Source organism: Micromonospora sp. NPDC049282 (assembly GCF_043197045.1).
Taxonomy (GTDB): Bacteria; Actinomycetota; Actinomycetes; order Mycobacteriales; family Micromonosporaceae; genus Micromonospora.
The window spans coordinates 473,728-531,398 of sequence record NZ_JBICSL010000002.1; the positions used below are offsets into that span (position 1 = coordinate 473,728).

At 72.4% G+C, this 57,671-nt stretch carries 46 protein-coding genes and 1 pseudogene (2 of these 47 only partly in view); 17 read left to right on the top strand and 30 right to left on the bottom strand.

The annotated features are described in order from the left end of the window. From ACGFI2_RS06000 to ACGFI2_RS06020, 5 genes are all read left to right on the top strand, one after another. Positions 1-218 carry the 3' end of an amino acid adenylation domain-containing protein gene (locus ACGFI2_RS06000; protein ID WP_393511333.1) on the top strand. The gene continues 1,282 nt to the left of window position 1, outside the view, so only the last 218 of its 1,500 coding nucleotides appear in the window; the start codon falls outside the window, past its left edge; its stop codon occupies positions 216-218. Then, positions 218-751: a flavin reductase family protein gene (locus ACGFI2_RS06005; RefSeq protein WP_393511336.1), complete on the top strand. Its 534-nt coding sequence runs from the start codon at positions 218-220 to the stop codon at positions 749-751. Before ACGFI2_RS06000 ends, ACGFI2_RS06005 begins: the two co-directional genes overlap by 1 nt. Continuing rightward, positions 748-1,587, top strand: a complete 840-nt coding sequence (locus tag ACGFI2_RS06010) for an inositol monophosphatase family protein (protein ID WP_393511339.1) — start codon at positions 748-750, stop codon at positions 1,585-1,587. Before ACGFI2_RS06005 ends, ACGFI2_RS06010 begins: the two co-directional genes overlap by 4 nt. Further along, positions 1,571-2,527, top strand: a complete 957-nt coding sequence (locus ACGFI2_RS06015) for a Gfo/Idh/MocA family protein (RefSeq protein ID WP_393511342.1) — start codon at positions 1,571-1,573, stop codon at positions 2,525-2,527. The genes ACGFI2_RS06010 and ACGFI2_RS06015 overlap by 17 nt, the downstream gene beginning before the upstream one ends. 100 nt (positions 2,528-2,627) lie before the next feature. Continuing rightward, complete coding sequence (locus ACGFI2_RS06020; protein ID WP_393511345.1) at positions 2,628-4,445, top strand: BTAD domain-containing putative transcriptional regulator; 1,818 nt, start codon at positions 2,628-2,630, stop codon at positions 4,443-4,445. A 55-nt stretch (positions 4,446-4,500) separates the two neighbouring features. Here ACGFI2_RS06020 and ACGFI2_RS06025 read toward each other — a convergent pair whose 3' ends face one another. Next, the gene (locus ACGFI2_RS06025; protein WP_393511348.1) at positions 4,501-5,553 is read right to left on the bottom strand and encodes a hypothetical protein; all 1,053 of its coding nucleotides are present in this window, start codon (positions 5,551-5,553) and stop codon (positions 4,501-4,503) included. Positions 5,554-5,801: 248 nt separating this feature from the next. Then, positions 5,802-6,098, bottom strand: coding sequence for a hypothetical protein (locus tag ACGFI2_RS06030; RefSeq protein ID WP_393511351.1), 297 nt, complete (start codon positions 6,096-6,098; stop codon positions 5,802-5,804). A 304-nt stretch (positions 6,099-6,402) separates the two neighbouring features. Here ACGFI2_RS06030 and ACGFI2_RS06035 point away from each other — a divergent pair, with 304 nt between their 5' ends. After that, positions 6,403-7,293, top strand: coding sequence for an SGNH/GDSL hydrolase family protein (locus ACGFI2_RS06035; protein ID WP_393511354.1), 891 nt, complete (start codon positions 6,403-6,405; stop codon positions 7,291-7,293). 43 nt (positions 7,294-7,336) lie between these two features. Here ACGFI2_RS06035 and ACGFI2_RS06040 read toward each other — a convergent pair whose 3' ends face one another. The 5 genes and pseudogenes from ACGFI2_RS06040 to ACGFI2_RS06060 all read right to left on the bottom strand — a co-directional run. After that, entirely contained in the window at positions 7,337-7,531 is a 195-nt protein-coding gene (locus ACGFI2_RS06040; RefSeq protein ID WP_393511357.1) for a hypothetical protein, read from the bottom strand. A gap of 97 nt (positions 7,532-7,628) precedes the next feature. Further along, positions 7,629-8,858 (bottom strand): epoxide hydrolase family protein, encoded by a 1,230-nt coding sequence (locus tag ACGFI2_RS06045; protein WP_393511360.1) that lies wholly within the window; start codon positions 8,856-8,858, stop codon positions 7,629-7,631. A gap of 400 nt (positions 8,859-9,258) precedes the next feature. Then, positions 9,259-13,089 (bottom strand): collagen-binding domain-containing protein, encoded by a 3,831-nt coding sequence (locus ACGFI2_RS06050; protein ID WP_393511363.1) that lies wholly within the window; start codon positions 13,087-13,089, stop codon positions 9,259-9,261. 81 nt (positions 13,090-13,170) lie between these two features. Next, positions 13,171-13,731 (bottom strand): GNAT family N-acetyltransferase, encoded by a 561-nt coding sequence (locus ACGFI2_RS06055; RefSeq protein ID WP_393511645.1) that lies wholly within the window; start codon positions 13,729-13,731, stop codon positions 13,171-13,173. Between the two features lie 30 nt (positions 13,732-13,761). Continuing rightward, positions 13,762-15,858 (bottom strand): annotated as a pseudogene (locus ACGFI2_RS06060) (penicillin acylase family protein); the annotation flags it as partial. A gap of 98 nt (positions 15,859-15,956) precedes the next feature. Between ACGFI2_RS06060 and ACGFI2_RS06065 the strand changes: the two are divergent. The 4 genes from ACGFI2_RS06065 to ACGFI2_RS06080 are packed head-to-tail and all read left to right on the top strand — an operon-like array spanning position 15,957 to position 21,090. Continuing rightward, positions 15,957-17,465, top strand: a complete 1,509-nt coding sequence (locus tag ACGFI2_RS06065) for a pyridoxal phosphate-dependent decarboxylase family protein (protein ID WP_393511366.1) — start codon at positions 15,957-15,959, stop codon at positions 17,463-17,465. 9 nt (positions 17,466-17,474) lie between these two features. Further along, the gene (locus ACGFI2_RS06070; RefSeq protein WP_393511369.1) at positions 17,475-18,743 is read left to right on the top strand and encodes a lysine N(6)-hydroxylase/L-ornithine N(5)-oxygenase family protein; all 1,269 of its coding nucleotides are present in this window, start codon (positions 17,475-17,477) and stop codon (positions 18,741-18,743) included. After that, complete coding sequence (locus tag ACGFI2_RS06075; RefSeq protein WP_393511372.1) at positions 18,740-19,309, top strand: GNAT family N-acetyltransferase; 570 nt, start codon at positions 18,740-18,742, stop codon at positions 19,307-19,309. The genes ACGFI2_RS06070 and ACGFI2_RS06075 overlap by 4 nt, the downstream gene beginning before the upstream one ends. Then, positions 19,306-21,090, top strand: coding sequence for an IucA/IucC family protein (locus ACGFI2_RS06080; RefSeq protein WP_393511375.1), 1,785 nt, complete (start codon positions 19,306-19,308; stop codon positions 21,088-21,090). The genes ACGFI2_RS06075 and ACGFI2_RS06080 overlap by 4 nt, the downstream gene beginning before the upstream one ends. Here the strand turns inward: ACGFI2_RS06080 and ACGFI2_RS06085 are convergent. Continuing rightward, entirely contained in the window at positions 21,074-21,265 is a 192-nt protein-coding gene (locus ACGFI2_RS06085; RefSeq protein ID WP_393511378.1) for a hypothetical protein, read from the bottom strand. The genes ACGFI2_RS06080 and ACGFI2_RS06085 overlap by 17 nt on opposite strands. Positions 21,266-21,320: 55 nt before the next feature. Next, positions 21,321-21,602 carry a PqqD family protein gene (locus ACGFI2_RS06090; protein WP_393511381.1) on the bottom strand — a complete coding sequence of 94 codons (282 nt, stop codon included), beginning with the start codon at positions 21,600-21,602 and terminating at the stop codon, positions 21,321-21,323. A 707-nt stretch (positions 21,603-22,309) separates the two neighbouring features. On the opposite strand from ACGFI2_RS06090, the gene ACGFI2_RS06095 reads away from it, so the two are divergent. From ACGFI2_RS06095 to ACGFI2_RS06105, 3 genes are all read left to right on the top strand, one after another. Continuing rightward, positions 22,310-22,837 (top strand): helix-turn-helix transcriptional regulator, encoded by a 528-nt coding sequence (locus tag ACGFI2_RS06095; protein ID WP_393511384.1) that lies wholly within the window; start codon positions 22,310-22,312, stop codon positions 22,835-22,837. Continuing rightward, on the top strand, positions 22,834-23,802 hold the full coding sequence (locus ACGFI2_RS06100; protein WP_393511387.1) for an AraC family transcriptional regulator: 969 nt from the start codon (positions 22,834-22,836) through the stop codon (positions 23,800-23,802). The genes ACGFI2_RS06095 and ACGFI2_RS06100 overlap by 4 nt, the downstream gene beginning before the upstream one ends. Before the next feature lie 83 nt (positions 23,803-23,885). Continuing rightward, entirely contained in the window at positions 23,886-24,854 is a 969-nt protein-coding gene (locus tag ACGFI2_RS06105) for an AraC family transcriptional regulator (protein WP_393511390.1), read from the top strand. Between the two features lie 4 nt (positions 24,855-24,858). Here ACGFI2_RS06105 and ACGFI2_RS06110 read toward each other — a convergent pair whose 3' ends face one another. The 6 genes from ACGFI2_RS06110 to ACGFI2_RS06135 are packed head-to-tail and all read right to left on the bottom strand — an operon-like array spanning position 24,859 to position 30,241. Further along, on the bottom strand, positions 24,859-25,761 hold the full coding sequence (locus ACGFI2_RS06110) for a siderophore-interacting protein (RefSeq protein ID WP_393511393.1): 903 nt from the start codon (positions 25,759-25,761) through the stop codon (positions 24,859-24,861). A gap of 21 nt (positions 25,762-25,782) precedes the next feature. Next, positions 25,783-27,879 (bottom strand): iron ABC transporter permease, encoded by a 2,097-nt coding sequence (locus ACGFI2_RS06115; RefSeq protein ID WP_393511396.1) that lies wholly within the window; start codon positions 27,877-27,879, stop codon positions 25,783-25,785. Positions 27,880-27,885: 6 nt separating this feature from the next. Then, the gene (locus tag ACGFI2_RS06120; protein ID WP_393511399.1) at positions 27,886-28,872 is read right to left on the bottom strand and encodes an ABC transporter substrate-binding protein; all 987 of its coding nucleotides are present in this window, start codon (positions 28,870-28,872) and stop codon (positions 27,886-27,888) included. 17 nt (positions 28,873-28,889) lie between these two features. Next, positions 28,890-29,690 (bottom strand): ABC transporter ATP-binding protein, encoded by an 801-nt coding sequence (locus tag ACGFI2_RS06125; RefSeq protein WP_393511648.1) that lies wholly within the window; start codon positions 29,688-29,690, stop codon positions 28,890-28,892. Between the two features lie 41 nt (positions 29,691-29,731). After that, the gene (locus ACGFI2_RS06130) at positions 29,732-29,998 is read right to left on the bottom strand and encodes a hypothetical protein (protein WP_393511402.1); all 267 of its coding nucleotides are present in this window, start codon (positions 29,996-29,998) and stop codon (positions 29,732-29,734) included. A 12-nt stretch (positions 29,999-30,010) separates the two neighbouring features. Then, on the bottom strand, positions 30,011-30,241 hold the full coding sequence (locus tag ACGFI2_RS06135; RefSeq protein ID WP_393511405.1) for a GntR family transcriptional regulator: 231 nt from the start codon (positions 30,239-30,241) through the stop codon (positions 30,011-30,013). Between the two features lie 185 nt (positions 30,242-30,426). On the opposite strand from ACGFI2_RS06135, the gene ACGFI2_RS06140 reads away from it, so the two are divergent. Continuing rightward, positions 30,427-30,693: a hypothetical protein gene (locus ACGFI2_RS06140; RefSeq protein WP_393511408.1), complete on the top strand. Its 267-nt coding sequence runs from the start codon at positions 30,427-30,429 to the stop codon at positions 30,691-30,693. Between the two features lie 70 nt (positions 30,694-30,763). On the opposite strand, the gene ACGFI2_RS06145 is transcribed toward ACGFI2_RS06140, so the two are convergent. Further along, positions 30,764-32,374 carry a cellulose-binding domain-containing protein gene (locus ACGFI2_RS06145; RefSeq protein ID WP_393511411.1) on the bottom strand — a complete coding sequence of 537 codons (1,611 nt, stop codon included), beginning with the start codon at positions 32,372-32,374 and terminating at the stop codon, positions 30,764-30,766. A 186-nt stretch (positions 32,375-32,560) separates the two neighbouring features. Next, the gene (locus ACGFI2_RS06150; protein WP_393511414.1) at positions 32,561-33,031 is read right to left on the bottom strand and encodes a hemerythrin domain-containing protein; all 471 of its coding nucleotides are present in this window, start codon (positions 33,029-33,031) and stop codon (positions 32,561-32,563) included. A 346-nt stretch (positions 33,032-33,377) separates the two neighbouring features. On the opposite strand from ACGFI2_RS06150, the gene ACGFI2_RS06155 reads away from it, so the two are divergent. Next, on the top strand, positions 33,378-34,856 hold the full coding sequence (locus tag ACGFI2_RS06155) for an arabinofuranosidase catalytic domain-containing protein (RefSeq protein ID WP_393511417.1): 1,479 nt from the start codon (positions 33,378-33,380) through the stop codon (positions 34,854-34,856). A 94-nt stretch (positions 34,857-34,950) separates the two neighbouring features. After that, positions 34,951-37,707 (top strand): beta-L-arabinofuranosidase domain-containing protein, encoded by a 2,757-nt coding sequence (locus ACGFI2_RS06160; RefSeq protein ID WP_393511420.1) that lies wholly within the window; start codon positions 34,951-34,953, stop codon positions 37,705-37,707. 153 nt (positions 37,708-37,860) lie between these two features. On the opposite strand, the gene ACGFI2_RS06165 is transcribed toward ACGFI2_RS06160, so the two are convergent. From ACGFI2_RS06165 to araB, 9 genes are all read right to left on the bottom strand, one after another. Further along, positions 37,861-38,850, bottom strand: coding sequence for a LacI family DNA-binding transcriptional regulator (locus tag ACGFI2_RS06165; protein WP_393511423.1), 990 nt, complete (start codon positions 38,848-38,850; stop codon positions 37,861-37,863). Between the two features lie 307 nt (positions 38,851-39,157). Next, complete coding sequence (locus tag ACGFI2_RS06170; RefSeq protein ID WP_393511426.1) at positions 39,158-41,254, bottom strand: RICIN domain-containing protein; 2,097 nt, start codon at positions 41,252-41,254, stop codon at positions 39,158-39,160. A 233-nt stretch (positions 41,255-41,487) separates the two neighbouring features. Next, positions 41,488-42,990: an L-arabinose isomerase gene (gene araA / locus ACGFI2_RS06175; RefSeq protein ID WP_393511429.1), complete on the bottom strand. Its 1,503-nt coding sequence runs from the start codon at positions 42,988-42,990 to the stop codon at positions 41,488-41,490. A gap of 26 nt (positions 42,991-43,016) precedes the next feature. Continuing rightward, positions 43,017-44,009 (bottom strand): galactofuranose ABC transporter, permease protein YjfF, encoded by a 993-nt coding sequence (gene yjfF, locus ACGFI2_RS06180; protein WP_393511432.1) that lies wholly within the window; start codon positions 44,007-44,009, stop codon positions 43,017-43,019. After that, complete coding sequence (locus ACGFI2_RS06185) at positions 44,006-45,076, bottom strand: ABC transporter permease (protein WP_393511435.1); 1,071 nt, start codon at positions 45,074-45,076, stop codon at positions 44,006-44,008. The genes yjfF and ACGFI2_RS06185 overlap by 4 nt, the downstream gene beginning before the upstream one ends. Further along, complete coding sequence (locus ACGFI2_RS06190) at positions 45,073-46,614, bottom strand: sugar ABC transporter ATP-binding protein (RefSeq protein ID WP_393511438.1); 1,542 nt, start codon at positions 46,612-46,614, stop codon at positions 45,073-45,075. The genes ACGFI2_RS06185 and ACGFI2_RS06190 overlap by 4 nt, the downstream gene beginning before the upstream one ends. 72 nt (positions 46,615-46,686) lie before the next feature. Continuing rightward, complete coding sequence (locus ACGFI2_RS06195; protein WP_393511441.1) at positions 46,687-47,685, bottom strand: ABC transporter substrate-binding protein; 999 nt, start codon at positions 47,683-47,685, stop codon at positions 46,687-46,689. A 91-nt stretch (positions 47,686-47,776) separates the two neighbouring features. Next, entirely contained in the window at positions 47,777-48,460 is a 684-nt protein-coding gene (locus ACGFI2_RS06200; protein WP_393511444.1) for an L-ribulose-5-phosphate 4-epimerase, read from the bottom strand. Next, positions 48,457-50,139 (bottom strand): ribulokinase, encoded by a 1,683-nt coding sequence (gene araB / locus ACGFI2_RS06205; protein ID WP_393511447.1) that lies wholly within the window; start codon positions 50,137-50,139, stop codon positions 48,457-48,459. Before araB ends, ACGFI2_RS06200 begins: the two co-directional genes overlap by 4 nt. Before the next feature lie 648 nt (positions 50,140-50,787). Between araB and ACGFI2_RS06210 the strand changes: the two genes are divergently transcribed. Further along, on the top strand, positions 50,788-52,443 hold the full coding sequence (locus tag ACGFI2_RS06210; RefSeq protein WP_393511450.1) for a glycoside hydrolase family 27 protein: 1,656 nt from the start codon (positions 50,788-50,790) through the stop codon (positions 52,441-52,443). A 46-nt stretch (positions 52,444-52,489) separates the two neighbouring features. Here the strand turns inward: ACGFI2_RS06210 and mmsB are convergent, their stop codons facing one another. From mmsB to ACGFI2_RS06230, 4 genes are all read right to left on the bottom strand, one after another. Further along, positions 52,490-53,740 (bottom strand): multiple monosaccharide ABC transporter permease, encoded by a 1,251-nt coding sequence (gene mmsB, locus ACGFI2_RS06215; protein WP_393511453.1) that lies wholly within the window; start codon positions 53,738-53,740, stop codon positions 52,490-52,492. Continuing rightward, positions 53,737-55,275 carry a multiple monosaccharide ABC transporter ATP-binding protein gene (gene mmsA / locus ACGFI2_RS06220; RefSeq protein WP_393511456.1) on the bottom strand — a complete coding sequence of 513 codons (1,539 nt, stop codon included), beginning with the start codon at positions 55,273-55,275 and terminating at the stop codon, positions 53,737-53,739. Before mmsA ends, mmsB begins: the two co-directional genes overlap by 4 nt. A gap of 80 nt (positions 55,276-55,355) precedes the next feature. After that, entirely contained in the window at positions 55,356-56,495 is a 1,140-nt protein-coding gene (gene chvE, locus ACGFI2_RS06225; protein ID WP_393511459.1) for a multiple monosaccharide ABC transporter substrate-binding protein, read from the bottom strand. Positions 56,496-56,695: 200 nt separating this feature from the next. Further along, positions 56,696-57,671, bottom strand: partial view of a PHB depolymerase family esterase gene (locus ACGFI2_RS06230; protein WP_393511462.1) — the 3' portion only. The gene runs 410 nt beyond the window's last position; only the last 976 of its 1,386 coding nucleotides appear in the window; its start codon lies off the right edge, out of view; its stop codon occupies positions 56,696-56,698.

A 57,671-nucleotide genomic window follows, 5' to 3' on the forward strand; every position in this document is an offset into this window, starting at 1 on the left:
CCGGCGACGACGTGACGCTGCAGGCGGTCTACACCGGCGCCGCCGGGATCGCCGCCGAGCTGTCCGGCCGCTGCGCGGACCGGCTGCCCGGCTACATGGTGCCGGCCCGGATCCACCACGTGGCCGCGCTGCCCACCAACGGCAACGGCAAGACCGACCGACGCCGGACCGCCGCCCTGGTGGGCGACGGGACCGGCGGGACGAGAGGAGAACGGTGATGACCGGGATCAGCAACGCGTACGAGCAGGAGCGGGCGTTCCGTTCCGTGGCGGGGCGGTTCGCCACCGGGGTGGCGGTGGCGACGGCGCTCGGACCGGACGGGCCGCTCGGCATGACGGTCAACTCGTTCACCACCGTGTCGTTGTCCCCCCGGATGCTGCTGGTCTGCCTGCGGCGGGACTGCCGGCTGTTGGACGCGGTCCGGCGCAGCGGCCGGTTCGCGGTCACCGTGCTCGCCGACGACCAGCGCGAGGACGCGGCCTGGTTCGCCAGCCGGGGCCGGCCCACCGGCGCGGAGGGTTTCGCCGGCGTGGCGTACGACGCGGAGCGGGAGACCGGCTGCCCGCGGCTGACCGACGGGGTGGCGTACTTCGGGTGCGAGGCGGTGTCGGCCGAGCCGGCCGGTGACCACGCCGTGCTGATGGGGACCGTCCGCGCCGCCGGCCTGCTGCGGTCCACGCCGCCGCTGCTCTTCGTGGACGGGCACTACGCGCAGGTCGCCGACGTGCGGGAAGCGGAGGTGGCGCGATGAGCATCGGCGGCGCCCCCGGCGACCTGCGCCACCTCAGCCTGCGCGCCGCGCGGGCTGGGGCGGACGCCATCCGCCAGGTACGCCACCAGGGCTTCCGGACCGTCCACAAGGGAGGCGCGGCGCAGGATCCGGTGACCACCGCGGACCACGCCAGCGAACGGGCGATCCTCGACCTGCTCGCCCGCGACCGCCCGCAGGACGCCGTGCTGGCCGAGGAGTCCGGGCTGAGCGCCGGCTGCTCCGGCCTGCGCTGGATCGTCGACCCGCTCGACGGCACGCTGAACTTCAGCCACGGGGCGAGCCGCTACGCGGTCAGCATCGCCGTGGCGGCGGGCTGCGACGCGGGCGACGGCGACGGCCGGGTGGTCGCGGCCACCATCCTGCAACCGGCCTCCGGCGCCTGCCTGGTGCTCGACGCCGACGGCGCGCACGACGGCGACTCCCGGGTCGCGGTCAACCGCGACGCCGCGCCGGCGCACGCGTTGGTGGCGTTCGCGGTGCCGAACGCGCCCGGCCCGCGGCGGCGGGCGTACCAGGCGCTGGTCGGCCTCGCGCCGCGCGTCGCGGACCTGCGCAACTCCGGCTCCACCGTCTGCGACCTGGCGGCGGTGGCCACCGGGGAGCTGGACGCGTTCGTCAGCTTCGACCCGGCGGAGTGGGACGTCGCCGCCGGCACCGCGCTGGTGGAGGCCGGCGGCGGGGTGACCCGCCGGTGGCGGCGGGACGGGCAGACCGTCTTCGCCACCGGCGCCCCGGCCGTGGTGGCGGCGCTGGAGAACTGGCTGGGCACGGACCGTGCCGACGAGGAGGGGAACGACGATGACGAGCAGCGATGAGTTCCGGCTGGCGCTGGTGGGTGCGGGGCGGATGGGCCGCCACCACCTGCGGGCGCTGGCGGGCAACCGGACGGTCCGGATCAGCCACGTGGTCGACCCGGTGCCGGACGCGCGGGCGGCGGTCACTGCCGCCGGGCTGGCGGCGTACCCGAGCGTGGAGGACCTGCTCGCGGAGGCCGCGCCGGACGGTCTGCTGGTGACCGCGCCGACCGGCCGGCACGGCGCGCTGGTCGCGGCCGCCGCGAAGGCGGGGCTGCCGGTGCTGTGCGAGAAGCCGGCCGGGTTGGACGCGGCCGAGGCGGCGGAGGCCGGCCGGGTGGCCGCGGCCGCCGGCATCGGCTTCCAGGTCGCCTACTGGCGCCGGTACGTGCCGGAACTGCGGCGGCTGCGCGAGCGGATCGCCGGCGGCGACCTCGGCGAGGTGCTGTTCGTGGCCGCGTCGCAGTGGGACGGGGAGCCGCCGGCGGCGGCGTTCCGCACCGGCAGCGGCGGGATCTTCGTGGACATGGGGGTGCACGAGTTCGACCAGATCCGGTGGCTGACCGGGCAGGACGTCGCCCGGGTCGCCGCGCAGCCGGCCGGGCCCGTCACCGACCCGGCGGTACGCGGGCGGGACGTGGACAGCGCGCAGGCGTTGCTCGGACTCTCCGGCGGCGGCACCGCGCTCGTCTCGCTCGGCCGGCACTATCCGGGCGGGGACATGGCGGCGGTGGAGGTCTTCGGCACCCGGGACCACGTGCGGCTGATGTTCCTCGACCCGGCGGACGGCGACGCCACCATGTACGCGGCCCTGGCCCGCCAGGCGGAGGACTTCGCCGGGCTGGTCCGCACCGGCCGTTCCGAGGGCGCTCAGGTGGCGGACGCGGTCGCCGTGCTGGACGCGGCGCACCAGGCGACGGAGCAGATCACCCAGAGTCACGAACCACAGCCCGATCGGTGAGTCCTTTCACCATCTGGGGGCGCGTTATTCCCTAGCCGCAGGTGGGAAATTCAGCCGTCACCACACTGTGGACGGTACTGCGGAGCGGGGGACTACATCCATGCAGTTCAGTGTTCTCGGTCCGCTGACCCTGTCTGCGGACGACCACGCGGTCACGCTGGCCGGCACCAAACCGCGCCTCCTGCTCGCCGTGCTGCTGCTCAGCGCGGGCCGGACCGTCTCCACGGCCCGGCTGGTCGACGGCCTCTGGCCCGATGCGCCGCCCGCGTCGGCGGTGCGCAACCTGCGGACGTACGTGCACCGGCTGCGGCAGGTGCTGGACCGCGGCGGCGACTCGGCCGACCGGCTGGTCCACGACGGCACCGGCTACCACCTGCGCGTCGACGAGCACGAGCTGGACCTGCTCCGGTTCCGGCGCCTCGCCGGGGACGCGCGTCGGGCCGCGCGGGAGGACCGGCCGGACGCCGCCGCCGACCTGTTCGACCGGGCGGACGAGCTGTGGCAGGGCCACCCGCTGGAGGACCTGCCGGATCTCGGCACCGAGCTGGGCCCGGCGGTCACGGCGCTGCGGGAGCAGCACCGGGAGATGACCACCGAGCTGACCGACCTGCGCCTGCGCCTGGGCCAGCCGGCCCGGGTCATCCCCTCGCTGCGCCGGCTGGTGGCCGAGGAGCCGCTGGACGAGCGCCGGCAGGCGCAGCTGGTGACCGCGCTGACGCAGGAGGGTCGCGTCGCCGAGGCGCTGACCGTCTACCAGCAGGCCCGCCGCGGCATCGTGGACGAGCTGGGCGTCGATCCCGGCCCCACCCTCCAGGGCGCCCTGCAGACCGCGCTGGACGCGGACTCGGCCGAGGCCCGTCCACCGTCCGGCCCGTCGGCCGCGCCGGCCGGCGCCGGTTCCGGGGCGCCGCCGGCCGGCCGGCAGGCGCTGCCGATGAAACCGCCGTCCCTGATCGGCCGGGACACCACCGCCGGCCAGCTCCGGGCCATCGCCGAGGGGATCGCCGACTCGACCGGCGCGGACGAGCACGCCGCCGTCGTGCTGGTCTCCGGCGCGCCCGGCGTCGGCAAGTCCTCCTTCTCGGTGACCAGCGGCTACGACCTGGCGGACCTCTTCCCCGACGGTCAGCTCTTCGTCAGCTTCGACAGCGGTGACGAGCCGGCGCGCGGCAGCGGGGAGCTGATCCGGGAACTGCTGGTCGAGCTGGGGGTGCCGCTGACCGACGTGTCCGAGGACATCCGGGAGCGGGCCGCCGTGCTGCGGTGCGCGCTCGCCGGCCGGCGGCTGCTGCTCATCATCGACGACGTCGAGTGCGCGCAGCAGGTACGCCCGTTGCTGCCGGGCGCCGGCCGCAGCCTGGTGCTGGTCAACAGCCGGCAGCGCCTGCTGGACCTGGACGTCGGCTGGCGGCTGACGCTGGGCGCGCTGGACCGGGACGAGGCGGTGGAGCTGCTGGCGACGATCGCCGGCGAGGCCCGGGTCCGCGAGCAGCCGGAGGTGTTCGGCCGGATCGCCGACGCGTGCGACCAGTTGCCGCTGGCCCTGCGGATCGTCGGCAGTCGGCTGGTCACCCAGTCGGACGGCGCGCTGCCCGGCTTCGCCGAGCACCTGGAGATCGAGGAGAACCGGCTCGCCGAGCTGGCCGTCGGGGACATCTCGGTCCGGCACACGTTCTCGGTCAGCTACCGAGGGCTGGACGTCGACGCCCGCCAGGCGCTGCGCGAGCTGGCCGCCGCCGACTCACTGATCACCGCGACCAGCGCGGTGGAGATCCTGCGCCTGCCCCGGCCGCAGGCCAACCGGCTGGTCGAGCACCTGGTCCAGCACAACATGCTGCTGCCGGTCGACTCCGACGGCCTCGGCCAACGCTTCCACCTGCCGGAGCTGCTGCGGATCTTCGCGAACGAGTGCCCGTAAGGAGGGGGCCCCGCTTGACGCATTCCGCATGAGCGGGGCCCCCTCCTGACGCTCGCTACTTCAGGAACCGGTCCAGCGCCGCCTCGATGGTGCCGCTGTCCGGGGCCGCGTACGACTTCATCGTCACCTTGTTGTAGGAGATGAAGCTCGGGCAGCGGGCGGCCGGCGCGGTCACGGTGCCGCCGTCGCCGATCTTCTCGCCGGTCTTCGCCGCGTGGAACGTCAGCGTGTAGCGCGAGGAGATGTAGTCGACCGTGACGGCCTTGCCGTCACTCGCCTTGTACTGGCACTTCTTCGGCGCGCCCTCGCTGCCGTCGACCACCTTGAGGCAGCCGACCACCGACGCGGTGGCGAAGTCCGCCGACTTGGCGTAGTAGCGCTTCTCCGAGCTGAACGACTTCTGCGACCAGAACGTCGGCCGGTCCGGTGCGTTCGAGAAGACGTACGCCTTCGCGCTCGACGGCCCGGTGTACGGGGCCGCGTTGAGGATCGAGCCACCCTCGCAGACCGCGGACAGCTCGCTGGCGTAGCGGGCGGTCGTCGCGTCGTTGTTTGTCGGCTCGTCCGGCCCGGTCGTCTCCGGCCCGGCCTGCGAGGGAGTCGCGGTCGGACCGGGAGTCGCGCTGCCGGACGCCACCGGCGTCGGGTCGTCCTTGTCGTCCCCGCCGAACGCGACGTAGGCGAGCCCGCCGCCGCAGCAGAGCAGCGTCAACGTCACCGCACCGGCGGCGAGGCCCACGATCAGCCCCTTCTTCGACCGGCCGCCGGGCGGCGGGGCCGCCGCGAACGGCGCCGGCTGCCCGGGGTAGCCGGGCTGACCCGGGTACGGCGCCCCGGGCTGCGCGCCGTACGGCGCCTCGGGCCCGGGCTGCGCGCCGTACGGGGCACCGGACTGCGGGCCGTACGGGGCGCCGGAGGCCGGTGGGGTGCCGTAGGGCGCGCCGGACGCGGGCTGCTGACCGTACGGCGCGCCCGAACCGGGCTGGGCGCCGTAGGGCGCGCCGGAGGCCGGCTGCTGGCCGTACGGGGCGTTGGGGTCGGGCTGGTTGCCCCACGCTCCGGCGTTCGGGTCCGGATAGCCTCCGTAGGGAGGGTGATTGTCACTCATCTGAGGTTCTTCCACCTGTCGTCCGTGGTTCCGGCGATCAACCACCCCGCAGCGTAATGACGGCTGCAAACCCACGATCGCCGACATCTGGTCGGTCTTCACCATCCGTGCCCACGCCGTTCCGGTGCGTGCCCGGACGGCCCGCGCACCCGCCCCGGGACCGCGCTCCACCTGGTGGGATCCGTTGCGCGGCAACGGATCGCGGGTGCGGCGCCGGGCACCACAGGCGCCGAAAAATGTGACGTAGGCTACAGCGACGCGGGCACCGTGTCCCGCGCCACGGCCAGCGCGCCGTACAACGCCGCGTCGTCGGCGAAGCCGGACCGCACCACGTCGGGCGGGTGCGGCAGCGCCTCGGTCAGGCGCAGCCGCTCCCAGCCGGGCACGTTGGGCGCCAGGTCGATGCCGTCCGGGCGGACCACGCCGGGCGAGGCCACCCCGGCCGCGGCGAGCGGGCCGCCGACCTCGCCGACCAGGTCGCCGGCGAGGGCCAGCGCCTGCGACGCGCCCTGCTCGGCGTGGGTGGGCACCCGGCGGTGGGCCAACAGCCGGCCGTCGGCGTGGCGACGTTGGTTCCGGCTGCCTTGATCGACTCCACTACGCCGAGGTGGCGGCAACCCACACGCCTCGACCCCGCCACCTCGGCGGAGTGGAGTGGATCACCACCCGCCCACCTCACCGCCGCCGGGTGGGCGCACAGCGGGACCTGCTACGCCACCGTCGCCGGTCAGAAGTGGACGCCACACACCCCTGCCACCCTTAATGAGATCCATCTATATTGACGGGCATCGCAGGCGCGGACAGACTTCCGGAACCACCACCCCCATGATCCCGCTCCGGGAGGACGCAATGAACCGTCCCCGCCTGTCGCTGACGCGTACGGCCGCACGCCTGACCGCGTTCGCCGCCGCCACCGCCGGCGTGCTGCTCGCCGTCGTCGCGCCCGCCAACGCCGCCGTGCCCTCCGGGCGCTACGTGGCGCTCGGCGACTCGTACACCGCCGGCCCGCTCATCCCCACCCAGACCGACCTGAACTGCCTGCGCTCCAACCGCAACTACCCGTCGCTGGTCGCGGCCGCCGCCGGCTCGTCGTCGTTCGCGGACGTGAGCTGCTCCGGGGCCACCACCGACGACATCCTGTACGGCGGTGACGGCCAGCTCGGCATCACCGTGCCGCCGCAGCTCAACGCCGTCACCTCGAACACGGCGCTGGTGACGGTGCAGATCGGCGGCAACGACATCGGGTTCTCCGGGATCATCAGCGACTGCGCGCAGGCGAGCGTCAGCAGCCCGCTCGGCTCGCCGTGCAAGGACCGGTTCACCGCCGGCGGCACCGACCAGCTCCGGGCCCGGATCGCCGCCACCGTGCCGAAGGTGACCTCCGTGCTGCGCTCGGTCCGGCAGGCCGCGCCGGGCGCGCGGGTCGTGGTGCTCGGCTACCCGGCGATCCTGCCGGACAGCGGGTACGGCTGCTGGCCGGTGGTGCCGATCGCCTACCAGGACGTGCCCTACCTGCGGGGCGTCGAGAAGGCGTTGAACACGATGCTGGCCGACACCGCGGCGGCGAACGGCGCCAGCTACGCCGACGTCTACACCCCGTCGATCGGCCGCGACACGTGCAAGGGCAGCGGCACCCGCTGGGTCGAGGGGCTGGTGCCGCAGAACGCGGCCGCGCCGTTCCACCCGAACGCGCGGGGCGAGCAGGGCATGGCCGACGCCCTGCGGGCGCACCTGGGCTGACAGCGCTCCGCCCGAGCCGGTCCCGCCACGTGGCGGGACCGGCTCACGGCCGGTGGGGCCGCGGGTCGGCGAACGCCGCCGTGGTGGTGACGAAGCCCCAGCACTGCTTCGTGTTGAAGACCACGGCATCCTTGCAGTACGACGGGCTGGACGTGGCGGTGGCGTCGCGGTCGCTGCTGGCGGCGAGTTGCACGCCGCCGTCGCCGGTGTCCCCGTAGATGGTCCGTCTGCTCGCCATGCCTCCGTTCTAGTCCGTCCGGCCGGTCCGACGGGCGGCGATGGCCGCAAGTGCATCCGGCCGGGTGGCGGAGCACCCCCGCCGGGTCGGGCCGGTCTCAGCGCAGCGACCGGAACGCGTCCCGCATCTCCCGCGCGAACAGCTGCGGCTGCTCCCAGGCGGCGAAGTGCCCGCCCCGCTCCACCTTCCGGTAGTGGATCAGGTTCGGGTACGCCCGCTCGGCCCAGCTCCGCGGCGCCAGCAGGATCTCGTCCGGGAACTGGCTGACCGCGGCCGGCACCCGGACCCCCTTCGCGGCGAAGAAGGACAGCGCGTTCTGCGCGTAAAGGCGGGCCGACGAGACGCCCGTGTTGGTCAGCCAGTAGAGCGTCACGTTGTCCAGGATGTCGTCCCGGCTCAGCCCGACCGGCCGGCCGGCGAACGCCGCACGGATCAGGTCCAGGCTGGCCGCGTCGTGGTCGAGCATGAACGACGCCAGCCCGACCGGCGAATCGGCGAGCGCGGTCAGCGTCTCCGGGCGGGTGGTCATGATGATCGCGTACGCGGAGTGCTTCCAGAAGAAGTCGATCCGCTCGCAGGCCGCCCGCTCCTCCTCGGAGAGCCCGGCCGGCAGCTCCGCCAGCGGGTCGTTCACCCCGGTGATGCCGCTCTGCAGCAACGCGTCGATCTCCGGCGGCACCACGCACGGCATGTTGGTGTGGATCCCGGCCAGCTCCGGCGGCGCCTGCACGCCCAGCATGTCGGTGATGAGCGCGCCCCAGTCGCCGCCCTGCGCCACGAACCGGTCGTAGCCCAGCCGCCGCATCAGCTCGGTCCAGGCCCGCGCGATGTGCTGCGGGTCCCAGCCGGGCGCGTCCGGACGGCCGGAGAAGCCGTAGCCGGGCATCGACGGGATCACCAGGTGGAAGGCGTCCGACGCGCTCCCGCCGTGCGAGGTCGGGTCGGTGAGCGGCCTGATGATCTTCATTTGTTCGATCACCGAACCCGGCCACCCGTGCGTGACGATCAGCGGCAACGCGTCGTCGTGATGGGACCGGACGTGGATGAAGTGGATGTCCAACCCGTCGATCTCGGTGACGAAGTTCGGCAGGTCGTTCAGCCGAGCCTCGACCCGGCGCCAGTCGTACTCCTTCTCCCAGTACCGGGCGAGCGCCCGGCTGGTCTCCAGCGGCACGCCCTGGGACTGGTCGTCGACGGTCTCCCGCTCGGGCCAGCGGGTCGCCGCGATCCGCGCCCGCAGGTCCTGCAGGTCCGACTCGGGCACCTCGATCCGGAACGGGCGGATGTCGGTGGTGGCGCGGGTCGGCGTCATGGTCTTGACGGCCACGGAGAATCTCCTCCTCGATCGGGATCAGGGGCCGAACGTGAAGACGTACGCGCGGAAGCCGGGTCGACGTCGGCGCCGCGCGCGCCGGTTTCCCGTCCAGCAGCTCCTGAACCGCGACCGCACGCTCCGAACGGCCGTCGGCGTCGGCTCCACGGCACTCCCCCCACCAACCGTCCCACCAGCAGAGAAATCACCCGTCCTGCGAGACAACCGCAGACCTTGGTACGAATGCGCCCCTCCGAGGGCCGTCCGGTACCAACTTCTCGCTGCGGGGTGGCGGCTACGGGAGGCGGCGGGCCACCGACGGAGACGAGCAGGGCTGACCGGCCCGCGCACCAGAACGCCGAGGTGGCGGTATCGGGGACGTCCCGACACCGCCACCTCGCCGAGGTGGAGTCGATCAGGCTGCGCGGTGGCCCGGGTCGACCCGGCGGCGCCGGCTCAGCACGGTCAGCGTGATGCCGGTCAGCAGCACCAGCCCACCGAGCGCGGAGAGCGGCAACAGGAACGAGCTTCCGGTGACCGGCAGCTTGCCGTGGTGCCAGGGCCACGGTCCCGGGTGCGGGCCGGGACCGGGGTGCGGGCCGGGACCAGGGTGCGGGCCAGGTCCGGGTTCGATCTTCACCCGGACGCAGAGCGTGTCCTCGGGTGAGACGGGCGCCGGACCCGACGGCGGCGTTCCGGTCGCGCTGGCGGTGTCGGTGATGCAGCGCTGCTCGGCGTCCGCCCAGGACACGGTGTAGATCGCCGTGCAGGTGATGGTCTCCCCCGGCGCCAGGGTGACGTCACCGTTGGGCGTGTCGTCCGGCCCGCAGGTGATCGGTCCGAGGTTCGCCGGGTCGGCCGGCGGCGCCGGCGTGTCCGTCACGGTGACCCCGGTCAGCGGGACCGAGCCGGTGTTGGTGACCTGGAAGCGGTACCGCACCTGCTGGCCGACCTTGTGCACCTCGGCCGGGTCGGCGGACTTCTCCAGCGTGATCGCCGCTCCCCTGGTGACGGTCACCGTGGCCGAGGCCGGCCCGGAGCGTACCGGCGCCGGTGGTTCCTGACCGGGGACCGTGGGCGGCGTGCCGACCGCGACCGCCGTGTTGGTGATCCGCCCGGCTGCCACGTCCGCTTCCGTCACCGTGTAGGTGGCGGTGCAGATGGTGCTCTGTCCCGGGGCGAGCGTGGTGTCGGCGCAGGTGATCGCCGACGGCCGCCCGCTGCCGGAGAACGCGGTCTCGTCGATGGAGACCTGGGAGAGCGTGGTGTTGCCGGTGTCGGTGACGACGTAGCGGTAGGTCACCACCTCACCCGCCCGGGACACCGTCTCCGGCGTCACGCTCTTGGTGAGCGCGATGCCCGGGTGCAGGATCGGGATGTCGTACGTCGACGGTCCGGAGACGGGCGCCGGTCCGCGGGGCGGGGTGCCGGTGGCGGTCGCCGTGTCGAGCAGCGACGCCCGGGTGAAGTCGGCCGCCGAGACCGTGTAGGTGGCGCGGCACTCGACGGACTGTCCCGGCGCCAGCGTGACGGTGCCGTTCGGCACGTTGTCCGGACCGCAGGTGATGGCGGTCTGGTTGGCGCGGTCGGCCGGCGGCAGCAGGGTGTCGTTCACGGTGACCCCGGTCAGGGTGAGGCCACCGGTGTTGACCACCCGGTAGGTGTAGTCGACCTGCTGGCCGGCCTCGGTGATGGCGACCGTGGTGGACGACTTGACGACGTCGATGTCGGACAGCGGGTCACCGGCGGGAACGGTGAGCGGCGCCGGGTCCGAGTCGATCGGCGTGGTGGTGCCCGGCGGGGTGCCGTGCGCGGTGGCCGTGTCGGCGAGCGAGCCGTGGTCGAGGTCGGCCTGGGTGACCGTGTACGTGGCCGTGCAGGTGGTCGACGCGCCCGGCGCCAGCGTGGTGTCCACGCAGGTGATCGGCCCGAGGTTCGCGTTCGACGAGGGCGGCGTCTGCACGTCGGTCACGTTCACGCCCGACAGGGTGAGCCCGCCGGTGTTGACCACGACGAAGCGGTACGGCACCTGCTGCCCGGGCGCGGTGATCACGGTCGTGGTGGACGTCTTGTCCACGCTGATCGCGGCCGTCACCTCGGCGCGCGGGATGGTCAGGCCGGACGGGTCCGAGTCGATCGGGGTCTCACCGCCGACCGGGGTGCCGTGCGCGGTCGCCGTGTCGGCGAGCGAACCGTGGTCGAGGTCGGCCTGCGACACCGTGTAGGTCGCGGTGCAGGTGGTCGACGCGCCCGGCGCCAGCGTGGTGTCCACGCAGGTGATCGGCCCGAGGTTCGCGTTCGACGACGGCGGCGTCTGCACGTCGGTCACGTTCACGCCCGACAGCGTGACGCCGCCGGTGTTGACCACCACGAAGCGGTACGGCACCTGCTGCCCGGGCGCGGTGATCACCGTCGTCGTGGAGGACTTCACCACGGTGATCGCGGGGGCGACCGGCGTGGCTCCGATCGTCAGGTCCGACGGGTCCGAGTCGATCGGCGTGGTGGTGCCCGACGGCGTGCCGTGCGCGGTCGCGGTGTCCGACACCGAGCCGAAGTCGAGGTCGGCCTGGGTGACCGTGTAGGTGGCCGTGCAATTGGTGGACGCGCCCGGCGCGAGCGTGGTGTTCGCGCAGGTGATCGGCCCCAGGTTCGCGTTCGACGACGGCGGCGTCTGCACGTCGGTCACGTTTACGCCGGACAGCGTCAACCCACCGGTGTTCGTCACCACGAACCGGTACGGCACCTGCTGCCCCGGTGAGGTGATCGTCGTGGCGGTGGAGGACTTCTGCACCGAGATCGACGGGGTGAGTATCTCGGCCGGGATGGTGAGGTCGCTGGGCTCGGAGACCACCGGCGTGCCACCGCCGGCCGGCGTGCCCCGCACGGTCGCGGTGTCGGAGACGCCACCGTGGTCGAGGTCGGCCTGGGTGACGGTGTACGTGGCCGTGCAGGTGGTGGACGCGCCCGGCGCCAGCGCGGTCGCCGGGCAGGTGATCGGGCCGAGGTTGACGTTCGACGACGGCGGCGTCTGCACGTCGGTGACGGCGATGTCGGTCAGTGCGACGCCGCCGGTGTTGACCACCCGGAACGAGTACGGCACCTGCTGCCCGACGGAGCCGATCAGCGCGGTCGTCGACGACTTCACCACCGCGATGCTGGCCGCGCCGCCGCCGTTGCAGGTCAGCGTGGTGCCGAACGGGAAGTAGTGGATCTCGCCGCCCTCGTGGTCGAGGGTGCGGGTGATCACGCTGCCCTCGGTGTTGCTGGCGGACAGGTCGACGAAGTCGGCGTTCGGAGCGTAGATGCTGCCCTCGACCGTGCGCGCGGCGGCGGTGAGCGTGAGCCGGGTCGCGGTCGGGAAGTTGATCAGGATGTACGGGGCCTGCTGGCCGCCGATGCCGGAGAAGTTCGGCGCGTTCCAGTCGAAGGTGTTCCCGACGCCTGTGGTGTCCACGTTGATCAGCAGCGGGGTGGTCGCCGTGGGCTGGTCGCGGAAGGTAAGCGTGTCGATGTTGTTCAGGTCGGTGGCGCTGAGGTTCAACACGTTGGTGACCCCGCTGGTGAGGGTGATCACGGCGTTGCTGCCCGGCGGGATCGGCCGGGGCAGGACGTTGCCGTTGGGGTCGGTGAGCACCACGGTGTTCGCGCAGCCGGCCAGCCCGGTCGAGGTGGACCGGAACGACGCGAACGTGTCGGCGAAGTTGATCGGCGAGGTGGGCCCGACGTTCGCCGGGGCCTGCCGGACGGTCAGCTCGACCCGGGGGAAGGCGTCGTAGTTGTTCGTCGGCAGGATCCGGGTGTTGACCGCGGCGCCGTTGTTGTCGGTGTCCCGGACGAACGCGCCGGTGAGGTTGCCGACCTTGGCGTACCCCTGGGACAGCACCTGGAGCCGGGTGCCCGAAACGCTGCCGGCGAAGTCGACCCGGCCGCCCACCACGAGCGCGGTCGGCCGGCTGTCGCCGGGGACGACGAACGAACCGGCGGTGTTGTTGGCGAGCTGGTAGTTGCCGAAGGAGAGGTCCCCACCGACCGCCATGGTGCCGTCGTTCTCGTTGGTGACCACCCTGGCGTTGCCCTCGGTCATCACCCCGAAGCTCTGTGCCGGCGCGACCGGGTTGACCGGTCCGATCGCCCGCGCCGACTGCGGTGGTGGTGGTTGGCCGCCCGGCGCGGCGGCTGCCGCCGCGACCGGGGCCGGCGCGGCGAGCGCCGCGACCACCACGACGGCGGCGGTCCTCCACCACATCCCACTGAACGCCTTGATCATCATTCCCCCGCTTGTCCGGTTTGTGGGGAATCATAATCATTTGAGAAACTTGGGCCGGCGCTATCCGGGAACTGCGTCGCCGGCCTCGAACCGCTCCCGGGTCAGGAACGCCAACTGTGCGCGCTTCTCCGGCAGGTCGATCTCGTCGGCGAACGTGAAACCCTCCGTCCGCAGACGACGCAGCGCGGCGTCGTTGCGCACGTCCGGCTCGGCCACCACCCGCCGCGCGGCCGGGTCCCGCAGCAGGAACCGGATCAGCGCCGGCACGACGGCCGAGGTGAGGCCGCGCGCGTAGCGCCGGGGCGGGTTGAGCAGCAGGTGCATCCCCACGTCGCCGGGCTGCACCGGGTAGCGCTCCCCCACCGGGTCCGCCTCCGGCCGGTAGGTCTGGAACAGCCCGACCGGCTCGCCGTCGAGCCGGATCAGGTACGCGTGGTGGGTGTCCAGGCCGTCGAGGAAGGCGTAGACCTCGCGCACGTCGTCGAGGGTGTGCGAACCCATGCCCCAGAACCGGTTGCGGGGCAGCGTGACCCAGCCGTACAGCAGCTCGGCGTGCCGGTCGGGGCGCACCGGCGCCAACGCCAGCTCGCCGAGGTCGGGGTTCCGCTCCAGATGGATCACGAGGTCGTCCTTCGACAGGGGCCCGGCGGGCACCGGGATCAGCGTCCCGGCGGCCCAGTGGGCGAGTTGGTCGGTGAAGTGCGGGTCGCCGGGTCGGCCGGAAACCCCGAACGGGACGATCCAGCGGCTGGCCGCCCGGTCGGTCAGGTCCCACACGTAGCGGGCGACCGGGCCGCGCCAGCAGGCGTCGGAGACGCCCGGGACACTGGAGGTGGCCAGCACGCAGTCGGTGTCACCGCCGAGCGCCACCGCTCGCACCGCATCAGCGGTCGAGGCCACCACGCCCAGGTGCACCGGGTGCAGCACGTGCCGCCGGCCCCACGGCTCCGGCGCCGGCCCGGCGGCCACCTCGGTCAACGCCCCGGCGGCGAGCGACACGACGTCGACGTCGAGGGCCCCGAGCGACGCGCCGCCGGACGCGGCGACCCGGCGCGACGCGGGACCGACGCCGGGCGCGGCATCCCCGGACGACAGGTGGTCGCCGCCGGGGGCGGGCGGCCCGTCGACCAGGTGGTCCAGCGCCAGGCCGATCCGGGTGGCCGGGTCGGTCCAGGGGGTGAACAGCTCGTCGTACCCGGACGGCTCGTGCAGCGCGCGCAGCGACGGGTGCGCGCACAGCCGGCGGGCGAGCGCGGCGCGCCACGCCGCGTACCCGCCGGCGTCGACCGAGTCGGCCGCCAGCATGCCGTCCCAGGCCAGCAACCGGTGTCGCAGGGTACGCGCCGGCGCGTCGAGCCGGGCCGGGTCGAGCCGGTCGAGCAGCCGGCGCAGCGGTGTCGCCGGGAGCCGGGCGTCGGTGTGCACGGCGGACGCCTCGACGCCGGCGGCGAGCAGGTCGCGGATCCGCCGGGCGCGGTGCGGCGGCGCGAAGTCGACCCCGTGCGCGGCGACGTCCGGGCGCCGGTCGTTGGCGCAGACCGCGACGCCGTCGACCTTCTCGTCCACCGGCGGCAGGTAGTCGCCACGCCAGTGGTGTCGCGCCTCCCAGCCGGGCACCGGCTCGCGGCGGCACCGCTCGTCGCGTACCGGAACCAGGCCGGCGACCAGGCGGCGGACCGCGCCGCCGGTGTCGGCGGCGAGCACGCTGTTGACCGGCTCGACCCAGTGGCGCAGCGCGTCCGCGACGTCGCCGGCGTGCCGGGCGCGCAGCAGCGGCAGCAGCGCCTCGAAGCCGAGGCGGGCCTCGACCCGGCTCGGCGTGCGCAGGCTGAGCGCCTCGCCGGTGACCCGGTCGTGGTCGATCACCGGGCCGCGCGGCGTCTCGACGATCTCGACGGGCTCCGGGTCGCCGCCGCGCACCTCGATCTCCTCCACGTGCCGCGCGACCGGCGCCCAGCCGGACGGGCCGCGCGCCAGCACCCGGTCCCCGTCGCGGCGTAGCTGCTCGCGGTAGAGATCCTGGTAGTCGGCCATCGCGTTGGTGACGGCCCAGGCCACCTGGCCGGTGTGGCCGAAGTGCGGCAGCCCGGGTACGCCGGGAAAGGCCAGCCCGACCACGTCGAACTCCGGGCAGGCCAGCCGGATCTGCTGGTAGACGCCGGGCAGTTCGAGCAGCCGATGCGGGTCGCCGGCGAGCACCGGGCCGCGTCCGGTGGCCGGGTCGGCGGGCCGCGCCCAGGCGTTGCTGCCGGCGGAGGCCGGTCCCTCCACGGCGAACCGGCCGACCGCGTGCGGACCGAGCGTGCGGGTGACGTGCGCGTGCCAGAGCTTGTTCGGGAAGGTGGAGAAGAGCGCGTGCTGGACCAGGAACACGCCCAGCGGCGTCCACGGGCGCCACGGCTCGGGCGCGCTGCCGGTGGCGGCGTACTCGGGTGCGGCGGCGGCGCCCTCGGCGAGGCCGGAGTTGACGCCATCGACGTACGCCTCGACCCACCGGCGGGTCGCCGGGTCGAGCCGTTCGTGGCAGCGCCGGGCGGTGTCGTCCAGCCGGGCCCGCCGGGCGAACCGGTCCCAGGCCAGCTCGGCGGCGCCGACGTGCGCGGCCAGCCGGCCTTCGGACCGCCACCGCTCGACGCCGAGCTGCCAGGCCCGGTCCCGCGCGGTGACCCGGCCCTGCAGGCGCGCGAGCGCGTCCACGTCGTCGGCCCACAACTGCGGTACGCCCCAGCGGTCGCGCTCGACACGCATCCCGACCCCCTTGCTTGATAGTTAGGTGAGCCTAACCTAATCTGACTGCCGCGCGGCGGTCACCGCGCCCCCTGTCCGCACGACCATCGGGACGTCGCATGAGTTCGATCGGCAGCGCCGCACGCGCCCACCTGTTCCACGACGGCACCGCCGAGCGCTACCGGGACGTGCTCGCGCGCGGCGTCGACCGGGTCGCCCGCCGGGTCGGTGAGGTGGACCGGCCGGGCACCGGCGTCACGCCGGAGGCGCTGGCCCCGCTGGTCGGCGCGATCGACCTGGACCGGCCGCTGGGCGACACCGACGCCGCCCTCGACGAGCTGCACGACGTGTGGCTGCGCGACGCGGTGTGGTTCCACCACCCGCGCTACCTGGCCCACCTGAACTGCCCGGTGGTCATCCCGGCGCTGCTCGGCGAGGCGCTGCTCAGCGCGGTCAACCCGTCGCTGGACACCTGGGACCAGAGCACCGGCGCCACGCTGATGGAACGCCGGCTGATCGGCTGGACGGCCGGGCGGATCGGGCTCGGCGCCACCGCCGACGGCGTGTTCACCAGCGGCGGCACCCAGTCCAACCTCCAGGCCATGCTGCTGGCCCGGGAGGAGGCGTACCGCCGGGTGGTGGGCGGCGCCGCCACCCGCCCGGCCCGGCCGGAGGTTCTCGCCCGGCTGCGCGTCATCACCTCGACCGCCGGCCACTTCAGCGTGCAGAAGGCGGCCAAGCTGCTCGGCCTGGCCGCCGACGCGGTGCTCACCGTGCCCACCGACGCGGGCCGGCGGATGCGCACCGACGAGCTGGCCCGCACCATCGACCGCTGCCGGCGCGACGGGCAGGTGGTGATGGCGGTCGTCGCCACCGCCGGCACCACCGACTTCGGCACCGTCGACCCGCTGCCGGAGATCGCCGACATCTGCACCGCCGCCGGCATCTGGCTGCACGTGGACGCCGCGTACGGCTGCGGGCTGCTGGTCTCCCCCACCCGCCGGCACCTGCTCGACGGCATCGAGCGGGCCGCGTCGGTGACCGTCGACTACCACAAGTCGTTCTTCCAGCCGGTCAGCTCCAGCGCGCTGCTGGTCCGCGACGGCCGGACGCTGCGGCACGCCACCTGGCACGCCGACTACCTCAACCCGGCCCGCGCCGCCGAGCAGGGCATCCCGAACCAGGTCGACAAGAGCATCCAGACCACCCGCCGGTTCGACGCGTGCAAACTCTGGCTGACCCTGCGGATCATGGGCCCGGACGCGATCGGCGTGCTCTTCGACCAGGTCGTCGACCTCGCCGCCGAGGTCTGGCGACGCCTCGACGCCGATCCCCGCTTCGAGGTCGCGGCCCGTTCCCAGCTCAGCACCGTGGTCTTCCGGCACGTACCGCCCGGCGCCGACCCGAACCTGGTCGACGAGGCCAACCTGCACGCCCGCGAGGCCCTCGCCGCCTCCGGCGCGGCGCTCGTGGCCGGCACGAAGGTCGACGGCGCGCACTGGCTGAAGCTGACGCTGCTCAACCCGGAGACCACCGTGGACGACGTCACCGCCGTGCTCGACCTGATCGCCGGCCACGCCGCCTGGTACGCCCGGACCGCCGCCGCCGCGCTGTCCCCGGTCGGCTGAGGAGCGCCCATGTCGACGTACGACTTCATCGCCGTCGGGCTGGGCCCGTACAACCTCGGCCTGGCCTGCCTCACCGCGCCCATCGACGACCTCGACGGGCTGTTCCTGGAGGCCCGCGACGGCTTCGACTGGCATCCCGGGATGCTGCTCGAATCCACCCGGTTGCAGACGCCGTTCCTCGCCGACCTGGTCACCCTCGCGGACCCCACCTCGCCGTACTCGTTCCTCAGCTATCTCAAGGAGACCGGCCGGCTCTACCCGTTCTACATCCGGGAGAGCTTCTTCCCGCTGCGCGCGGAGTACAACGCCTACTGCCGCTGGGCCGCCGGCAAGCTGCCGAACCTGCGGTTCCGGCACACCGTCACCCGGGTCGAGCACGACGGCGACCACTACCTGGTGCGGGCCGACACCCCCGACGGGCCGGTCACCCACCGGGCCCGGCGCCTGGTGCTGGGCACCGGCACCCCGCCGTACCTGCCGCCGGCCTGCGACGGGCTGGGCGGTGACCTGATCCACAACTCGCGCTACCGGGAGCACCGGGAGGGGCTGCGGGCCAAGCGCAGCATCACCATCGTCGGCAGCGGCCAGAGCGCCGCCGAGATCTACCACGACCTGCTCGGCGACATCGACACGTACGGCTACCAGCTCACCTGGGTCACCCGCTCGCCGCGGTTCTTCCCGCTCGAATACACCAAGCTGACGCTGGAGATGACCTCACCGGACTACGTGGACTACTTCCACGCGCTGCCCGAGGCGACCCGCTACCGGCTGGAGACCGCGCAGAAGCCGCTGTTCAAGGGCATCAACGCCGACCTGATCAACGACATCTACGACACGCTCTACGCCAAGAGCCTGCACGGGCCGACGTCGACGCGGCTGCTGACCAACACCGAGCTGGTCGACGTGGAACACGCCGACGGGCGCTACCGGCTCGGGCTGCGCCACACCGAGCAGGGCCGGGAGTGCACGCTGGACACCGAGGGCCTCGTGCTGGCCACCGGCTACCGCCACCGGGTGCCGGAGTTCCTCGCGCCGGTGCGCGACCGGCTCCGCTGGGACGCGCACGGCCGGCTCGACGTGGCCCGCAACTACAGCGTCGACCACACCGGCCGGGGCGTGTTCCTGCAGAACGGCGGCACGCACACGCACAGCATCACCTCGCCCGACCTGGGCATGGGCCCGTACCGCAACTCGTGGATCATCCGGGAGCTGACCGGCCGCGAGCACTACCCGATCGAGAAGCGCATCGCGTTCCAGGAGTTCGGGGTGGCCTCGTGAGTGTCTTCACCCGTCTCGACGCGCGGCTCGGCGCGTTCACGCTGCGGCCCCTGGACGCCGACGCGGACGCGGCGCTGCTGCACCGCTGGGTCACCCACCCGAAGGCGGCGTTCTGGCTGATGCAGGGCGCCGACGTGGCGGGCGTCGCCGCGGAGTACCGGCGGATCGCCGCCCACCCGCACCACGACGCGTACCTCGGCTCGTGGCGCGGCCGGCCGGCGTTCCTGGCCGAACGGTACGACCCGGCCCGGGTGGAGCTGGTCGGGTTGTACGACCCGGAGCCCGGCGACGTCGGCATGCACTTCCTCTGCGCGCCCACCGACACCCCGACGCACGGCTTCACCCGGGCGGTGCTCACCACGGTGTTGGCCTGGCTCTTCGCCGACCCGGCCACCCGCCGGGCGGTGGTGGAGCCGGACGTGCGCAACACCGCCGTGCACGCGCTGAACGCCGCCGTCGGCTTCACCGTCGTCGGCGAGATCCGCAAACCGGAGAAGACCGCGCTCCTCAGCGTCTGCACCCGCGAGCAGTTCCGGACAGCCACCGAAGGAGACACCCCCGCGTGAACGCGACCGCATCCGTGGACCACCTGACCCCCGAGGCGTGGGCGACCGCCAACCGGCTGCTGGTCCGCAAGGCGCTGGCCGAGTTCGCCCACGAACGCCTCATCACACCCGAGCCCGCCGGCCCGGGACGGTGGCTGGTGCGCGGTGACGACGGCGCGGTGGAGTATCGGTTCGCCGCCGAGCTGCTCGCGCTGGACCACTGGCAGATCGACGCCGCCAGCATCACCCGACGCCGCGACGGCGTCGAGCTGCCGCCGGACGCGGTCGACCTGTGCCTGGAGCTGCGCGGCACGCTCGGTCTCACCGACGCGATCCTGCCGGTCTACCTGGAGGAGATCACCTCCACCCTCGCCGGCGCCGCGTACAAGCTCGGCAAGCCGGCGGTCACCGCCGCCGAGCTGGCCGCCGCCGACTTCCAGACCGTCGAGACGCAGATGACCGAGGGCCACCCCTGCTTCGTGGCCAACAACGGGCGGATCGGCTTCGGCGCGCACGACTACCACCGGTACGCCCCGGAGACCGCCGCCCCGGTCCGGCTGCTCTGGCTGGCCGCGCACCGCGACCACACCACGTTCACCTGCGCCGCCGACCTCGACCACGACACGCTGATGCGGGCCGAGCTGGGCGAGGACGCGCTGGCCGGATTCGCCGCCACGCTCACCGGGCTGGGCCTCGACCCGGCCGACCACCTGCTGATCCCGGTGCACCCGTGGCAGTGGTGGAACCGGCTCGCCGTGACGTTCGCCGGCGACGTGGCCCGGCGGCGACTGGTCTGCCTCGGCGAGGGGCCGGACACCTACCTGGCCCAGCAGTCCATCCGGACGTTCTTCAACGTCAGCGACCCGGCGAAGCACTACGTCAAGACGGCGCTGTCGGTGCTGAACATGGGCTTCCTGCGCGGGCTGTCCGCCGCGTACATGGAAGCCACGCCGGCGATCAACGACTGGCTGGCCGAGCTGATCGACGCCGACCCGGTGTTCGCCCGTACCGGACTGACGATCCTGCGGGAGCGGGCCGCGATCGGCTACCGGCACCGGCAGTACGAGGCGGCGACCGACCGGCACTCCCCGTACCGGAAGATGCTGGCGGCGCTCTGGCGGGAGAGCCCGGTGCCCGGCCTGGCGCCCGGGCGGCGGCTGGCCACCATGGCGTCGCTGCTGCACCTCGACCGCGACGGCCGCCCGCTGGCCGGCGCGCTGGTCGACTCCTCCGGGCTGGCCCCGGCGCGGTGGCTGCGCCGCTACCTGGACGCCTACCTGGTGCCGCTGCTGCACAGCCTCTACGCCCACGACCTGGCGTTCATGCCGCACGGCGAGAACGTCATCCTGGTGCTGGACGGCGGCGTGGTGGAGCGGGTGATCTTCAAGGACATCGCCGAGGAGATCGTGGTGATGGACCCGGACGCCGACCTGCCGGAGCCGGTCCGCCGGGTGCGCGCGTCCATTCCGGACGACGAGAAGGTCCTGACCATCTTCACCGACGTGTTCGACTGCTTCCTGCGGCACCTGAGCGCGGCCCTGCACACCGCGGGCGTGCTCGACCAGGACGACTTCTGGCGCACCGTCGCCGAGTGCGCCACCGACTACGCCGCATCGGTGCCGCACCTGGCCGACCGGATCCGCCGGCACGACCTGTTCGCGCCGGAGTTCGCGCTGTCCTGCCTCAACCGGCTCCAGTTGCGGTACAACCGGCAGATGGTGGACCTGGCCGACCCGTCCGCCGCGCTCCAGTTCGCCGGCACCCTGGCCAACCCGCTCGCGCGCTTCACACCGCCGGAATGAACCCGCGCGGGTCATCCTGATCCGTCGCCGCGGGCCTGCCGGTGGGTGTCCGGGACGCCGGGGAACGGCCCTCGGCCAGCTCCGACAACGTGCCGAGCCGGCGCAGCCGCGGTGGCTGGTAGTCGGTACCCTCCGGAACCTCCTCGACGGGACCCGGTACGGGATCGGTGCTCATGACGACTCCTCGGGGGTCTCCGGCGTCGGCCGGACCTGGCCGCCGGACCCGTGTCTCAGACCTGCTCCACCAGGTCGGCCGCCTCCAGGTCGGCCAGGAAGGAGCACACGTCGGCCGTCGCCCGCTCCCGCCCCACCCGGGCGCGACGGACCAGCACGTCGCTCAACTGCGCTGCGGTGGCGCCCGCCACCAGGTGGGGCCAGAGCGCCGTGGCCCAGCGGTCCAGCGTGAAGTAGACGGACCGGCCGATCTCCAGCAGCACCGTCTCGTCCCCGCTCGTCCGCCAGGCCACCCGGTCACCCCGGACCCGGTACACGACGGACGGGTCGCTGTTCACCGCGTCGCCTCCAGGTCGGGTAGTCCGGGCGTGGCCGGGAGCCCGGCCAGCCACACCTGTTGCCACAGCGCGGTCGGAGATCCAGGCGGACAGCGGGGGCACGGGACCGGCCGACCGGGGTCGGCATCGTCGCCTGACTCCGATCGACCGGCCGTATCCGCCGAGCCGGGGACGGCGGCTCGGGCAGGGCAGACGCTAGGGCCGGGAGCGGGTGCCGTCCCGGGTGGCGGAACAGTCGGGTACCCGACAATTTCGCCCACGGCGTCGCGTAACCGCAAAGCCGTCTTTCCTCTGCGGAACCGGTTCGCCGTGCTGCCGCCGAGCGGAGGGACGAAGGATTGTTTCCGGCCTACGAATTCCGCCCCCGTCCACCGTCGCGCTGCCATTCGCGAAACGGATAGGTGGCTTCGGAAAGCGGATCGACTGCTTCACTCGGCGTGTCGCGTCCGTCGTCACCTCACGGTCAGACCGTTGCCGACCGACAAGTAGCCCGTTCATCCGAGCGGACGGAACCGGACCGGCTCATCGGGAGGGAAGACGTGAACCAGCTACGGACGGCCCTCAGCATCGCGCCAGGGCCGGTAGCGCGGGATGTCGTCGCGACGACAGACCCCGAACACGCCCACCACCTCATCGCGGGCAGGTATGGCGAACACCGGGCCCGCGTCTCCGGGCGGCTAGACCGCTTTCGCTATCGGCGGCGCCGGATGACCGTGGACGACCTGGAGATCGACGAGATCCGCTACACGTTGGACACCCGCGCGGACACCTCGCCCTATCCGGGCTTCGCGGCCGTGACCGTGACGAACGGCCGATCCGCCGCGCTCGCGCCGCTGTCGCCCACGATGACCCTGCCCTACCTGCCCGGGCCGCCGGGCGTACGCCCCGCGCTGGTGCGTCGGGCCGCCGAGTACATCGAGGCGCACGCCGCGCAACCGCTGACCGTGGTCCGGATCGCCGCGGCCTGCGAGGTCGGCCCGCGCGCGTTGCAGGCGGCGTTCCAGCGGCACCACGGGCAGAGCCCGATAGCGTTCCTGCGCGCGGTCCGGCTGCGCCGGGCGCACCGGGAGCTGACGCTGGCCGCGCCGGGGCAGACCGTCGCGGGGACCGCCCGTCGCTGGGGCTGGGCCCACCCCGGACGGTTCGCCCGGGCCTACCGCGAGGCGTACGGCTGCCACCCCGGCGACACGCTCCGCGGGGCGGGAGTGGCGAGCCCGGCGGAGCGCAGTCGGTGACGGACCACTCGCCGGTGCGGCGGACCGAGCTGTCCACCCGGGACCCCGACGTCGCCCGCGAGGCCATCGCCGAGGCGTGCGGCGAGCACCACCCGCACTTCCGTGGCAGTCGGCGTGACTTCCGCTTCACGATGCGGATCGTGCAGGCCGGTCCGCTCGCCCTGTACCGGGCCGCGCACTCCATGGACGCGTGGACCGAGGCCGGGCCGTACCCCGATTTCATGGCCGCGCACGTGGTCGCGGGCCGGTTCCGGTTCGTCGACCGCGACGAGGAGCTGCTGCTGCCGGCCGGCGGCGTCGGCCGCTATCCGCCGGGCCGGTCGGTGCTGCACTGGACCGACGTGGTCGGCACCACGGTCCGGCTGCCGCTGGAGCAGGTGGCGCGGGTCGCGGACCGCCAGGTGGAGGCGCATCCGCGTGCCTTCCGCTTCCTCGGCCTCGCGCCGGTGTCACCGGCCATGTCGCACGCCTGGGCGCACCTGTCCACGTTCCTCCACCGGATGTCCGTCACGCCCGGCGAGGGCCTCGAACAGCCGCTGGTGCGGGCGTCCCTGACCGATCTGGTGGCGACCACCGCGCTCGCCGTCTTCCCCAACACCACGATGACCGCGGCGTACGTGCCGGAGCCCCGCCGGGTCGCGCCGTCGGTGGTCCGCCGTGCGCGGGCCTACCTGGAGGAGCACGCCGCCGAACCGGTCACCGTGGCCCAGGTCGCCGCCGCCTGCGGCGTCGGAGCGCGCGGCCTGCAGGCCGCGTTCCAACGACACGTCGGCCACAGCCCGCTGGCCTACCTGCGCCAGGTCCGCCTCGCCCGCGCCCACCGCGACCTGAACGCCGCCGACCCGGCCACCGGCGAGACGGTCGCCGGGATCGCCCGGCGCTGGGGCTGGACCAGCCCCGGCCGCTTCGCCGCCGCCTACCGCGAGACGTACGGCAGACCACCCAGCGAGACGCTGCGGGAGTGAACACACAACACGTCCGTCGGTGACGCGTCGCGGGCCGGATCCTTTCCCCGGAGGAGGTCCCCGAGCAGACGGAAGGACGGCCCATGACGACCGGAGGGAACACCGCGCCGACGCGGCGGCACGAGCTGGCCACCCGGGATCCCGACGTCGCCCACCACGCCATCGCCCGGGCGTACGCCGAACACCAACCGTGCTTCGCCGGTTCCCGGCGCGACTTCCGCTTCGCGTTGCGGACCGTGCAGGCCGGGCCGCTCGGCCTCGACCGGATCGCGCACTCCATGGACGCGCGGGCGCGCACCGGGCCGTACCCCGATTTCATGACGGTGCACGTGCTGCGCGGCCGGTTCCGGTTCCTCGACGGCGACCAGGAGCTGCTGGCGCCGGCCGGGACGGTCGCCCGCTACCCGACGCGGCCGTCGGTGCTGGGCTGGACCGACGTGGTCGGCACGATGATCCGGCTGCCGCACGAGCAGGTGGCGACCGTGGCGGCCACCCGGACGGACATCGCCGCGCGCGACTTCCGGTTCCTGGGCCTCGCGCCGGTGTCGGTCGGCATGGCACAGGCCTGGGCGCGGCTGTCCGCGTTCCTGCACGGGATGACCGTGGAGGGCCTCGAACAGCCGCTGGTGCGGGCGTCCCTGGCCGACCTGGCGGCGACGACCGCGCTCGCGGTGTTCCCCAACACCAGCATGACCGCCGACTACGTGCCGCAACCGCGCCGGGTCGCGCCGGCCGTGGTCCGCCGCGCCCGGGAGTATCTCGACGAGCACGCCGCCGAGCCGGTGACCCTGGCCCAGGTCGCCGGCGCCTGCGGCGTCGGACCGCGCGGACTGCAGGCCGCGTTCCGACGACACGTCGGCCACAGCCCGCTCACCTACCTGCGCCGGGTCCGGCTCGCCCGCGCCCACCGGGACCTGGTCGCCGCCGAGCCGGGCGGCGACGAGACGGTCGCCGCCGTCGCCCGCCGCTGGGGCTGGACCAACCCCGGCCGCTTCGCCGCCGCCTACCGCGAGACGTACGGCAGAGCGCCCGGGGACACGCTGCGCGGATGACCGATCAGCACTCGGCCCGGCCGGCCCGCCAGTACCCCATGAACGCCACCGCCCGCCGGTCGAGCCCACGGTCGGTGACCAGGTGCCGGCGCAGGCCCCGGATCACCGCCGCCTCGCCGGCCAGCCAGGCGTAGACCGCCGCGCCGTCCGGACGCTCCGGCACCTCCCAGAGGATTTCCCGGTCGACGTCCACCTCGGCCGGCGGGCCGACCGGCGGCTCGGCCGGAGCGGGCAGCAGCCGGGCCGCCAGCTCCGTCACCGCCGGGGTGAGGCGACTGCCGTGCGGGGCGCCGCCCCGGGGCAGCCAGGTCACCGTGACGCCGGCCGGCACCCGACACGGCAGCACGTCGCCCGCCTCCGGCACCTCCACCAGGGCGTGACCGTGCGCGCCGGCCGGCAACCGGTCCAGGATCGCGCAGATCGCCGGCGCGCCGGTCTCGTCGCCGGCCAGCAGCAACGTCGCCCCGGCCGGCGGCCGGAACTCGACGCCGCCGTGCGCGCCCGGCCAGCCCGCGTCCGGCCCGACCAGCGCCAGCCGGTCGCCGACGCGGGCCCGCCGCGCCCACCGGGTCGCCGGGCCGCCGTCGCCGTGCAACGCCAGGTCCACGTCCACCTCGTACGCCTCCGGCCGGGCCGCCCGGACCGTGTAGGTGCGGATCGGGCTGCGGTGCTCCGCCGGCAGGTCCCGCCACCGCTGGTACCAGTCGGGCCCGCCGGGCAGCTCCACCGGCACGCCGTCGGCCACCGGGAGCGCCAGCTTGATCCGCTGGTCGTACCCGTTGTCGGCGAACCGGTCCAGGTCCGCTCCGGTGAACGTGACCCGCAGGAACGACGGGCCGAGCCGGCGCAACGCGCGCACCTCGACGGTGAAGACGCGCCACGGCGCGACGGCCAAGGTGCTGGTCATGGTGACTTCCTCTCGGTGTGCTCAGCGGACGGCCCCGGCGCGGGAGCGCCACAGCAGCCAGACGAAGTAGGGGGTGCCGATCAGCGCGGTGACCAGCCCGGCCGGGATCTGCGCGGGCGCGATGACGGTGCGCCCGAGGGTGTCGGCGAGGCTGACCAGCGTGGCGCCGAGCAGCACCGCGACCGGCAGCACCCGGGTGTGCCGGCCGCCGACCAGCGCCCGCGCGGCGTGCGGCGCGACCAGGCCGACGAAACCGATCACGCCGACCGCCGACACGGCGGTGGCGGTGAGCAGCGCCGCCAGGCCGAGCGCGACCAACCGGGCGCGCTCCAACCGGACGCCGAGCACCCGGGGCGTGTCGTCGTCCAGGGCGAGCAGGTCCAGCTCCCGGCGCACGGCGGCCACCACCGGGACGGCGACCAGCAGCGCGAGCGCCACCGGCAGGACCTGCGGCGCGGTGCGCCCGTAGGTGGAACCGGACAGCCAGGTCAGCGCCTTGCCGGTGTTCCACGGGTCGGAGGAGACGACGATGAACGTGATCACCGCGGCGCCGCCCTGCCAGACCGCGAAGCCGATCAGCACCAGCCGGTCGGAGTTCAGCCCGCGACGCCGGGCCAGCCCGTACACCAGCGCGAACGCGGCGACCGCGCCGAACCCGGCGGCGCCGGAGAGCGCGAGCACCCCGGCCGCCGGGACGAACGTCAGCAGCGACACCGCGCCGATGCCCGCGCCGCCGGTGATGCCGAGGATGCCCGGCTCCGCGAGCGGGTTGCGGCAGACCGCCTGCACGGTGGTGCCGGCCAGGGCGAGCGCCGCGCCGGCCAGCAGCGCCGCCGCGACGCGCGGCCAGCGCGCGTCCAGCACGAAGGTGTACGCCGGCCCGGTGCGATCCTGCACCCAGTTGACGACGTCGCCGAGCAGCACCATGGTGTCCCCGGCGAGCATGCCGAGCAGCAGCGCCGCGACGGCCGCCACCGCGCAGGCGGCAACCACGGCGGTGTGGAAGGCGCCGGATCGTACGGCGGCGTGGCCGCCCGGCGGCTGCCGGGTGGGACCGGCGTCGCGGTGCCGGCGGGCCAGCCAGACCAGCAGGACCGCGCCGAAGAGCGTGGTGACCACGCCGGTCGGCACCTCCACACCGGCCTGCCCGCCGAGCACGGCCCGCAGCAGCACGTCGGAGCCGAGCACGACGATCACGCCGACCAGGCCGGAGAGCGGCAGCAGCACCCGGTGCCGGTGGACCTCGGGCACCCACCGGCCGAGCAGCCGGACGATCACCGGCGCGGCCAGCCCGACGAAGCCGATCGGCCCGGCCAGGGTGACCGCGGCGGCGGAGAGCAGCACCGCGAGCAGCACCACCCAGAGCCGGGTGCGGCGCACGTCCAGCCCCAGCACGGTGGCGGTGTCGTCGCCGAGGGCGAGCAGGTCCAGCCGGTGCCCGAGCGCGACGAGCACCAGCGCGGCGACCGCGATCACCGGGGCGAGCTGGGTGAACGCCACCAGGTCGCCCTGCACGAGCGAGCCGTTGCCCCAGGCGAACAGCCCGATGGTGGCCTGTTCGAAGAGCAGCAGGAGCAGCATGGTGAGCGAGGCGAGCGCCATCGCGGTGGCCGAGCCGGCGAGGATCAGCCGGGTGGTCGCGGCCTGGCCGCCGGCCGACAGCAGCATCACCAGCCCGGCCGCGGCGAGCCCGCCGCAGAACGCCAGCCCGCCCGCGGGCAGCGCCGGCAGCGCGATCCCGAACGCGGCGGTGGACACGATCGCCAGGTGCGCGCCGGCGTTGACGGCGAGCGTGTCCGGCGAGGCGAGCGGGTTTCGGGTGGTCGACTGGAGGGCCGCGCCGGCGAAGCCGAGCGCGACGCCGACGGCCAGCCCGACGAGCAGTCGCGGCAGCCGGGAGGCGACCAGCACCCGGGCGGTCTCGTCGTCGGCGTCGGTGAGCAGCCGGAGCAGGTCCGCCGCCCCGACCGACGAGGTGCCCTGGGTGAGGTGCACCGCGGTGATCGCCACGAGCAGCGCGGCGGCGAGGAGGAACGCGCCGGCGACCCGGCGGCGGGCGGGGGGTGGCCCGACCGGGGCCGGCCGGGTGGCCGGCTCCGGTCGGACGGTGGCGATCATCGGAGGTCAGGCCGTGTAGACGGCGACGAGCTGGTCGACGTACTGCTTCGCGGAGAGGGGGCCGCCGAACGTCCAGATGCCGTCCGGCATCTTGTGCAGCTTGTTCTGCTGCACGAACGGCAGCGAGCGCCAGATCGCGTTGCCGGCGAGGCCGTCGGCGAAGACGTCCTGCCCGTCCGAGGCGTTGTAGAAGAAGTGCAGGTCCTGGCCCTTGAGGACGGTCAACCCCTCGACGTCGGTCTGGCCCAGCCCCCACATCGGGTCGGTCTTGCCGGTCCAGGCGTTCCTGAGGCCGAGCTGGATGCCGAGCTGGGAGACGAGCGCGCCCTGACCGAACATCCGGATCGACACCGTGCTGCCCTCCTTCCAGCCGTCGGCGAAGGCGAACTGCCGGCCGGCCGCGCCGGCGTCGGCGATCTTCTTCCGCCCGTCGGCGAGCGCGGCGTCGAAGTCGGCGAGCAGCTTCTCCGCCTGGGCGGTGCGGCCGGTCGCGGTGGCGATCATGGTGAGGTCGGACCGCATCCGGCCGAGGTTGTCGGCCGCGTCGCTGCCCTTGGTGACCAGCACCGGGACGTACTTCTCCAACTGCGTGACGATGGCCGCGCCACGCTCGGCCTCCATCACCACCAGGTCCGGCTGGAGCGCCACGACGGCGTCGACGCTCGGCTCGCCCCGGGTGCCGACGTCCTTGACGCCCGGGTCGAGCGGCGCGGCGGTGACCCAGGTGGCGTACCCCTTGGGGTCGGCCACGCCGACCGGCATCACGCCGAGGCCGACAAGCATCTCGACCTCGCCCCACTCCAGGCCGACGACCTTGGTGGCCGGGTTCTTCAGGGTGATCGCCTTGCCGCGGCTGTCGGTGACGGTCACCGGGCCGGTGGCGGCGGCGGAGGAGGTGGACGGGGCGGCGGCGGGCGCCTCGGTGGTGCCGCAGCCGGCGATCAGCAGCGCGGTCGCCGCGGCGGCGAGGAGGGTGAATCGGGTGCGCAACATGGGTTTCTCTTCTGTAGTCAGGACTTGGTGTGTTTGCCGACCGGGCGGGTGGAGAGCCGGCCGGTGACCGGGTCGACGGTCACCTCGACGCGGATGCCGTACGCCTCGGTGAGCGCCGCCTCGGTGAACACCTCGCGCGGGGCGCCCGTGCCGCGCACCCGGCCCTGGTGCAGGAGCACGACCTGGTCGGCGACGGCGGCGGCCTGGTTGAGGTCGTGCAACACCACGCCGACGGCGACGCCGGCGGTGTCGGCGAGTTCCCGCACCAGGTCGAGGATCTCCACCTGGTAGCGCAGGTCGAGGAACGTGGTGGGCTCGTCCAGCAGCAGCACCGCGGTGTCCTGGGCCAGGCAGGTGGCCAGCCAGACCCGCTGGAGCTCGCCGCCGGACAGTTCGTCGACCGGCCGGGCGGCCATGGTGTCGACGCCGGTCACCGCCATGGCCCGGTCGATCGCCGCCGGCCCGTCCGGGTCGCCGGCGCGCCACCGCTGCCGGTACGGGTGCCGGCCGTAGCCGACCACGTCCCGGACGGTGACCCCGCTCGGGGTGGGGCGGCTCTGCGCCAGCAACGTGACCCGGCGGGCGAAGTCACGGGCGGACAGCGCCCGCGCCGGCGTGCCGTCGGCGAGCACGATCTCGCCGTGCTCCAGCGGGTGCAGGCGGGCCAGCCCGCGCAGCAGCGTCGACTTGCCGCTGCCGTTCGGGCCGACCAGCGCGGTCACCGCCGCCGGCCGCAGCGTGATGTCGGCGTCGTGCACCACAGTGGTCCCGTGGTAGCCCAGCCGCAGCGCACTGCCCCGCAGGCCGTCGGCCCGCACCGTTCCGCTCGTCACGAAGGTTAGGCTAACCTAACTGCTGATCACGCTGTCAAGCCGCCTCGGAATCTCGCTTCGGGTTCTCGCGTCGACCCGCCGACCACGTCCTCGACGTGCCGGCGCGCTGCCACCAACGCGGAGCCGACCAGGGCGGGATACCTGTTGAGGAACGCGACGTGCGCGCCGTCGTCGTGGAGCGGCTCGCGGGCGAAGTCGGGGTCACCGGCCAGGTAGGCACAGACGAAGCACCGGCCGAATCGCGCCCGGCGCTGGTAGGCCGCCAGATCCCACGGCTCCCGCGCCCCGGTCATCCCCCACAGCCCTCAGGGCTGGCCTACATATGTCCCACGTTGCGGCACGGTGTAGACCAACCCGCGTTCACGCAGTTCGGCCACGGCACGGCGGGCGGTTCCCCGCGCCACGCCGAACTCCTGCACGATGGCCGCCTCGCTCGGGATCGGCCGGTGCGGCACGAGCTCACCGGCGGCGATCCTCGCCGCCAGAACGTCCGCCACCTGCCGGTAGACGGGCACCGGTCCGTCGGGGTCGATCATGGGGCCGACGCTAGTTGACACGGGACGACAGCGGTTCTGCAGATACGTCTCTAGACGTCCATGCTTGTATAGCCCTACCCTGAGGTGTGAGCTCGTGACCTCGGGTCACCCTGCGGGCTTTCGAGGAGCGGTCCGGGTGTCTGATCGGGGATCGGCGCCCGGACCTGCCGTTCCAGGAGGCAGCCATGATCGAACGAGACGTGCCCCGCTCCGAGTGGGTGCCGGAGCTGGCGAAACGGATCATCCGGCGGCACTGGATCCTGGGCTACTGCGACCGTTGCCGGGACCGGTCCGGCGACTGCGCATCCCTGCGCTGGGCGCGGGACCGCCTCAGGACCCGCCGCCTCCCCGACGACCCGACACCCACCCCTCAACCACCGCACCCGCTCACCCCCTACCCACCCCGTGACCCCGCCGCCCGCTCGCGCCGATCTTGCGGTTGCGGCCCCTGACTCGTACCTCTTGTCGGGTTTGTGGGGGCGGAAACCGCAAGATCGGCGACGCGGGACGGGCGGCGCGGACCTACAGGGAGACCACGCGGCCGCCGAAGGTGACCGTCAGGCGGCCGTCGGAGGCGAAGGACCAGCCCAGGGCGCCGGAGTAGGTGGCACAGCGGGAGCCGTTGGAGCCGGACCAGAACTGGTTCGAGCCGTCCACGTTGCCGACCGTCTTGTCGTTCGACCCGCTGCCGCTGCGGCAGGACGTGTTGTTGCGGAAGACCGAGGTGCCGGCGTCGAACGAGAAGTTGCGCTCGGTGTTGTCGATGCTCAGGTTGTTGGAGATCGTCATCGTGCCGGGGTTCCGGTTGTAGGTGAAGCCGTGCTTGCCGTTGCGGTACGCGATGGTGCGCCGGACGGTGTGGTTGACCGCGATGTCCTCGCCGCCGAGCTTGAAGCCGTTGCGGTCGCCGTTGCCGGCCTGACCGCCGTTGCTGAGCGTGCCGTTGTTGTAGGAGAGGGAGTCCTCGATGGTCACCGCGCCGATCGCGCCGGTGTCGGTCTTGGTGTAGAGGTCCCAGCCGTCGTCGATGTTGTGGTGCGACACGGCGTACCGGAAGACGTTGCCGCCGCCGACGGTGAGCTTGGCGGCGAACCCGTCGGCGTCCTCGCCGTCGGAGTCGGCGTTGTCGTGCGACTCGACGCTGACCATGAGGTTGTTCGCGGGCCACTGGTCACGTGGGGTGCTGGACGCGATCCGGGACAGTTGCAGGCCGGTGTCGCGGTTGAACCGGGTCACCGTCCGCTCGATGATGTTGTTGCTGCCGCCGACGAAGATGCCGTTGTCCCCCGCGCGTTCGACCACGATCCCCCGCACGTGCCAGTAGGACGCGTTCAGCGCGAGGCCCCGGTTGGCCGGGTCCTCGCCCATCGCGGAGAAGTTGAGGATCGGGGTCTCGCCCGGGTAGGCGTACAGATTCTTGCGGGCGCTCGCGGTGCCGTTGTTGCCGGCGGCGATGGTGACCGTCTGGGCCAGGCTGTAGGTGCCGCCGCGCAGGTAGACGGTGCCGCCCGCGCCGACCCGGGTGATCGCCGAGGCGACCGTGGTGGGGTTCGCCTGGGTGCCGGCCGCGCCGGCGGTGCCGCTCGGCGCGGCGTACACCGCTCCGCTCGTCGGCGGCGGAGTCGTCGGCGGCGGCGGGGTGGTCGGCGACGGCGGTGGGGTCGTCGGCGACGGCGGGGTCGGGGTGAGGGTCCCACCGGGGTCGGTGGGGATGGCCCCGCCGCAGAGGACGCCGTTGACCGCGAACGAGGACGGCTTGGAGTTGTTGCCGTTCCAGGCGCCGTTGAAGCCGAACGAGGTGGTGGCGTTCGTGCCGAGGCTGCCGTTGTAGCTGACGTTGGCGGCCCGCACCGACGCGCCGGTCTGGGTGATGTCGGCTCCCCAGGCCTGGCTGACGGTCTGGCCGTCGTTGAAGTTCCAGGTGACGGTCCAGCCGTTCAGCGGATCGCCGAGGTTGGTGAGGTTGACGTTGGCGGTGAAGCCGCCGGACCACTGCGCGGTGACCGCGTAGTCGACCCGGCAGCCGGCGGCCGCCTGGGCGGCGGTCGCGCAGACGGCCAGGCCGGAGGCGGCGAGCGTCGCCGCCGCGGCCGCGGATGTCCACAACACGGTACGGCGCTGTCTGTTGATCATGAAGGTTCTCCTGCGGGTGATGGTTGCCACGCCGGCACCGGCACCGATGCCCGGTCGGTGCCGTCGGCGGGCCCTTCCTGCCCCGGACGTCCGTTCTCGACGGACCCGTTGCGCCTCCCGCGCAGAAAGCGCTTTCAGCGCAGACTACTGACGTACGTCGATGCGGTCAATCGGATCGGCCGATGCTCACAGTGGACCCAGCACGGCGACCGGATCGGCGTCCCACGCCAGCGTCTCCAGCACGGTGAGCAGTTGGCGCTCCTCGTACCGGAAGTGCGACTCCATGATCGCCGCCACGCCCTCCAGGTGCCGGCCCAGCTCCTCCGGCGGGACGTCCCGGGCCACCGCGGCGGACAGCCCGGCCAGCAGGTGCCCGATCATCGAATGGTCCTGCCGCAGGCGGCGCAGGGTGTCGCGCAGCTCCGGGTGCCGGGCCGCGATCGCCGGGAACAGCTCCCGGTCCTCGCCCTCGTGGTGTGCGGTGAGCGCGGCGCAGAACCCGTGACAGAACAACAGCAGGTCACGGGTGGCCGGCCCGGCGGACCCGCCGTCGGCCAACGCCTCCCGGGTCACCCGTAGCGCCTCGCGCAGCCGTCCGTGGACGCTCCGCAACTCTCGACTCCAGGCCACCAGCCTGGTCTGCTCGCCGTCACGCATCAGGTGACGGCGAAGGGACGACGGTGGTCATCGTCATGCTCCCTCCGGTCCGGCGCCTCCATGCCTGACACGGTCTGCCACCGGCACGCGACGCTGGCCCGACCCTACCGGCTGACGCGCGATGACCAAGCCGCGTGTCGACTCCCGGACCGCCGCGGTCGCCGCCGCCACCGACCTCGGCATAATCCGCTGCTGAGAGCGTTAACATCGCCGTCCCTAGATCCGCTGTTCCTATCGCGCGGCCACCGCCTGCGTGGTGAACGTGTTGACAGTCGCCAATGTAAACGCCACGCTAAGAGCGATTGTTAGCGTTAACTAGTTCGTCATCTCCGCTGGAGGAGGATCGATGGACCCCACCACCACCCGCCGTCGACTGGCGGCCGCGCTGGTACCCCTGGCCCTGCTGGTCGCGGCCACCGCGACCGCGGTCGGCTCCGCCGCGCCCCCGGCGCGCGCCGCCGGCACCGGCCCCTGCGACATCTACGCCGCCGGCGGCACGCCCTGCGTGGCCGCGCACAGCACCACCCGCGCGCTCTACGGCGCCTACGCCGGGCCGCTCTACCAACTGCGGCGCGCCTCCGACAACACCACCCGCGACGTCGCCCCGCTCGCCGCCGGAGACGTCGCCAACGCCGCCACCCAGGACGCGTTCTGCGCCGGCACGAGCTGCCTGATCAGCGTCATCTACGACCAGTCCGGCCGCGGCAACCACCTGACCCAGGCCCCGCCCGGCGGGTTCTCCGGCCCGGCCGCCGGCGGCTACGACAACCTCGCCGACGCCACCCTCGCCCCGGTCACCCTCGGCGGCCGCAAGGCGTACGGGGTGTTCGTCGCCCCCGGCACCGGCTACCGCAACAACAACACCAACGGCATCGCCAAAGGCGACCAACCCGAAGGCATGTACGCCATCTTCGACGGCACCCACTACAACGGCGGCTGCTGCTTCGACTACGGCAACGCCGAAACCAACAGCCGCGACAACGGCAACGGCACCATGGAAGCCATCTACTTCGGCAACATCAAAGTCTGGGGCTACGGCACCGGCAACGGCCCCTGGATCATGGCCGACCTCGAAAACGGCCTCTTCTCCGGCGTCAACCCCGGCTACAACGCCAACGACCCCTCCATCAGCCACCGCTTCCTCACCGCGATCGTCAAGGGCGAACCCAACCACTGGGCCATCCGCGGCGGCAACGCCCAATCCGGCGCCCTGTCCACCTTCTACGACGGCAAACGACCCAACGCCTCCGGCTACAACCCGATGAAAAAAGAAGGCGCCATCATCCTCGGCATCGGCGGCGACAACAGCCACGGCTCCGCCGGCACCTTCTACGAAGGCGTCATGACCTCCGGCTACCCGTCGAACACCACCGAGGACGCCGTCCAGGCCAACATCACCGCCGCCGGCTACGCGGCGAGCACCGGCGGCAGCCGGCAGAACGTCGAGATCGTGGGCAGCCAGTCCGGACGCTGCGTCGACGTGCCGAACGGCGCCACCACCAACGGCACCCAGGTGCAGCTCTACGACTGCCACGGCGGCACCATGCAGCGCTGGACCTACACGTCGGCGCGGCAACTCCAGGTGTACGGCAACAAGTGCCTGGACGCCAACGGCCAGGGCACCAGCAACGGCACCGCCGTCATCATCTGGGACTGCAACGGCCAGGCCAACCAGCAGTGGAACCTCAACGGCAACGGCACCATCACCGGCCAGCAGTCCGGGCTCTGCCTCGACGCCAACAGCGCCGGCACCGCCAACGGCACCAAGCTCATCCTCTGGGCCTGCAACGGCGGCGCCAACCAGCAGTGGAGCCTGCGCAACTGAGCCACGGGCCGGGCGGAGCACGATCCGCCCGGCCCGTACCCGCGCCACCCCACCCGCACCCCGCCACCGCCCGCCCCACCACGAAAGGCCCCTCATGTCCGCTCCTGGAATGAACCGCCGGATGCTCCTGCGCGCCACCGGTGCGACCGCCGTCGCGACCGCGGCCGGCGGCGCCGTCGGCTCCCTGTCCAGTGGCGGCACGGCCGGCGCCGCCCTGGCCCCGGCCCGACCGGACATCGGCGTCTCCGCCTACGCGTTCGACCCCGGCCAGGCGCGGCTGACCGCCGGCCGGTGGCTGGACAACCAGAACCGCACGCTCTCCTACCTGCGCTTCGTCGACGTGAACCGGCTGCTGTACAACTTCCGGGCCAACCATCGGCTCTCCACCGCCGGGGCCGCCGCCAACGGCGGCTGGGACGCGCCGAACTTCCCGTTCCGCACCCACATGCAGGGCCACTTCCTGACCGCCTGGGCGCAGGCCTGGGCGGTGACCGGCGACACCACCTGCCGGGACAAGGCGGTCACCATGGTGGCCGAGCTGGCGAAGTGCCAGGCCAACAACGGCGCGGCCGGCTTCAACGCCGGCTACCTGTCCGGCTTCCCCGAGTCCGACTTCACCGCGCTCGAGGCTCGGACGCTGAGCAACGGCAACGTGCCCTACTACTGCGTGCACAAGACGCTCGCCGGCCTGCTCGACGTGTGGCGCCTGATCGGCAGCACCCAGGCCCGCGACGTGCTGCTGGCGTTCGCCGGCTGGGTCGACTGGCGCACCGGCCGGCTCAGCTCGGCCCAGATGCAGGCCATGCTCGGCACCGAGTTCGGCGGCATGAACGCGGTGCTGACCGACATCTACCAGCAGACCGGCGACGCCCGGTGGCTGACCGCCGCCCAGCGCTTCGACCACGCCGCCGTGTTCAACCCGCTCGCCGCCAACTCCGACCAGCTCAACGGGCTGCACGCCAACACCCAGGTGCCCAAGTGGATCGGCGCGGCCCGGGAGTACAAGGCCACCGGCACCACCCGCTACCGCGACATCGCCGCCAACGCCTGGAACATCACGGTCGGCGCGCACACGTACGCCATCGGCGGCAACAGCCAGGCCGAGCACTTCCGCGCACCCAACGCCATCGCCGGCTACCTGCGCAACGACACCTGCGAGGCGTGCAACACCTACAACATGCTCAAGCTGACCCGGGAGCTGTGGCAACTCGACCCGGACCGGGTCGCCTACCCCGACTTCTACGAGCGGGCGCTGCTCAACCACATGATCGGCCAGCAGAACCCGGCCGACCCCCGTGGCCACGTCACCTACTTCACCCCGCTCAACCCCGGTGGACGACGCGGCGTGGGCCCGGCGTGGGGCGGCGGCACCTGGAGCACCGACTACAACTCGTTCTGGTGCTGCCAGGGCACCGGGCTGGAGACGAACACCACGCTGGCCGACGCGATCTACTTCCACAACGGCACCACGCTGACCGTGAACCTGTTCGTGCCGTCGGTGCTCAACTGGAGCCAGCGCGGCATCACGGTCACCCAGAGCACCTCGTACCCGGTGTCCGACACGACGACGCTTACCGTCACCGGCTCGGTGAGCGGGTCGTGGACGATGCGTATCCGGATCCCGTCGTGGACGACCGGGGCGACGGTGAGCGTCAACGGCGCGGCGCAGGGCATCGCCACCACGCCGGGCAGCTACGCCGTGCTGACCCGCGACTGGACCTCCGGCGACGTGGTCACGGTCCGGCTGCCGATGCGGGTGACCACGGTCGCCGCCAACGACGACGCGGCGGTCCAGGCGGTCATGTACGGGCCGGTGGTGCTCTCCGGCAACTACGGCAACACCACGTTGAGCGCGTTGCCGACGCTGGAGACCGGCTCGGTCACGCGCACCGGCGGCGACTCGCTGGCGTTCACCGCCCGGGCCAACGGCGCCACGGTCAACCTGGGGCCGTTCTACGACGCGCACGGGTTCAACTACACGGTCTACTGGCGGGCCGGCACGAGCAGCGGCGGTGGCGGCGAGGCGAGCTTCCGGCTGGCGAACGCGGCCAGCGGCCTCGTGCTCGGGATCCAGAACATGTCCACCGCCGACGGTGGGCTCGCCCTCCAGTGGGGCGACACCGGCACCGCCGACCACGACTGGCAGCTGGTGGTCGACGGGTCGGCGCTGAGGCTGCGCAACGTCAACAGCGGCAAGGTGCTCGGCGTGGAGAACATGTCCACCGCCGACAACGCCCGGATCCTCCAGTGGGCCGACAACGGCACCGCCGATCACCTCTGGACCGTGGTCGACGTCGGCGACGGCACCCACAAGCTGCGCAACTCGCACACCGGCAAGCTGCTCGGCATCTCCGGGGGCTCGACCGCGCAGGGCGCGCAGGCCGTGCAGGACCCGGACAACGGCAGCCTCGACAACCAGTGGCGGTTCCTGCCGAACGGGGCCCGCCGGTTGCAGAACCTCGGCAGCGGGCTCGTGCTCGGCGTGCAGGACATGTCCACGGCCGACGGTGGGCTCGTCATCCAGTGGGGTGACACCGGCACCGCCGACCACCTCTGGACCGCGCTCGTGGACACCGGCGGCTACCTGCGGCTGCGCGCCTCGCACAGCGGCAAGGTGCTCGGCGTCGAGGGCGGTTCCACCGCCGCCGGCGCCCGGGTCGTGCAGTGGGCCGACAACGGCGCCGCCGACCACCGGTGGCGGCTGCGCCACGGCGGGAACGGCTACTTCCGCATCCAGTGCGCCAGCGGCGGCCGGGTGCTGGGCCTCAGTGGCGGCTCCGGCAGCCAGGGCGCGCAGGCCGTCCTCAGCGACGACACCGGCGCCGCGCACCAGCGCTGGCGGTTCGTCTGAGATGTGGGGTACGCGGGCGCTCGGTCCGCGTACCCCCGGTGACGCCGCCGTCGCCGGGCCGGGCGACCCGGCGACGGCGGCTCAGCCTCGCCGTGCCGCCCGGCGCCCGCCATCGGACGCCGGGCGGCGGGCGCCGGGGCGACCGGCAACGGCTCAGCGCTGCGGGGGCGGGCCGACGCTGCGCCGGGACACCAGCGTCGGCGCGATGGTCTGCCGCAGCGGCCCGACGCTGGCGGACTCGATCTGCGCCAGCAGCAGGCCGAGGCTCGCCCGGGCCACCGCCGCGAAGTCGGGCCGGACGGTGGTCAGCGGCGGGATGAAGTAGGCCGCCTCGGGCACGTCGTCGAACCCGACCACGCTGATGTCGTCCGGTACCCGCCGGCCGTGCTCGTGCAGCGCGCGCAGCACGCCCAGCGCCAGGTGGTCGTTGGCCGTGAAGACGGCGGTGACCTCCGGCATCCGGGCCAGCATCTGCCCGCACCGGTAGCCCGCCGCCGCGGACCAGTCCGCCGGGACCAGCGGCGGCACCTCGGCGCCGGCGAGCCGCAGCGCCTCGCGCCAGCCTTCGATCCGGCCGGCGCTGTCGAACCAGTCGGACGGGCCGGACACGTGCCAGACCGTGCGGTGCCCGGCGTCGAGCAGGTGCTGGGTGGCGGCCCGGGCGCCGGCGACCTGGTCGACCGTCACCAGCGGGATCGGCCGGCGTGGGTCGCCGTCGACGGTCACCAGCGGCACGTCGTGGGGCAGCCGTTCGAGCGCCGCACCGGCCGACTCGACCGGAGCGATCACCACGATGCCGGCCACCCGGTGCGCCAGGTGTCGCTCCACCGCCGCCGAGATGGAACGGTGGTCGAGGTCGCTGACGCTGCCGACGCTGACCGCGAAGCCGGCCTCGGCGGCGGTCTGCTCCAGCGCGGCCAGCAGGGAGGCCGGACCGTAGAGGGTGGTGTTCTGCGCGACCACGCCGATCACCTGGGACCGGCCGGTGACCAGCGCGCGGGCCGCGCGGTTGGGCCGGTAGCCGAGTTCGGTGATGGCCGCCTGGACCCGCAGCCGGGTCTGTTCGCGCACGTTGGGGTGCCCGTTGAGGACCCGGGAGACCGTCTGGTGGGAGACACCGGCGAGGCGAGCCACGTCCGTCATCGCAGGACCGCGCACGGCCACCTCACTTTCGCACATGCCCGCGTGGCCGAACCATGTCGACGTCGACCGGACCGGCCAGGGTGGCGACAGTCTACGCCAGTTGTCCCACCGGTCACGGTAGGGCCGATCAACGAATCGATTCGTCGCGCCGGAATGTCGGAGAATGGCCGGCGGCGCTCATTCCTCTCCCGCCCGTACGGCGCGAAGTGGCAGGTCCGGTGGCCCGGGGCGGGGCATTCCCGACGGTTGTCGGGACCCGCCCCGGGCAATTTCCGGACCCGTCAAGGACCGAAAATAGTGACCCGCGTCACGGCGTTGTCACGGAGAACTGGCGCGCCGTCACCGCGCCGCCCAGTGATTGGGTGGCGTAGTTGAAGATGCCGAACCGGTAACCCATGAAGAACTGCCACGCGTTGTTGAGCGTCAGCGCGTTGCCCAGCGGGACGAAGGTGACCCCGTCGGTGCTGTAGGAGAACTTCGCCTGCCGCCCCGAGCCGGGCCGGATGTCGGCGTTGACCCGCAGCCAGATCCGCCCGCCGGAGACCGCCGCACTGGCGACCTCACTCCCGGTGGAGGTGGTGTTCCAGGCGCCGCTGGCCATGGTCAGACCGTTTGTCATGACCACCCGGGTGGCGCCGTTGTCCCGCCGGACCCCGATCCAGGCCGAGCTGTCGCGCAGCATGGCGAGCCCGGACCGGTCCCCGTCGCGCATGGCCGAGTAGTCCAGCTCGACGGTCGCGGTGGAGGTCGGACCCTGGATCCGGTGGGTCAGCGTGTTGCGGGCCTGGTAGAGGTCGTTGGTCACGGTGGCGGTCTGCAGGCGCAGGCCGTTGTTGACCGACCATCGACTGTTGTCCGGGTTGTGGTTCCACTCGTACTGCACGCCGAGCGTGGTGCCGGCGAACGTGTCGGTGCCGGTGAGCGGCTTCACCGGATGCAGCGGCAGCGGGTTGGGATAGCTCGCGCCCCACGCCCCGTTGACGGTCTGCAGCTGCGGCCAGCCGTCGGCGGTCCAGGTGATCGGCGCCAGCGTCGGCATCCGCCCGCCCGGGTACGCGTCGGTGAAGGCCATGTAGTACCAGGCGCCGTTGGGCGTCTGCACCAGGCCGCCCTGGTGCGGCACGCCGCCGCCGGAGATCGGGCCGGGCAGGTTGAGCAGCACCTGGCGCTGCTCGTACGGGCCGAACGGGCCGTTGGTGGACTTCAGCACGTACTGGCCGTTCGCCGGCCGGGTCAGCCAGATGTAGTAGGCGCCGTTGCGCTTGTAGAAGCGCGCTCCTTCGAGCGTGCCGATGCTCGACGGCGTCTGGTAGACCTGCTGGGCCCGCACCTGGCTGCGCCCGTCCGCGGACAGCTGCGCCACGCTGATCGTGCCGTTGCCGTACGCGACGTACATGGTGTCGTTGTCGTCGATCAGCATGCCGGCGTCGTAGTAGCAGTTGGGGATCGTGGTGAGCCTGCTCCACGCGCTGTCGACGGCGGACGCGGTGTAGATGTGCGTCTGGGCGAAGTCGATGCACCCGGCCCAGTAGTAGGTCTTGTTGCTCGGCCGGTAGTTCAACGTCGAGGCCCAGATGCCGTCCACGTACGCCTGGCTGCCCGGGGGCAGGTCGTACTTGGTCCCGAAGTCCAGCCGGGGCACCGAGTGCCCGGCGAACTCCCAGTTCACCAGGTCCCAGGAGCGCAGCACCGGCGCCCCGGGCGAGTAGTGCATGGTCGAGGCGGACATGTAGTAGATGTCGCCGACGCGGATGATGTCGACGTCGGCGAAGTCCTGCCAGATCGCCGGGTTGGTGAACGTGCCGCTCGGCGGCGGGGTGGTCGGCGGCGGGGTGGTCGGCGGCGGGGTGGTCGGGGTGCCACCGCCGTCGACGCGAGCCAGTTGCCACTGCTGGTTGCTGCCGTTCCAGTCGTCGTACTGGACGATGTTGCCGCCGTCGGCGGTCGAGGCGCCCTGCACCTCCACCGCCTTGTTCGAGTTGCGGTTGATCAGCCGGACGTAGCCGCCGTCCGAGTCCGCCAACCGGAACTGCTGGTTGGTGCCGCCGTGGTCGCTCCACTGCACCACGGCCGCGCCGTTGGCCGTGGACGCGCCGGTCACGTCCAGCACCTTGCCGGAGTGCCGCGACCGCAGCCGGTAGTAGCCGCCGCCCGAGTCCACGAACTGCCACTGCTGCCACGCCCCGTCGTTACGCGTCCACTGGGTGATCCGCGCCCCGTCGTTCGTGGCCTGGTTGTACAGGTCCAGCGCCTTGCCGCTGTTGCGGTTCACCAGCACGTACCACGCGTTGGTGTCCACCGTCGCCGCCGAGGCCGGCGTCGGGACCAACCCCACCAGCACACCGCCGACCACCATCGCCACCAACCCCGCCAGGAGCCGGGACAGCCGAGCTGTCACCACCATGACCCTCCTCATGTGATCGTTAACAGTCGTCCCTGCCCGAGGGGAATCGGTGCCTGGTGGCAGCCATGGCGGGGGCCCGGCCCGGAACGGCCCGCGGAAGCTGCCGGCAATCCGACACATCGACTGTGAGCGATAACAAGACGTTCGTCAAGGCGTAGCGCCGCAGACACGAACGGGTGGCGCGCCCCCGACTCGGACATGGGGGCACGCCACCCGTGGCGCGTCCGGCGCGGTCAGAAGCCGCGCGCGAGCCGGTGGTACGCCTGGTTCCAGCGCAGCTCGTCGGCGAACCGGTGCGGCACGGTGTCGCCGTCGATGACGGCCAGCTCGGTACGCGTCATCTCGGCCAGGTCACGCAGCTCCTCCACGCCCACCGCCTGGGAGAGCACGGTGTGGTGCGGGGCGCCCGCCGTGATCCACGCCTCCGCCGACGCGGCGAGGTCGGGGCGGGGCCGCCAGACCGCCCGGGCCACCGGCAGCCGGCGCAACGGTTGCGGCGGCGGCACCACGTCGACCACGTTGGCCACCAGCCGGAACCGCTCCCCCAGGTCCGACATGCCGAGCACGACGGCCGGGCCCGACGCCGCGTCGAAGACCAGGCGGACCGGGTCCTCCCGGCCGCCGATGCCCAGCGGGTGCACCTCCGCCGTCGGCACGTCGGCGGCGATGCTCGGGCACACCTCCAACATGTGCGCGCCGAGGACCAGCTCGTGACCGAACGTCAGGTCGTAGGTGTAGTCCTCCATGAAGGACGTGCCGCCCTCGACGCCGACCGCCATCGCCTTCAGCGTCCGCACCAGGACCGAGGTCTTCCAGTCCCCCTCGCCGCCGAACCCGTACCCGTCGGCCATCAGCCGCTGCACCGCGATGCCGGGAAGCTGGCGCAGACCGCCGAGGTCCTCGAAGTTGGTGGTGAAGGCGCGGAAGCCACCGTCGTCCAGGAACGCGCGCAGCCCCAGCTCCTGGCGTGCGGCGTAGCGCAGCGAGTCGTGCCGGTCCCCGCCGGCCCGCAGCGCGACGTCCAGCCGGTAGGTGTCGTCGTACTCCTTCACCAGATCGTCCACCTGCGCCTCGGCGACCTGATCGACCACCGCGACCAGGTCGTTCACGCCGTAGGTGTTGACCGAGACGCCGAACCGCAGCTCCGCCTCGACCTTGTCCCCCTCGGTGACGGCGACGTCACGCATGTTGTCGCCGAAGCGGGCCAGCCGCAGCGTTCGCACCGACGACCAGCCGATGGCCGCGCGGGCCCAGGCCGCCACCCGCGCGACCACCCTCGGGTCGGTGACGTGGCCGGCCACGGTCTTGCGGGCCACCCCCAGGCGGGTCTGGATGTACCCGAACTCGCGGTCGCCGTGCGCGGCCTGGTTCAGGTTCATGAAGTCCATGTCGATGGTGTCCCACGGCAGCGCCACGTTCGCCTGGGTGTGCAGGTGCAGCAGCGGCGTCTGCAACGCGTCCAGTCCGGCGATCCACATCTTGGCCGGCGAGAACGTGTGCATCCAGGCGATCACCCCGACCGCGCCCTGCACGGCCGCGTCCCGGCACATCGCCAGGATGTCCGTGCTGGAGGTCAGGACCGGCTTCCAGACCACGCGGACCGGGATGTCCGACGACTCGTCCAGCCGGGCGGCGATCTGCCGGGACTGGTCGGCGACCTGCCGCAGGGTGTCCTCGCCGTAGAGGCCCTGGCTACCGGTGAGGAACCAGACCTCGGGCTGGGGGTGAGTTGCCATGTTGTTGCCTTCCGCGCTAGTTGCCGTCACTTGAACCGGATGCCGATGAGGCGCTGGAGGAGGATGAACGCGAAGAGCAGCCCGCCGATCACGATCTTGGTCCACCAGGAGTTGAGGCTGCCGTCGAACGTGATCAGGGTCTGGATCACGCCCAGCACCAGCACCCCGAGCACGGTGCCGAAGACGTAGCCCGACCCGCCGGTGAGCACCGTGCCGCCGATGACGACCGCGGCGATCACGTCCAGTTCCATCCCGACGGCGATCAGCGGCGCGCCGGACAGCGTGTAGAACGACAGCAGGATGCCGCCGATGGCCGAGCACAGCCCGCTGATCGTGTAGACGGCGATCCGGGTGCGACCCACCGGCAGGCCCATCAGCAGCGCCGACTGCGCGTTGCCGCCCACCGCGTACACGTTGCGGCCGAATCGGGTGTACGCCAGCACGTACGCGGCGACCAGCACCACCGCGAACGCGATCAGCACGCTGATCGAGACGAAGTTTCCGGCCGGGTTGCCGATCCGCTGCTGGGACATGCCGGTCCAGAAGCCGTCGGTGATGGAGATCGAGGAGCCGCTGATGAACGTGCACATGCCCCGGGCGAAGAACATCCCGGCGAGCGTGACGATGAACGGCTGGATCTCGAAGAAGTGGATCGCGCAGCCCATCAGGAACCCCAACGTCGGGCCGATGAGCAGCGCGATGACGAGCACCAGGGCCGCGGGCACGCCGTCGCGGAGCAGCGCGGCCGACACCATCGCGGTCATCGCCACCACCGAACCGACGGACAGGTCGATGCCGCCGGTGAGGATCACGAACGTCATGCCGACGGCGACCACCAGCACGAAACCGTTATCGATGAAGACGTTGAAAATCACCTGGACGTTGGAGAAGGCGCGGTACTGGGACACGCCGATGCCGTACATCACCAGCAGCAGCGCGAGCGTGGCCAGGACCGGGACGTGCCGCCGGGGCAGGCTGGGCCGCCACGACCGGACGGCGGACAACGACGTGCTGCTCATGCCGGCACCTGCTCCTTCTCCCGCTGCGGCGCCGTCGGACCGGGCTCGACGCCACGTCGGCGCCGCCGGAACCGGGCCCGGAACGCCGGGGCCTGCACGAGACAGACGGCGATGACGACGACCGCCTTGAACAGCAACGACGTCTGCGGCGAGATGTTCATGGCGTACACCGTGGTGGTCAGGGTCTGGATGATCAGCGCGCCGAGGACGGTGCCGCTGAGCGAGAACCGGCCGCCGGCCAGCGAGGTGCCGCCGATCACCACCGCGAGGATCGCGTCGAGTTCGATCCACAGCCCGGCGGCGTTGCCGTCCGCGCTGGACACGTTCGCGGTGACCATGAAACCGGCCAGCGCGGCGCAGGCGGCGCTCACCACGTAGACGAGGAAGACCACGCGGCGCGACCGGATGCCGGCCAACCGGCTGGCCTCGGCGTTGCCGCCGACCGACTCGACGATCAGCCCGAGCGCGGTGCGCCGGGTGAACGCGGCCACCAGCAGCGCCGCGGCCAGTGCGATCAGGATGGCCAGCGGCAGCGTCAGGAAGTGCCCGAGCCCGATCGCCCGGTACGGCCCGGAGTTGATCGTGATGATCTGCCCCTCGGTGACCAGCTGGGCGATCCCCCGGCCGGCCACCATCAGGATCAGCGTGGCGATGATGGGCTGGATGCCGATGACGGAGACCAGCACGCCGTTCCACGCGCCGAGCACGAGCGCGGCCCCGAAGGCCAGGGCCAGCGCGGTGAACACGGTGGACAGGCTGTTCTGGTCGGCCGCGCCGCTGATGTGCAGGCAGGCGATCGCGCCGCTGATGGCGCAGAGCGAGCCGACGGACAGGTCGATGCCGCCGGTGGCGATGACCAGGGTCATGCCGAGGGCGACCAGGATCAGCGGCGCGCTCAACCGGAGGATGTCCACCGGGGTGCCGTACAGGTGGCCGTTCTTGACCTCGACGGCGAGGAAGCCGGGTCGGTAGACGGTGTTCGCGGCGATCATCACCACGAGCACCAGGGCCGGCCAGAACAGTCGGTGCCCGGTCAGCGGGCGGAGGCGGTCGGCGACGGTGTTCATCGGTTCACCTCCTCCCGGGGGGTTCCGCTGGCGATGGTGCGCATGACGCGGTCGGCGTCGAGCGTGTCGTCGTTGTCGAGCTGGGCGACCATCTCGCGGTCGCGCATGACCGCCACCCGATGGCTCAGGCGCAGCACCTCCTCCAGCTCGGCGGAGATGAACAGCACCGCCATGCCGCCGTCGGAGAGCTGCACCACCAGTTTCTGGATCTCGGCCTTGGCGCCGATGTCGATGCCGCGGGTGGGCTCGTCGAGGATGAGCAGGCGCGGCTCGGTGATGAGCCAGCGCGCCAGCAGCACCTTCTGCTGATTGCCGCCGGAGAGGTTGCGCACCGGCAGCTCCGGGTTCGCCGGTCGGATGCTGAGCGCCTGGACGTACCTCTGGACCAGCTCGTCCTGCCGGCGGCGCGGGATCGGCCGCAGCCAGCCGCGCGCGGCCTGCATCGCCAGGATCATGTTCTCCCGGACCGACAGCTCCGGAACGATGCCCTCCGCGCGGCGGTTCTCCGAGCAGAAACCGATGCCCTGGTCGATGGCCTGGATCGGGGTACGCAGCGGCGAGCGGGCACCGTCCGTGCGGACCTGGCCGTGGTCGGCGCGGTCGGCGCCGAAGATCAGCCGGGCCACCTCGGTGCGGCCGGAGCCGAGCAGGCCGGCCAGGCCGACCACCTCGCCGGCGTGGATGCGCAGGCTGAACGGGGCGACCGCGCCACGGCGGCCCAGCTCGGCGGCGTCCACCAGCGGGGCCCGCCCGTCCGGCGCGACGGTGGCCCGCTTCTGCTGCTCCTCGAGCCGTTCCAGCACGTCCAGCTCCTGGCCGATCATCTTCTCGACCAGGCTGAACTGCGGCAGCTCCTCGGTGCGGTACTCCCCCACCAGGGTGCCGTTGCGCAGCACCGTGATGCGGTCGGCGATGGCGTAGACCTGGTCCAGAAAGTGGGTGACGAAGAGGATCGCGATCCCCTCGTCCCGAAGCTGACGCATGATCCGGAACAGCTGGGCGACCTCACCGGCGTCCAGACTGGAGGTGGGCTCGTCGAGAATGAGCACCCGGGCCTGGACGTCGATGGCCCGGGCGATGGCGACCATCTGCTGCACGGCCAGCGAGTATGTCCCGAGCTGCGCGCCGACGTCGAGGTCGAGGTCGAGCCGGGCCAGCAGTTGCCGCGCCCGCCGACGCATCTCCCCCCAGCGCACGGCGCCCAGGCGGCGGGGCTCCCGGCCGATGAAGATGTTCTCCGCCACCGACAGGTTGGTGCAGAGGTTGACCTCCTGGTAGACGGTGCTCACGCCGGCCGCTGCGGCCTGCATCGGCCCGGTGAAGGACACCTGGTCACCGGCGAGCGTGACGGTGCCGGCGTCGGTGCCGTAGACGCCGGTCAACACCTTGATCAGGGTCGACTTGCCGGCGCCGTTCTCACCCATGAGGGCGTGGACCTCGCCCGGGAACAGCCGGAAGTCGACGTCGTGCAGCGCGCGGACCCCGGGGAAGGTCTTGCTGATTCCGGTCATGGTCAGGACCGGACGGTCACCCGTCATGCCATCGGACCTCTTCTTGAACGGTGGTGGCACGGGGGCCGCCGTCGGCGCGACGGCGACCCCCGGTGTGGGTCAGTACTTGCGGTTGGGCAGCGCCTCCTTGGCCTGCTCCTGGGTGAAGGTGGTCTCCTCGGTCTCGATCCGGGCCGGCACCTGTTCGCCGGCCTTGACCTTCTTCGCCAGGTCCATCAGCTGCGGGCCGAGCAGCGGGCTGCACTCCGCGATGAAGTTGAACTTGCCGTCGGCGAGGGCCTGCATGCCGTCCTTCACCGCGTCGACGGTGATGATGGTGATGTCCTTGCCGGGCACCTTGCCGGCCGCGGTGATCGCCTCGAGCGCGCCCAGGCCCATGTCGTCGTTGTGCGCGAAGAGCACGTCGATCTTCGGGTTGGCCTTGAGGAACTGCTCCATCACCTGCTTGCCGCCGGCGCGGGTGAAGTCACCGGACTGGGACGCGATGATCTTCAGGTTGGGGTTGGCCGCGATCGCCTCGCCGAAGCCCGCCTTGCGGTCGTTCGCCGGCGCGGAGCCGGTCGTGCCCTGCAGCTCGACGATGTTGACCGGGCCGGTGGCCGCCTTCTTCTGCTCCACCAGCCACTCGCCGGCGAGCCGACCCTCCTTCTTGAAGTCCGACCCGAGGAACGTCTTGTAGAGCGACTTGTCGGCCGAGTCCACCGCGCGGTCGGTCAGGATCACCGGGATCTTCGCGTCCTTGGCCTCCTTGAGCACGGTGTCCCAGCCGGACTCCACCACCGGCGAGAAGGCGATCACGTCGACCTTCTGCTGGATGAAGTTCCGGATCGCCTTGATCTGGTTCTCCTGCTTCTGCTGCGCGTCGTCGAACTTCAGCTCGATGCCGGCCTGGCCCGCCGCCTCCTTGATCGAGGTGGTGTTGGCGGTACGCCAGCCGCTCTCCGCGCCGACCTGGGAGAAGCCCAGGACGATCTTGTCGTTGCCCCCGCCGCCGGAATCTCCGCCGGTGTCGCTGTTGCCGCAGGCGGCCATGCTGCCGGCGAGCAGCACGCCGGCCAGGGCCGCGATGACCGTACGTGCCGTGCTCCTGGTTCTCATCGATTCTCCTCAGGGTGGGTGATCCGGAGGCGCGACCGGCGGGGCCGGGGCGACCGGTTGTGGTGGTGGGATGAGGTGGTGCTGGTCGGTGTCAGCCGCTCGCCGGGCGTTGGCCGTACACGTTCTGGTAGCGGTCGTAGAGCGAGTCGATGTCGGCCGGCGCGATCGGCAGCGGCTGCCCGAGCGCGCGGGCCAGATGCGCGGTGCGGGCGACGTCCTCGCACATCACCGCGGCCTTGACCGCCGCGCGCGCGTCCTTGCCGACGGTGAAGACGCCGTGGTTGCGCATGAGCACCGCGGGCGAGCGGTGCCCGGCCAGCGTGCTGACGATGCCCTTGCCGATGTCGTCGCCACCGATCAGCGCGAACGGCCCGATCGGGATCTCGCCGCCGAACTCGTCGGCCTGCGCGGTCAGCCAGCACGGGATCGCCTCGCCCCGGGCCGCCCAGGCGGTGGCGTAGCCGCTGTGCGTGTGCACGACGCCGCCGACCTCGGGCATCGCGCGGTAGACGTAGGCGTGCGCGGCGGTGTCGCTGGACGGCGAGCCGCCGCCGTCGACCACGACGCCGTTCAGGTCGCAGAGCACCATGGTGTCGGCGGTCAGGTCGTCGTAGTCCACCCCGCTCGGCTTGATGACCAGGAGGTCCTGTCCCGGGACGCGCGCCGAGACGTTGCCGGAGGTCCAGGCGACCAGGTTGTAGCGGGTCAGTTCGCGGTGCAGCCCGGCCACCGTCTGCCGCAGCGCGGCGATCTGCCGGGTGACGTCGGGGTTCATCCGACCACCTCCAGGGCCGGGTCGGTAGGCGCCGTGGCGGCGTCGACCGCCGCGTTCCGGATCGCCCGCAGGCGCAGCATGACGTCGTTCGCGCCGCGACCGAAGTGGTCGTGCAGCGTTCGGTACTCGGCGTAGAGCGCGTCGTACGCCCGCACGTTCTCCGGGATCGGCCGGTAGACGCCCTCGTCCACCCGTCCCATGACCGCCGACGCCTCGTGGATCGACGGGTAGGCCCCGGCGGCGACCGCCGCGTGGATGGCGGAGCCCAGCGCCGGGCCCTGTGCCGAGCCGATGATGCCCAGCGGCCGGTTGGTGACGTCGGCGTAGATCTGCATCAGCAGCCGGTTCGAGGTGAGCCCGCCGGCCACCACCAGGTCGTCGACCGGGACGCCCGCCTCGGCGAACGCCTCGACGATCATCCGGGTGCCGTAGGCGGTGGCCTCCAGCAGCGCGCGGTAGACGTCCGGCGGCCGGGTGGCCAGGGTCAGCCCGACGACAAGCCCGCTGAGGTCGTGGTTGACCAGCAGGGACCGGTTGCCGTTCCACCAGTCCAGCGCCACCAGCCCGTGCGCGCCGACCGGCTGGGCGGCGGCCAGCTCGGTGAGCCGTTCGTGCGAGTCGAGGCCGGACGGCGCGGCGTGCCGCACGAACCAGCCGAAGATGTCCCCGACGCCGCTCTGCCCGGCCTCGTAGCCCCAGGCGCCCGGGCTGATGCCGCCGTCGACCACGCCGCACATGCCGGGCACCTCGGCGGGGTGGGTGCCGTTGAGCACGTGGCAGGTGGAGGTGCCCATGATCGCCACCAGCCGCCCCGGGCGCAGCGCCTGGGCGGAGGCCGCGGTGACGTGCGCGTCGACGTTGCCGACCGCGACCGCGATGCCCTCGGGCAACCCGGTCCAGGCCGCGGCGCGGGCGCTGAGCGTCCCGGCCCGGTCGCCGAGCGGCAGCAGCGGGCCGTCCAGTTTGGTCACGAAGTCGGTGAAGCCGGGGTCGAGCGCGGCCAGGTAGTCCGCTGACGGATACCGGCCGTCCTGCCGGATGCCCTTGTAGCCGGCGGTGCAGGCGTTGCGCGTCTCGGCGCCGCACAGCTCCCACACGATCCAGTCGGCGGCCTCGATGAAGCGCTCGGCCCGCCGGTAGACCTCCGGGTCCTCGGCCAGGATCTGCAACCCCTTGGCGAACTGCCACTCGGCGGAGACCTTCCCGCCGTAGCGGCCGATCCAGGGTTCGCCGCGCTCGTGCGCCAGCGCGTTGATCCGGTCGGCCTGCGACTGCGCGGCATGGTGCTTCCACAGCTTGACCCAGGCGTGCGGCCGGTGGCGCAGCTCCGGGACCTCGCACAGCGGGGTGCCGTCGGCGAGCGTCGGCAACACGGTGCAGGCGGTGAAGTCGGTGCCGATCCCGATCACCCGGGCCGGGTCCACCCCGGCCGCGGCCAGCGCGGCGGGCACCGCCTCGCGCAGCACGTCGCGGTAGTCGTCGGGATCCTGCAACGCCCAGTCCGGGGGCAGCGCCGGACCGCCGTCGGGCAGGGCCGCCTCGATCACCCCGTGCCGGTACTCGTGCACCGCCGTGCCGACCTCGGCGCCGTCCCGGACCCGCACCACGAGCGCGCGCCCGGACAACGTGCCGAAATCGACCCCGACCACATAACGGTCGGGTCCCTCCACCTCGCTCATCTGCACCTCTCCCGTGTCACGGAGTTAGTGTTAGCGCTCACATATACATCCGTCAAGACACCTGCGCGCAACGGCTGCGTAACGAGAGCCGATGCGGCCCGACGATCATCGACGCCCGCGCCGGGACCGGCCCGGCCGCTCTGCGCCGGAGATCGTCGAGCGACGCCGCCACCGCTGCGGCTCGGACCGGACCACCATTGTGTTAGCGACAACAATTGACGCCTTGTAGAGATCGCTTTCCGATCACCCCGCGCCACCCGGGGTGGAGTTCATCCGCACGCGCCGCAGCCCGGCAGAGGGCCTCTCAACGGCCCTTTCTCCCGCCGAGGACACGCCTTCCAGACCCGCCGGAGGCCGCCGGGAAGCACGTCATGCTATTTACACAGTTTGATGTCAGCGATAACATCCGCGACATCGCTGTGCCGACGGGACGTCCCCGGGCGGACGCCACCGGCACCGCGGCGAGGCGGCGGCCGGCGGCGTCCCCGGCCCTCGCCGAACCACCACCCCGAGCGGCCGCCGGCGGCCCACCGGTCCCCTCGACGCCACGGCCTCCCGGTGACCACCGCCCCCGTGGCACGGGCCGTCGCGAGCGGCCGCTCCCACCGGGCGTCGGCACCGTCGGCGCCCGTCCACCGAGGAGGACCTGTGCGCAGAAGGACACGACGGTTACTGGCCACCCTGGGGGTGGCGGCGGTCGCGCTCGCCGCCACCGTCGTCGGCGGGGCCGCCGCCCCGCAGCCGGCCCGGGCGCTCGACAACGGCGCGGCCCGTACGCCGCCGATGGGTTGGAACAGTTGGAACACGTTCGGGTGCAACATCAACGAGACGTTGATCCGGCAGATGACCGACGCGATGGTCAGCTCGGGGATGCGTGATGCCGGTTACCAGTACGTCGTCGTGGACGACTGTTGGATGAACCCGAACCGGGACTCGGCGGGGAACCTGCAGGGCGACCCGAGTCGTTTCCCGTCGGGCATGAAGGCGCTCGGTGACTACATCCACGCCCGGGGGTTGAAGTTCGGCATCTACCAGGGCCCGTTGGACAAGACGTGCGCGCAGTACTTCAACAGCTATCCCGGCGCGACCGGGGCCCAGGGACACGAGGCCCAGGACGCCCGCCAGTTCGCCGCCTGGGGCGTGGACTACCTCAAGTACGACTGGTGCTCGCCCAGCGGCACCATCGACGAGCAGGTACGCGTGTTCAACATCATGCGCGACGCGCTCGCCGCGACCGGCCGGCCCATCGTCTACAGCATCAACTCCAACAGCGTGCACTCCAAGACCGGCCCGCAACGCAACTGGGGCGACGTGGCGAACATGTGGCGCACCACCGAGGACATCACCAACACCTGGAACAGCGGGCAGACCAACGGCTACCCGATGGGCATCCAGAACATCGTCGACGTCACCGTGCCGCTGGCCGCCCGGGCCAAACCCGGCGCGTTCAACGACATGGACATGCTGGAAGTCGGCCGCGGCGGCATGACCGACACCGAGATGCGCAGCCACTTCGCGCTCTGGGCGGTGCTGGCCTCACCACTGATCGCCGGCAACGACCTGCGCAACATGAACACCGCCACCCAGACGATCCTGAAGAACGCCAACCTCATCGCCATCAGCCAGGACCCACTCGCCCTGCAAGCCACCCAGGTCTCCTTCGACGGCACCCGCCGCGTCCTGGCCAAACCACTGGCCAACGGCGACGTCGCCGTCACCCTGTTCAACCAGGGCAACACCACCACCACGATCACCACCACCACCACCGCGGTCGGTAAGAGCGGCACCTCGTTCACCCTGCGCGACGCATGGACCGACACCACCTCCACCAGCACCGGCACCATCTCCGCCAGCGTGCCCGCACACGGCACCGTCGTCTACCGGGTCAGCGGGGGCGGCACCACCACCCCGCCGCCCACCCCGACCACGTTCCGGCTGCGCAGCGAGTCGGCCGGACGCTGCCTCGACGTCGACAACGGCGGCACGGCCAACGGCACCGGCACGCTGATCTGGGACTGTCACAACAACGCGAACCAGCAGTTCACCGCCAGCGGCCAGACGCTGCAGGTGCTGGGCAAGTGCCTGGACGTGCCGACCAGCGCGACCACCGGCACCCGGGTGCAGATCTGGGACTGCAACGGCGGCACCAACCAGCAGTGGACGTTCAACGGCAACGGCACGGTGAGCAACGGTCGCTTCCCGTCCCTGTGCCTGGACGTCGACGGCGGCGCCTCCGCCAACGGCACCCGGGTGATCCTCTGGACCTGCCACGGCAACACCAACCAGCGGTGGAGCCGGGCGTGACCCTGCGGCCGGCCGGACGGCTTCCCCGCCGTCCGGCCGGCCGGCCTCAGCGGCTGCCCGCGGCGCGGCGCTTGTTCCAGATGTCGAACGCCACGGCGGCGAGGAGCACCAGACCCTTCACCACCGACTGGATGGACTGGTCGACGCCCATGAGCTGCATGCCGTTGCTCATCACCGCCATGATCAGGCCACCTACCATCGCGCCCACGACAGTGCCGACCCCGCCGGTGACCGCCGCGCCGCCGATGAAGGCCGCCGCGATGGCGTCCAGCTCGAACATGTTGCCCGCCGCCGGCTGGGCCCCGTTGGACCGGGAGGAGTAGATCACCCCGGCCACCGCGGAGAGGAAGCCCATGTTGACGAAGACCCAGAAGTTGACCGTCTTCACCCGGACGCCGGACAGCGTCGCCGCCGGCAGGTTGCCGCCGATCGCGTAGACCTGGCGGCCGAAGACGGTACGGCGGGTGAGCAGGCCGTAGACGAGCACCAGCACGGCCAGCACGATCAGCACGATCGGAAGGCCCCGCGCGTGGGCGAGCTGCCAGGCGAACCACAGGACGACGGCGCCGACCACCACCACCCGGAGGACGAACAGCGGGAACGACTCCACCGGCTGCTCGTGGCGGACCCGGGCCAGCCGGGTCCGGAAGACGCTCGCGGCGTACCCGACCACCGCGAAGACGCCGATGAACAGCGTGAAGGCGTCGAAGCCCTGCCCACCGAGGAGCCCGTTGAGGAAACCGGCGGCGACCCGCTGGTACTCGGCCGGGAACGGCGACAGCGAGATGTTGTCCAGCACCCGCAGCGTCAGGCCGCGGAACAGCAGCATGCCGGCCAGGGTGACGATGAACGCCGGGATCCCGGCGTAGGCGACCCAGAGGCCGTGCCAGGCGCCGACCGCCACGCCCACGGCGAGCGCGGCGAGGATGCCGACCCACCAGGGCATGCCTTCCCGGATGACGAGCACGGCGGAGACCGCGCCGGTCAGCGCCACCACCGACCCGACGGACAGGTCGATGTGGCCGCCGATGATCACGATGACCATGCCGATCGCGAGCACCAGGATGTAGGAGTACTGGAGCACGATGTTGGTGAGGTTGCCGGGACTGAGCGAGACGCCGTCGGTGAGGACCGCGAACAGCGCGACGATCACCACCAGGGCGATGTAGATGCCGCTCTGCCGCAGGTTGCCGAGGATCAGCGTCCGCGGGTCGCTGGTGCCGGTGTGCAGGGTGGCCGTCGGCCCGGAGTCGGGCTCGGTGACCTTCGGCGAGGTGGAGGGCTTCGTGCTGGTCATCGGACGAGATCCCTGTCCTTGGTCATGAGTTCCATCAGGTTCTCCTGGGTCGCCTCGCCCACCGGCAGCTCCCCGGTGATCCGGCCGGCGGCCAGGGTGTAGATGCGGTCGCACATGCCCAGCAGCTCGGGCAGCTCGGACGAGATGATGACGACGGCCTTGCCGTCCGCCACCAGGCGGTTGACGATCGTGTAGATCTCGAACTTCGCCCCGACGTCGATGCCCCGGGTCGGTTCGTCGAGGATCAGCACGTCCGGGTCGGTGAACAGCCACTTCGCCAGCACGACCTTCTGCTGGTTGCCGCCGGAGAGCTTGCCCACCACCGACATGACGGTCGGCGCCTTGATGTTCATGTCGCGCCGGCCCCGCTCGGCGACCTTGATCTCCTCGTTGCCGTCGATCCAGCCGTTGCGCGCGAGCTTGCCGAGCGCGGCGGCCGAGATGTTGCCCCGCACGTCGTCGATCAGGTTGAGGCCGTAGTGCTTGCGGTCCTCCGTCGCGTACGCGATGCCGTTGCCGATCGCCTCGGCCACGGTCCGGGTCCGCACCTCCCGACCGTTGACGAAGATCCGCCCGGAGATGTCCCGGCCGTAGGCCCGGCCGAACACGCTCATCGCCAGCTCGGTGCGGCCGGCGCCCATCAGCCCGGCGATGCCGACGACCTCGCCGGCGCGGACGGTGAGCGAGGCCCGGTCGACCACCAGCCGGTCCTGGGTGGGGTGGCGCACGGTCCAGTCCTCGATCCGCAGCACCTCGTCGCCGGGCCTCACCTCCCGGGTCGGGTAGAAGGCCGCGAGGTCGCGGCCGACCATGCCGCGGATGATCCGGTCCTGGGTCGCCGTGTCGTCGCCCATGTCGAGCGTCTCGACCGTCCGGCCGTCCCGGATCACCGTGGTCGAGTCGGCGATCGCGGTGATCTCACCGAGCTTGTGGGAGATCATGATGCAGGTGATGCCCTGGTCACGCAGCCGGCGCAGCAGGTTCAACAGGTGCGCCGAGTCGACGTCGTTGAGCGCCGCGGTCGGCTCGTCCAGGATGAGCAGCCGCACCTTCTTGGACAGCGCCTTGGCGATCTCCACCAGCTGCTGCTTGCCCACCCCGAGCTGGATGACCGGGGTCACCGGGTTCTCGTCCAACCCGACCGACCGCAGCAGGGCCGCGGCCTCCGCGTTGGTCCGGTGCCAGTCGATCAGCCCGCTGCGACCGCGGCGCTCGTTGCCGAGGAAGATGTTCTCCGCGATCGACAGGTACGGCACCAGCGCCAACTCCTGGTGGATGATGACGATGCCGCGCGACTCGCTGTCGCGGATGCCCCGGAAGCCGACCGGCTCGCCGTCGAGGACGATCTGCCCGTCGTAGCTACCGGTCGGGTACACCCCGGAGAGCACCTTCATCAGGGTGGACTTGCCGGCGCCGTTCTCGCCGCAGATCGCGTGGATCTCGCCGCGCCGCACGGCGAGCGACACGTCCTGGAGCGCGGCCACTCCGGGAAAGGTCTTGGTGATGTTCCGCATTTCGAGGATGTGATCGCTCATGGAAACCGTCCTGGTCGTGGCCGTCGCGTCCGGAGCCGGCGGACCCGGTGGCGCGGCACGCCCCCGGGTCCGCCGCGCGCTCAGCCGGCCCGTCCGGCGGCGACCTCCTGGGCGGTCAGGTAGCCGGAGTCGATCAGCACCGACTTGATGTCGTCCTTGTAGACGGTCTGCACCGGCAGCAGGAACGCGGGCACGACCTTGTTGCCGTTGTCGTACGCCTTGGTGTCGTTCGCCTTGGGCTCCTCCTTCTTCAGGAACGCCTCGGCGGCGACCACGGCCTGGTCGGCCAGCAGGCGGGTGTCCTTGAAGACGGTCGAGCTCTGCACGCCGTCGTTGATCAGCTTGACCGAGGCGACCTCGGCGTCCTGGCCGGTGATCACCGGCATCTTCTTGGCCCCGCCGCGGTAGCCGGCGTTCTGCAGGGCGGTGATGATGCCCCGGGACAGGCCGTCGAACGGCGACAGCACGCCGTCGACCTTGCTGCCGTCGTTGTAGCTGGAGGTGAGCAGGTCCTCCATCCGCTTCTGCGCGGTCTCCTGCTGCCAGCGCAGGATGGCCACCTGCTCGATCTTCGTCTGGCCCGACTTCACCTTCAGCGTGCCGGCCTCGAAGTACGGCTTGAGCGTGTCCATCGCGCCGTTGAAGAAGAAGTGGGCGTTGTTGTCGTCCAGGGAGCCGGCGAACAGCTCCACGTTGAACGGGCCGGTCGCGGTGCCCTTGGAGCCGTCCTTGTTCTGCAGCCCGAGGCCGACCAGCAGCGCGTTGGCCTGCGCCACGCCGACCTTGTAGTTGTCGAAGCTGACGTAGAAGTCGACGTTCGGGCTGTTGCGGATGAGCCGGTCGTAGGAGATGACCGGGATCTTCGCCGCCGCGGCGGCCTGGAGCTGACCGCTGAGCGCGGTGCCGTCGATCGGGGCGATCACCAGCACGTCCGCGCCCTGGGTGATCATCTGGTCGATCTGCTGGGACTGGGTGGGGATCTCGTCCCCGGCGTACTGCAGGTCGACCTTGTAGCCCTTGGCCTGCAGCTTCTCCTTCACCGAGTTGCCGTCGGCGATCCACCGCTCCGAGGTCTGGGTCGGCATCGACACGCCGATGGTCAGGTCGCTGGGCTTGGCTGAGCTGGTGTCACCGCCGCCACCCGCGCCCTCACCGCTGCATGCGGCCAGGCTGACGGCGATCGCGACGCCGCCGAGCGCGGCCAGAAATCGTCTGCGCACGAGCTTTCCTCTCCCCTACGTACTCCACGAACCGCACAGGTATTCCTCCCGGGGAGTGTTAACGCTCACAAGTTGCACCGTCAACCGATCGGGCGAAATGCGCATGTCTCGGTCTCGTAACAGGAGCGTCGTGGAGAGGGACCGGCAGCGTGCGGGGCGGCGCGACGATCCGTCGTCGCGCCGCCTCTGCGCCGGGTGGTTCAGGAGGCCGTGCAGGTCGGGGTCAGGCCCGACGCGCTGCCGTTGCCCTGGAACCCGAACTCGGTGCTCTGACCGGCCGCGAGCTGGCCGTTGTAGTCCACGTTCGCGAACCGCACCGTGCCGGTGCTGCCGCTGGCGGTCGCGCTCCACGTGTTGGTCACGCTCGCGCCACCGGGCAGCGTCACGCTCACCGTCCAGCCCCGGGTGCCACCGGAACCGGCCGTCACCTTCACCGTGGCCACGAAACCGCCGGTCCACGAGTTCACCGACACCGAGGCCGAACAACCACCCGTACCGGGCGGCGGAGTGGTCGGGCTCGGCGGCGGAGTGGTCGGGCTCGGCGGCGGCGTGGTCGGGCTCGGCGGCGGCGTCGTCGGGCTCGGCGGCGGAGTGGTCGGGCTCGGCGGCGGAGTGGTCGGGCTCGGCGGCGGCGTGGTCGGGCTCGGCGGCGGCGTGGTCGCGCCGGTGCCGTCGAAGCCGAGGAACCGCACCGCCTGGGCGGCGTCGAACGGGATCGAGTGACCGTAGCCCTGGAAGCTGATCGCCTCCACCGGCGCGGTGCCACCGGTGCCGCCGTAGCGGGTCCGGGTGGCGCTGGCCTGCGGGTAGTCCGTCATGCTCGGGGTCTGCGAGACACCCAGCACGTTGGTCCACTGCTTGATCTGCTCACCGAAGTTGACGTAGCTCAGCGTGGTGTCCGTGGTGCCGTGCCAGATCTGCATCCGCGGACGCCGGCCGGTGTAGCCCGGATAGGCGTTGCGGACCAGGTCACCCCACTGCTGCGGGGTCTTGGTGATCCGCCCGCCGGAGCACTCGCTGTTCCACTCCGAGCCGTTGGTGGTGGCGAAGCAGCCGAACGGCACTCCCGACGAGCTGACCCCGGCGTGGAACACGTCCGGGTAGACGCCCGCCATCACGTTGGTCATCATCGCGCCGGACGAAGCACCGGCGACGCCGATGCGGGCCGGGTCGACC

What these genes read in the sequence shown, in the direction of transcription:
- ACGFI2_RS06190 (WP_393511438.1), bottom strand. Translation starts at nt 46,614, where the DNA reads ATGACGGGTGACCGTCCGGTCCTGACCATGACCGGAATCAGCAAGACC.
- ACGFI2_RS06200 (WP_393511444.1), bottom strand. Translation starts at nt 48,460, where the DNA reads ATGAACCCCGACGTCACCCGGCAGATCGCCGCGCTGCGGCAGACGGTG.
- ACGFI2_RS06185 (WP_393511435.1), bottom strand. Translation starts at nt 45,076, where the DNA reads ATGAACACCGTCGCCGACCGCCTCCGCCCGCTGACCGGGCACCGACTG.
- ACGFI2_RS06020 (WP_393511345.1), top strand. Translation starts at nt 2,628, where the DNA reads ATGCAGTTCAGTGTTCTCGGTCCGCTGACCCTGTCTGCGGACGACCAC.
- ACGFI2_RS06140 (WP_393511408.1), top strand. Translation starts at nt 30,427, where the DNA reads ATGATCGAACGAGACGTGCCCCGCTCCGAGTGGGTGCCGGAGCTGGCG.
- ACGFI2_RS06105 (WP_393511390.1), top strand. Translation starts at nt 23,886, where the DNA reads ATGACGACCGGAGGGAACACCGCGCCGACGCGGCGGCACGAGCTGGCC.
- araB (WP_393511447.1), bottom strand. Translation starts at nt 50,139, where the DNA reads ATGAGCGAGGTGGAGGGACCCGACCGTTATGTGGTCGGGGTCGATTTC.
- ACGFI2_RS06040 (WP_393511357.1), bottom strand. Translation starts at nt 7,531, where the DNA reads ATGGCGAGCAGACGGACCATCTACGGGGACACCGGCGACGGCGGCGTG.
- ACGFI2_RS06165 (WP_393511423.1), bottom strand. Translation starts at nt 38,850, where the DNA reads ATGACGGACGTGGCTCGCCTCGCCGGTGTCTCCCACCAGACGGTCTCC.
- ACGFI2_RS06170 (WP_393511426.1), bottom strand. Translation starts at nt 41,254, where the DNA reads ATGGTGGTGACAGCTCGGCTGTCCCGGCTCCTGGCGGGGTTGGTGGCG.
- ACGFI2_RS06005 (WP_393511336.1), top strand. Translation starts at nt 218, where the DNA reads ATGACCGGGATCAGCAACGCGTACGAGCAGGAGCGGGCGTTCCGTTCC.
- ACGFI2_RS06120 (WP_393511399.1), bottom strand. Translation starts at nt 28,872, where the DNA reads ATGTTGCGCACCCGATTCACCCTCCTCGCCGCCGCGGCGACCGCGCTG.
- ACGFI2_RS06145 (WP_393511411.1), bottom strand. Translation starts at nt 32,374, where the DNA reads ATGATCAACAGACAGCGCCGTACCGTGTTGTGGACATCCGCGGCCGCG.
- ACGFI2_RS06130 (WP_393511402.1), bottom strand. Translation starts at nt 29,998, where the DNA reads ATGACCGGGGCGCGGGAGCCGTGGGATCTGGCGGCCTACCAGCGCCGG.
- ACGFI2_RS06110 (WP_393511393.1), bottom strand. Translation starts at nt 25,761, where the DNA reads ATGACCAGCACCTTGGCCGTCGCGCCGTGGCGCGTCTTCACCGTCGAG.
- ACGFI2_RS06015 (WP_393511342.1), top strand. Translation starts at nt 1,571, where the DNA reads ATGACGAGCAGCGATGAGTTCCGGCTGGCGCTGGTGGGTGCGGGGCGG.
- ACGFI2_RS06160 (WP_393511420.1), top strand. Translation starts at nt 34,951, where the DNA reads ATGTCCGCTCCTGGAATGAACCGCCGGATGCTCCTGCGCGCCACCGGT.
- ACGFI2_RS06035 (WP_393511354.1), top strand. Translation starts at nt 6,403, where the DNA reads ATGAACCGTCCCCGCCTGTCGCTGACGCGTACGGCCGCACGCCTGACC.
- mmsB (WP_393511453.1), bottom strand. Translation starts at nt 53,740, where the DNA reads ATGACCAGCACGAAGCCCTCCACCTCGCCGAAGGTCACCGAGCCCGAC.
- ACGFI2_RS06095 (WP_393511384.1), top strand. Translation starts at nt 22,310, where the DNA reads ATGACCGTGGACGACCTGGAGATCGACGAGATCCGCTACACGTTGGAC.
- ACGFI2_RS06025 (WP_393511348.1), bottom strand. Translation starts at nt 5,553, where the DNA reads ATGAGTGACAATCACCCTCCCTACGGAGGCTATCCGGACCCGAACGCC.
- ACGFI2_RS06150 (WP_393511414.1), bottom strand. Translation starts at nt 33,031, where the DNA reads ATGCGTGACGGCGAGCAGACCAGGCTGGTGGCCTGGAGTCGAGAGTTG.
- ACGFI2_RS06115 (WP_393511396.1), bottom strand. Translation starts at nt 27,879, where the DNA reads ATGATCGCCACCGTCCGACCGGAGCCGGCCACCCGGCCGGCCCCGGTC.
- mmsA (WP_393511456.1), bottom strand. Translation starts at nt 55,275, where the DNA reads ATGAGCGATCACATCCTCGAAATGCGGAACATCACCAAGACCTTTCCC.
- araA (WP_393511429.1), bottom strand. Translation starts at nt 42,990, where the DNA reads ATGGCAACTCACCCCCAGCCCGAGGTCTGGTTCCTCACCGGTAGCCAG.
- ACGFI2_RS06065 (WP_393511366.1), top strand. Translation starts at nt 15,957, where the DNA reads ATGAGTTCGATCGGCAGCGCCGCACGCGCCCACCTGTTCCACGACGGC.
- ACGFI2_RS06085 (WP_393511378.1), bottom strand. Translation starts at nt 21,265, where the DNA reads ATGAGCACCGATCCCGTACCGGGTCCCGTCGAGGAGGTTCCGGAGGGT.
- ACGFI2_RS06010 (WP_393511339.1), top strand. Translation starts at nt 748, where the DNA reads ATGAGCATCGGCGGCGCCCCCGGCGACCTGCGCCACCTCAGCCTGCGC.
- ACGFI2_RS06135 (WP_393511405.1), bottom strand. Translation starts at nt 30,241, where the DNA reads ATGATCGACCCCGACGGACCGGTGCCCGTCTACCGGCAGGTGGCGGAC.
- ACGFI2_RS06050 (WP_393511363.1), bottom strand. Translation starts at nt 13,089, where the DNA reads ATGTGGTGGAGGACCGCCGCCGTCGTGGTGGTCGCGGCGCTCGCCGCG.
- yjfF (WP_393511432.1), bottom strand. Translation starts at nt 44,009, where the DNA reads ATGAGCAGCACGTCGTTGTCCGCCGTCCGGTCGTGGCGGCCCAGCCTG.
- ACGFI2_RS06155 (WP_393511417.1), top strand. Translation starts at nt 33,378, where the DNA reads ATGGACCCCACCACCACCCGCCGTCGACTGGCGGCCGCGCTGGTACCC.
- ACGFI2_RS06070 (WP_393511369.1), top strand. Translation starts at nt 17,475, where the DNA reads ATGTCGACGTACGACTTCATCGCCGTCGGGCTGGGCCCGTACAACCTC.
- ACGFI2_RS06195 (WP_393511441.1), bottom strand. Translation starts at nt 47,685, where the DNA reads ATGAGAACCAGGAGCACGGCACGTACGGTCATCGCGGCCCTGGCCGGC.